Annotated in this window: 44 protein-coding genes and 1 pseudogene (1 of these 45 cut by a window edge); 31 read left to right on the forward strand and 14 right to left on the reverse strand. The window is 67.1% G+C overall.

Going from position 1 to position 49,937, the window contains the following annotated elements:
- Window positions 1–671, reverse strand: partial view of a (5-formylfuran-3-yl)methyl phosphate synthase gene (locus MKK65_RS14690; RefSeq protein WP_243958499.1) — the 5' portion only. Its footprint begins 31 nt before the window's first position; 671 of the gene's 702 nt are visible here — the first part of the coding sequence; it begins with the start codon at window positions 669–671; its stop codon lies beyond the left edge, outside the window.
- A 28-nt stretch (window positions 672–699) separates the two neighbouring features.
- The gene (locus MKK65_RS14695; RefSeq protein WP_243958500.1) at window positions 700–1,206 is read right to left on the reverse strand and encodes a DUF3280 domain-containing protein; all 507 of its coding nucleotides are present in this window, start codon (window positions 1,204–1,206) and stop codon (window positions 700–702) included.
- A 184-nt stretch (window positions 1,207–1,390) separates the two neighbouring features.
- Here MKK65_RS14695 and MKK65_RS14700 point away from each other — a divergent pair, with 184 nt between their 5' ends.
- Entirely contained in the window at window positions 1,391–2,638 is a 1,248-nt protein-coding gene (locus MKK65_RS14700) for an ABC transporter substrate-binding protein (protein ID WP_243958502.1), read from the forward strand.
- 100 nt (window positions 2,639–2,738) lie between these two features.
- On the opposite strand, the gene MKK65_RS14705 is transcribed toward MKK65_RS14700, so the two are convergent.
- Complete coding sequence (locus tag MKK65_RS14705; protein WP_243958504.1) at window positions 2,739–3,800, reverse strand: polysaccharide deacetylase family protein; 1,062 nt, start codon at window positions 3,798–3,800, stop codon at window positions 2,739–2,741.
- Between the two features lie 236 nt (window positions 3,801–4,036).
- On the opposite strand from MKK65_RS14705, the gene MKK65_RS14710 reads away from it, so the two are divergent.
- Complete coding sequence (locus tag MKK65_RS14710) at window positions 4,037–5,224, forward strand: GNAT family N-acetyltransferase (protein WP_243958506.1); 1,188 nt, start codon at window positions 4,037–4,039, stop codon at window positions 5,222–5,224.
- Window positions 5,225–5,481: 257 nt separating this feature from the next.
- Here MKK65_RS14710 and MKK65_RS14715 read toward each other — a convergent pair whose 3' ends face one another.
- A complete protein-coding gene (locus MKK65_RS14715) occupies window positions 5,482–7,707 on the reverse strand; it encodes a GumC family protein (RefSeq protein ID WP_243958509.1) in 2,226 nt (741 codons plus the stop codon).
- Between the two features lie 188 nt (window positions 7,708–7,895).
- Between MKK65_RS14715 and MKK65_RS14720 the strand changes: the two genes are divergently transcribed.
- The 9 genes from MKK65_RS14720 to MKK65_RS14760 all read left to right on the forward strand — a co-directional run bounded on the left by MKK65_RS14720 (window position 7,896) and on the right by MKK65_RS14760 (window position 16,770).
- Complete coding sequence (locus MKK65_RS14720; protein WP_058194522.1) at window positions 7,896–8,474, forward strand: polysaccharide biosynthesis/export family protein; 579 nt, start codon at window positions 7,896–7,898, stop codon at window positions 8,472–8,474.
- A 511-nt stretch (window positions 8,475–8,985) separates the two neighbouring features.
- A complete protein-coding gene (locus MKK65_RS14725; RefSeq protein ID WP_243958511.1) occupies window positions 8,986–9,969 on the forward strand; it encodes a YVTN family beta-propeller repeat protein in 984 nt (327 codons plus the stop codon).
- Window positions 9,970–10,070: 101 nt separating this feature from the next.
- On the forward strand, window positions 10,071–10,505 hold the full coding sequence (locus tag MKK65_RS14730; RefSeq protein WP_243958513.1) for a hypothetical protein: 435 nt from the start codon (window positions 10,071–10,073) through the stop codon (window positions 10,503–10,505).
- Between the two features lie 224 nt (window positions 10,506–10,729).
- Window positions 10,730–10,960 (forward strand): hypothetical protein, encoded by a 231-nt coding sequence (locus MKK65_RS14735; RefSeq protein WP_243958573.1) that lies wholly within the window; start codon window positions 10,730–10,732, stop codon window positions 10,958–10,960.
- Window positions 10,957–11,697: an ABC transporter ATP-binding protein gene (locus MKK65_RS14740; protein WP_243958515.1), complete on the forward strand. Its 741-nt coding sequence runs from the start codon at window positions 10,957–10,959 to the stop codon at window positions 11,695–11,697. The genes MKK65_RS14735 and MKK65_RS14740 overlap by 4 nt, the downstream gene beginning before the upstream one ends.
- Window positions 11,698–11,820: 123 nt before the next feature.
- A complete protein-coding gene (locus MKK65_RS14745; protein ID WP_243958517.1) occupies window positions 11,821–12,708 on the forward strand; it encodes an ABC transporter permease in 888 nt (295 codons plus the stop codon).
- Window positions 12,709–12,720: 12 nt separating this feature from the next.
- The gene (locus MKK65_RS14750) at window positions 12,721–13,359 is read left to right on the forward strand and encodes a hypothetical protein (protein ID WP_243958519.1); all 639 of its coding nucleotides are present in this window, start codon (window positions 12,721–12,723) and stop codon (window positions 13,357–13,359) included.
- Window positions 13,360–13,616: 257 nt separating this feature from the next.
- Entirely contained in the window at window positions 13,617–16,190 is a 2,574-nt protein-coding gene (locus MKK65_RS14755) for a TonB-dependent receptor (protein WP_243958521.1), read from the forward strand.
- A gap of 226 nt (window positions 16,191–16,416) precedes the next feature.
- Complete coding sequence (locus MKK65_RS14760) at window positions 16,417–16,770, forward strand: hypothetical protein (protein ID WP_243958523.1); 354 nt, start codon at window positions 16,417–16,419, stop codon at window positions 16,768–16,770.
- 338 nt (window positions 16,771–17,108) lie between these two features.
- Here the strand turns inward: MKK65_RS14760 and MKK65_RS14765 are convergent, their stop codons facing one another.
- Entirely contained in the window at window positions 17,109–17,444 is a 336-nt protein-coding gene (locus MKK65_RS14765) for a hypothetical protein (RefSeq protein ID WP_243958574.1), read from the reverse strand.
- Between the two features lie 83 nt (window positions 17,445–17,527).
- The gene (locus tag MKK65_RS14770) at window positions 17,528–17,734 is read right to left on the reverse strand and encodes a DUF2842 domain-containing protein (RefSeq protein ID WP_243958524.1); all 207 of its coding nucleotides are present in this window, start codon (window positions 17,732–17,734) and stop codon (window positions 17,528–17,530) included.
- A 177-nt stretch (window positions 17,735–17,911) separates the two neighbouring features.
- Here MKK65_RS14770 and MKK65_RS14775 point away from each other — a divergent pair, with 177 nt between their 5' ends.
- The 4 genes from MKK65_RS14775 (at window position 17,912) to MKK65_RS14790 (ending at window position 22,887) form a co-directional block, all read left to right on the forward strand.
- A complete protein-coding gene (locus tag MKK65_RS14775; RefSeq protein ID WP_243958526.1) occupies window positions 17,912–19,009 on the forward strand; it encodes a COX15/CtaA family protein in 1,098 nt (365 codons plus the stop codon).
- Between the two features lie 147 nt (window positions 19,010–19,156).
- A complete protein-coding gene (gene trhA / locus MKK65_RS14780; RefSeq protein ID WP_058194525.1) occupies window positions 19,157–19,840 on the forward strand; it encodes a PAQR family membrane homeostasis protein TrhA in 684 nt (227 codons plus the stop codon).
- A gap of 129 nt (window positions 19,841–19,969) precedes the next feature.
- A complete protein-coding gene (locus MKK65_RS14785) occupies window positions 19,970–21,166 on the forward strand; it encodes a glycosyltransferase family 4 protein (RefSeq protein ID WP_243958528.1) in 1,197 nt (398 codons plus the stop codon).
- 200 nt (window positions 21,167–21,366) lie between these two features.
- Entirely contained in the window at window positions 21,367–22,887 is a 1,521-nt protein-coding gene (locus tag MKK65_RS14790) for an undecaprenyl-phosphate glucose phosphotransferase (protein WP_243958529.1), read from the forward strand.
- A gap of 128 nt (window positions 22,888–23,015) precedes the next feature.
- On the opposite strand, the gene MKK65_RS14795 is transcribed toward MKK65_RS14790, so the two are convergent.
- Together MKK65_RS14795 and MKK65_RS14800 are read right to left on the reverse strand one after the other, a co-directional pair.
- Complete coding sequence (locus tag MKK65_RS14795) at window positions 23,016–23,699, reverse strand: hypothetical protein (RefSeq protein WP_243958531.1); 684 nt, start codon at window positions 23,697–23,699, stop codon at window positions 23,016–23,018.
- 228 nt (window positions 23,700–23,927) lie between these two features.
- Window positions 23,928–24,176 carry a hypothetical protein gene (locus MKK65_RS14800; protein ID WP_058194484.1) on the reverse strand — a complete coding sequence of 83 codons (249 nt, stop codon included), beginning with the start codon at window positions 24,174–24,176 and terminating at the stop codon, window positions 23,928–23,930.
- 268 nt (window positions 24,177–24,444) lie between these two features.
- Here MKK65_RS14800 and MKK65_RS14805 point away from each other — a divergent pair, with 268 nt between their 5' ends.
- Window positions 24,445–24,660, forward strand: a complete 216-nt coding sequence (locus MKK65_RS14805; protein ID WP_058194485.1) for a hypothetical protein — start codon at window positions 24,445–24,447, stop codon at window positions 24,658–24,660.
- 10 nt (window positions 24,661–24,670) lie between these two features.
- Here MKK65_RS14805 and MKK65_RS14810 read toward each other — a convergent pair whose 3' ends face one another.
- Both MKK65_RS14810 and MKK65_RS14815 read right to left on the reverse strand, forming a co-directional pair.
- Entirely contained in the window at window positions 24,671–25,735 is a 1,065-nt protein-coding gene (locus tag MKK65_RS14810) for a hypothetical protein (protein WP_243958533.1), read from the reverse strand.
- Window positions 25,736–25,749: 14 nt separating this feature from the next.
- Window positions 25,750–28,791: a penicillin-binding protein 1A gene (locus tag MKK65_RS14815; protein WP_243958535.1), complete on the reverse strand. Its 3,042-nt coding sequence runs from the start codon at window positions 28,789–28,791 to the stop codon at window positions 25,750–25,752.
- 237 nt (window positions 28,792–29,028) lie between these two features.
- On the opposite strand from MKK65_RS14815, the gene MKK65_RS14820 reads away from it, so the two are divergent.
- The 7 genes from MKK65_RS14820 (at window position 29,029) to gyrB (ending at window position 36,071) form a co-directional block, all read left to right on the forward strand.
- Window positions 29,029–29,250 (forward strand): BrnT family toxin, encoded by a 222-nt coding sequence (locus tag MKK65_RS14820; protein WP_243958536.1) that lies wholly within the window; start codon window positions 29,029–29,031, stop codon window positions 29,248–29,250.
- On the forward strand, window positions 29,192–29,512 hold the full coding sequence (locus tag MKK65_RS14825; protein ID WP_243958537.1) for a BrnA antitoxin family protein: 321 nt from the start codon (window positions 29,192–29,194) through the stop codon (window positions 29,510–29,512). The genes MKK65_RS14820 and MKK65_RS14825 overlap by 59 nt, the downstream gene beginning before the upstream one ends.
- 116 nt (window positions 29,513–29,628) lie before the next feature.
- Window positions 29,629–31,296 (forward strand): alpha-amylase family protein, encoded by a 1,668-nt coding sequence (locus MKK65_RS14830; protein ID WP_243958538.1) that lies wholly within the window; start codon window positions 29,629–29,631, stop codon window positions 31,294–31,296.
- Between the two features lie 61 nt (window positions 31,297–31,357).
- Complete coding sequence (locus MKK65_RS14835) at window positions 31,358–31,747, forward strand: hypothetical protein (RefSeq protein WP_243958539.1); 390 nt, start codon at window positions 31,358–31,360, stop codon at window positions 31,745–31,747.
- 88 nt (window positions 31,748–31,835) lie between these two features.
- Window positions 31,836–32,480: an MBL fold metallo-hydrolase gene (locus MKK65_RS14840; RefSeq protein WP_058194492.1), complete on the forward strand. Its 645-nt coding sequence runs from the start codon at window positions 31,836–31,838 to the stop codon at window positions 32,478–32,480.
- Window positions 32,481–32,484: 4 nt separating this feature from the next.
- A complete protein-coding gene (locus MKK65_RS14845) occupies window positions 32,485–33,447 on the forward strand; it encodes an aldo/keto reductase (RefSeq protein WP_243958540.1) in 963 nt (320 codons plus the stop codon).
- Between the two features lie 179 nt (window positions 33,448–33,626).
- Window positions 33,627–36,071 (forward strand): DNA topoisomerase (ATP-hydrolyzing) subunit B, encoded by a 2,445-nt coding sequence (gene gyrB / locus MKK65_RS14850; RefSeq protein WP_243958541.1) that lies wholly within the window; start codon window positions 33,627–33,629, stop codon window positions 36,069–36,071.
- Window positions 36,072–36,151: 80 nt separating this feature from the next.
- Here gyrB and MKK65_RS14855 read toward each other — a convergent pair whose 3' ends face one another.
- Complete coding sequence (locus MKK65_RS14855; RefSeq protein WP_243958542.1) at window positions 36,152–37,222, reverse strand: malate/lactate/ureidoglycolate dehydrogenase; 1,071 nt, start codon at window positions 37,220–37,222, stop codon at window positions 36,152–36,154.
- Between the two features lie 174 nt (window positions 37,223–37,396).
- On the opposite strand from MKK65_RS14855, the gene MKK65_RS14860 reads away from it, so the two are divergent.
- The 5 genes from MKK65_RS14860 to MKK65_RS14880 all read left to right on the forward strand — a co-directional run bounded on the left by MKK65_RS14860 (window position 37,397) and on the right by MKK65_RS14880 (window position 42,876).
- Window positions 37,397–38,560 carry an ABC transporter substrate-binding protein gene (locus tag MKK65_RS14860; protein ID WP_243958544.1) on the forward strand — a complete coding sequence of 388 codons (1,164 nt, stop codon included), beginning with the start codon at window positions 37,397–37,399 and terminating at the stop codon, window positions 38,558–38,560.
- A gap of 33 nt (window positions 38,561–38,593) precedes the next feature.
- Window positions 38,594–39,469, forward strand: coding sequence for a branched-chain amino acid ABC transporter permease (locus MKK65_RS14865; RefSeq protein ID WP_007562633.1), 876 nt, complete (start codon window positions 38,594–38,596; stop codon window positions 39,467–39,469).
- Entirely contained in the window at window positions 39,466–41,307 is a 1,842-nt protein-coding gene (locus MKK65_RS14870; RefSeq protein ID WP_243958546.1) for an ABC transporter permease subunit, read from the forward strand. Before MKK65_RS14865 ends, MKK65_RS14870 begins: the two co-directional genes overlap by 4 nt.
- Before the next feature lie 17 nt (window positions 41,308–41,324).
- Complete coding sequence (locus MKK65_RS14875; RefSeq protein ID WP_243958548.1) at window positions 41,325–42,056, forward strand: ABC transporter ATP-binding protein; 732 nt, start codon at window positions 41,325–41,327, stop codon at window positions 42,054–42,056.
- Window positions 42,057–42,135: 79 nt separating this feature from the next.
- Entirely contained in the window at window positions 42,136–42,876 is a 741-nt protein-coding gene (locus tag MKK65_RS14880; protein WP_243958550.1) for a class I SAM-dependent DNA methyltransferase, read from the forward strand.
- A gap of 68 nt (window positions 42,877–42,944) precedes the next feature.
- Here MKK65_RS14880 and MKK65_RS14885 read toward each other — a convergent pair whose 3' ends face one another.
- Window positions 42,945–44,291, reverse strand: a complete 1,347-nt coding sequence (locus MKK65_RS14885) for an APC family permease (RefSeq protein ID WP_243958552.1) — start codon at window positions 44,289–44,291, stop codon at window positions 42,945–42,947.
- 357 nt (window positions 44,292–44,648) lie between these two features.
- Window positions 44,649–45,109 (reverse strand): annotated as a pseudogene (locus MKK65_RS14890) (DDE-type integrase/transposase/recombinase); the annotation flags it as partial.
- A 256-nt stretch (window positions 45,110–45,365) separates the two neighbouring features.
- On the opposite strand from MKK65_RS14890, the gene MKK65_RS14895 reads away from it, so the two are divergent.
- Window positions 45,366–45,821, forward strand: coding sequence for a hypothetical protein (locus MKK65_RS14895; RefSeq protein ID WP_243958554.1), 456 nt, complete (start codon window positions 45,366–45,368; stop codon window positions 45,819–45,821).
- A 196-nt stretch (window positions 45,822–46,017) separates the two neighbouring features.
- Here MKK65_RS14895 and MKK65_RS14900 read toward each other — a convergent pair whose 3' ends face one another.
- The gene (locus MKK65_RS14900; protein WP_243958556.1) at window positions 46,018–46,683 is read right to left on the reverse strand and encodes a hypothetical protein; all 666 of its coding nucleotides are present in this window, start codon (window positions 46,681–46,683) and stop codon (window positions 46,018–46,020) included.
- A gap of 173 nt (window positions 46,684–46,856) precedes the next feature.
- On the opposite strand from MKK65_RS14900, the gene MKK65_RS14905 reads away from it, so the two are divergent.
- Both MKK65_RS14905 and MKK65_RS14910 read left to right on the forward strand, forming a co-directional pair.
- Window positions 46,857–47,063, forward strand: coding sequence for a hypothetical protein (locus MKK65_RS14905; RefSeq protein ID WP_243958558.1), 207 nt, complete (start codon window positions 46,857–46,859; stop codon window positions 47,061–47,063).
- A 269-nt stretch (window positions 47,064–47,332) separates the two neighbouring features.
- Window positions 47,333–49,798: a DNA polymerase gene (locus MKK65_RS14910; protein WP_243958560.1), complete on the forward strand. Its 2,466-nt coding sequence runs from the start codon at window positions 47,333–47,335 to the stop codon at window positions 49,796–49,798.
- Window positions 49,799–49,937: the final 139 nt, after the last annotated feature.

Below are 49,937 nucleotides of genomic sequence, written 5' to 3' on the forward strand. Positions count from 1 at the left end.
GCGCGCACGGCTTCGGCGACCCGCAGGGGATCGATGCCGTTGCGCCGGTCGAAATCGCGGCACAGGCCGCCGCGGAAGCCGAAATAGTCCGGGCGATGGGGGCTCAACACCGGGATATCGGTGATCCGGAGCGAGCCGGCGAGTCCGCACATGAGCCCGTGGGTCCGGCACGCGGCCGTGAAGGCAGCCAGCGTATCCGGCTCGGCAAGATCGGTCAGCCGGGCGCCGGTCTTGCCGGCGGTGTCGATCATCACCCCCGCGAAACCCGCCCGCGCCAAAGCCGGGACCAGATCGGCCGCCGGTCCATCCTCGGCGAACAGGACGGCGATCAAGCGGCCGGGCGCGGCCGCAACGAGGGAGGCGAGCGCGGCCGGATCGCGCCGTTGGCGGAGATCGAGACCGGTCTTCACCCAATCGATCCCGGTCGCCACCATCGCGGTGACGGATTCGGGCGTCGGGTCGGCCACCGCGCTGGTCACCGCGGCGCCCGCGACCCGGGCGACGATCGCCGCCACCAGCTGGGCTTCGAGGGCACCGAGCGCGCCGCGCTCCGGATCCTTGGCGTCGATCAGGTCGGCCCCGGCGAGCTGGGCGGCCTCGGCCTCGGCCGGATCGCGGACGCTGACGAGGAGGCGGGGCAGGGGGCCGGGCGGAACAGGGAACGCGGACACGGATCTCTCGAAGATGTGCGGCACGCAATCACGACTTGCCGGGCAGCGGCTCGGCGAGCAGGCGGTTCTTCACGACCCAGCGCATGGCATGCGCCCAGGTGTCGTCGGTATCGGCCCGGATCGTCACCTGGCCGCCGCGCACCATCTTGCCGGTCTCGGCCTCGGCGATGGTGACGTTCAGGTTGAAGATCTGGCCGGATCCCTTCTCCACATAGCCGGTCACGACGAGATCCGCACCCAGGCTCTTGCCGATGTCGGCCGCGCATCCATTGCACTTGTACAGCGGCCCTTCCTTGGCGACCACGTCGGCCTTCGGGGCGGTGTCGACGATCTCCAGCCCGGCCTGGTTGTGCAGGGCGTTGCGCAATTCGTCGGTCACCAGCGCGAGCTTCTTCGTGTCCACCGGCCGGACCCGCGTGCCGTAGGTGGCGCCGGGGTCGAACAGCTCGACGGGGAAGACAGCCGCCTTCTCGGCAGCCATGGCCGGGCCGGCGAGGAGACAGGCGGTCACCGCGCAGGTGAACAGGTGGCGCATCCTCGGGGCTCCCTCACGATGGTTGATGCCGTCTCGACCGGTACATTCGATCCCCTATAGCTCGGGCGAGGGGACAAATTGGCAATGTACATCGCCGCGCCGTTGGCTCACGACGCGAACGTGAACGCCCGACGGAGAAGCCGCGGTTGAGCGGCCGGATCGGAAGCTGCTAGAGGCCGCGCCTATGCACGATCCTGCACATGCCCCGGCCCAGCGCCCCCCCAAGCCTGCGCGATATCGGACCGGACTTCGTGCGGCCCTTGCGGCGGGCGCGCTGCTCGCGCCCATCGCCGCATCCGCGCAGCAACCTGCGCCGCAGCCGATCGACACCCATATCGGGCTGATCTACCGCCCCCAGCCGGCGCCATCCTCCTACGATGCCGAGGCTGCCCCGGAGGACGAGGGTCTGGCCGGCGCCAAGATGGCCATCGCCGACAACAACACCACCGGCCGCTTCACCAAGCAGACCTTCGCCCTGGACGCGGTCGCCCTCAGCGACGAGAAGCCCGACGCCGTGGCGGCCGCCAAGGAGCTGGTGGCCAAGGGCGTGAACTACCTGGTGCTCGCCCTGCCGGCCGACGCGGTGCTGGCGGTGGCCGATGCCGTGAAGGACAGCGGCGCGGTGGTGCTCAACGCCGGCGCCCCGGACGACCGCCTGCGCGGCGCCGATTGCCGGACCAACGTGTTCCACATCCTGCCGTCCCGGGCGATGCTCACCGACGCCATCGCGCAGTATCTGACGGTGATGCGCTGGCGGAAGATCTTTCTGATCACGGGCCCGACCGAGGCCGACAAGGCCTATGCCGAGGCGTTGCGCAACTCGGCCCGCAAGTTCGCCCTGAAGATCACCGCCGAAAAGCCCTGGACCTTCGGCCCTCTGGCCAAGGCACGGGGCGATACCCCGACCCGGGCCGAGGCGATGGTCTTCACCCGGGGCCTCGACTACGACATGGCGATCGTGGCCGACGAGGAGGGCGACTGGGGCGATTACGTCTCCTACCGCACCGTCGATCCGCGGCCCGTGGGCGGCACCCAGGCGCTGACCTCGACCACGTGGTCGCCGGTGCTGGAGACCTGGGGCGCCGCGCAGGCGCAGAACCGCTTCAGGCGCCTCGCTTCCCGGTTGATGCGCCCGCTCGACTACCAGGCCTGGGCGGCGGTCCGGACGGTGGGCGAGGCCGTCACCGCCAAGAAGACGTCCGATCCCGCCGTGCTCGCCCCGTACCTGGTCGATCCGGCCTTCAGCCTGCCGGCCTACAAGGGCGTGTCCCTGAGCTTCCGCCCCTGGGATCACCAGCTGCGCCAGCCGGTGATCGTGGTGCAGCCCAAGGCCCTGGTCTCGGTGGCCCCCGAGCAGGGCTTCCTGCACCAGCGCACGCCCCTCGATACGCTGGGCGTCGACCTGCCGGAGACCACCTGCAAGTTCAAATGACCGGATCTACCTGGGCCCATCACGGCCGGCCCAGCTCCGCGGTGGACGTGCGCCGGGCGCTCGCTTGACGGTCGTCCGGCCCGGCGCGCGCCAAGAACCGTCAGGCGACGTTGATCCGCCGGCCGCGGTTCCAGGCCAGGAACGGCACTCCGGAGAGTAGTCCCGCCAGCGCCGCCCGCGATTGATGGCAGCCGTTGATCGAGACGCGCGGCAGGGCGTGCAGATGGCCGGCATGCTCGGCGAACAGATGCCCGGGCCGGGTCGTAACGGCCGTGGCGAATCCGTGCTCCTGCGCCAGCGTGAATTCCCGGGGGCCGGCCGAGGTCGGGTCGCCGACCGGATAGGAGAGATGGCGCACGGTGCCGCCGAGCTCGGCCTCGATGCGGGCGCGGCCCTCGGCGATCTCGCGCACGGCAATCGCCGCGTCGTGCTTGGCGAGCATCGGGTGGCTGACCGTGTGGGCGCCGATGGTCACCGCCGGATCCCGGGCCAGATCGCGCAGCTCGGTCCAGGACAGGCACAGCTCGGACGCGACGGTACCCGGCGCGAAGCCGGCCTGCCGGCACAGAGCGGCGATCCGGTCCAGCAGATCGGCCTCGGTGCCGCGGCGCAGGTCGCGATAGATGGCCTCGAAGGCCAAGGCCTTCTCCTGCGGGCTGCGGGTCGGCAGGTCGAGGCTGCCGGTGCCGATGGAAATCCGAACCCGGTCGAGCCGCGCGATCGCCCGTTCCAGCTCGATCCACCACAGGCGGCCGCCCTGATCGGCAAACCCGCTCGTGACGAACAGGGTCCAGGGGACGCCGTGGCGCTGCAGCACCGGGCGGGCATGCTCGACATTGTCGCGATAGCCGTCATCGAAGGTCAGGACCGCGAAGGGCGGCCCATAATCCGGCGCGGCAAGCCGCTCCGGCACGGCATCGAGCCCGATGATGTCGAAGCCGCGCGCGTCCAGCTCGCGCAGGGTCTGATCGAGGAAGTCCGGCGTGATGCTGAGCAGGCGGTTCGGCGCGAAGTCCGGCACGGGATCCGGGCTGACATGGTGGAAGGTCAGGATCACCCCGAGGCCGCGGGCGGCGGGCGCCAGCCAGCGATCGGCGCCGAGCGCCTGGATCGCGCGGAAGCCGGACGCGAACACCCGATGCTTGGCACGCGAGGAGATCATGGATCGAGCCTGATCGGGCCGCACGGCCCGGACGGACCAGCCATCACCCGCCAGAGTAAAGAAACCCGAAAGCCGAACGCCGACGGAAAACAGGCGGGAAGATTGTATTAGCCAAGGTCGCAATTGGCCGGGTCTTGCCTGCACGCCCGATCGCCGAAGTCACCGGCCATTCAGAGCGTGGCCCGCAAGGTCGGCCCTTGGCTTCGGGCGGCGCCCGGCGCAGCGGGAGACTTGGTATGGCGACCGGCGTCCAAGTGGCGGGAACGGACATGATCGGTGCGCGTGCGTCCGCAACGCTGACCGCGGAGGTGTTCTCCGATCTCGCGGCGGTCGAGGCGCTGTGGCGGCGGCTCGAATCCGATCCGGCCAGCCTGCACACGCCCTATCAGCGGTTCGACTGGGTCGGCGCCTATCTCCGGGCGACCGGCACGGAGGCGGATGCCCGGATCTTCGTCCTGCGGGATGCGGAGGGTCGCGCCCGGATTCTGCTGCCGCTGGTGCTGTCGCGGATTCTCGGGCTCACCGTGGCGCGGGTCGTGGGCGATACGCATGCGAATTATCACATGCCGCTCTTCGCCACCCGGGATGCGGCCGCGATCTCGCCGGGCGAAGTCACCGCCGCCCTGATCCGCGCCGGCCGGCCGGCCGGTATCGATGTCTACGCGCTGCAGCATCAGCCCCTTATGTGGGAGGGCGCGGCCAACCCACTTTCCGATGCGGGCGAGCCCGAAGCCAGCGATGCCTACGGACTGATGCTCGGTCCCGATTCCGAAGCGACGGTGCGGCGGGTGTTCAGCGCCGACGCCCGCAAGAAGCTGCGCTCGAAGGAGAAGCGCCTGATCGAGGCCAAGGGCGCCCTGGCGTATCGCCGGGCTGAGACACCCGAGGACGCAGCGCGGTATCTGACGGCGTTCTTCGACCACAAGGCGGTCCGGTTCGCCGGGATGGGCGTCCCCGACCCCTATGCCGCCGAGCCGATCCGCCGGTTTCTGACCGCGGCGGCATCCGGCGCCGATCCGGCGGTCGAGATCCACGCGCTGTGCCTTGCCGAAAGCGGTCGCGTCCTCGCCACCTTCGGGGGGGCCGTCAGCGACCAGCGCTTTAGCGGCATGATGACGGCGTTCGATCCCGATCCGGAGGTGGCCCGGTTCAGCCCGGGCGATCTGCTGCTGCAGCATCTCGTCGCCGACCAGACGGCCCGGGGTCGGCAAGGCTTCGATCTCGGGGTCGGCGAGGCGCGCTACAAGGCGAGCATCTGTGACGAGACGATCGGACTGGTCGAGACGATCGTGCCGGTCTCCTTGCGGGGCCGCGCCTACGGGCTGGCGCAGCTGGGTCTGACCCGGACGAAGCGGCGGATCAAGCGCGATCCGCGCCTCTACGCCGCCGCCGCGCGCCTGCGGAAGCTGACGCGGCGGTCGTGATCCGGGCCTCGCTCGCGTGGCGCGGCGTCCCACGAGGTGATGGGACGCGTCTGGCCGTCAGCAGCGGCGCCCCCACTCAATGCCCTCATCCTGAGGCGGCGCAGCGAAGCCGAGACCTCGAAGGAGGCCTCCCGCAAGCCGCGCGATCCCTTGCGGGCGCCTTCGAGGCCCGCTGGCGCGGGCATCGCAGGATGAGGGCGCGGGGGGGAGTGAGGCCGTGGCTTGACGCCTGCGAACGCTGACCCCGCGGTCTTGGTTCAAGCGGCGTTGAGCCGGAGGTCCGGAGTCGAGCGGTCAACCGTCGCGGCGTGATCTGCCCCGTGGTCCTGAGCGACCAGGATCTGCCCGGCGCCCGCGTCCTCCGCAATGGCGTAGAGGTCGGCCAGGGCCGGATCCTCGGCGGACGCGTTCGACGCGATGACGACGCTGTCCATGTAGCCGCCCGTCAGTTCGAGGAGGTCGACGGCGCCCGGAGCGGCGTGAAGCCGGCAGACGACCCAATCATAGGCCTCGGCGAGAGCCTCGAAGGTCAGGCTGAGGGCATCGGGTTCGTCGAACAGCGCTTCGGCTCCGGCGCGCCCCACCCCGATCCGGTGCAGGCCGCTGCCAGCCGCCGGCTGGATCACGTCGAGGAAGGCGGCGTCGCCCGCCATGAGATCGGTGAAGCCCAGTTCGGGGCTTTCGCCATTCAGATCGACGGTGACGAGGCTGGCCTTACGGCCGAGCGCACGGACCAGCGCGTCGTGCAGAGCCTGGTCGCCGTGGGACACTTCCGTTTCCATCACCAGGATCCGACGGCCGGTGCGATCGCCGGGCTCCCGGGCGACGGCCGAGAGACGGGCGATCAGCGGCGCGAGGTCGTAGGCCTCCGCGGGCACCCGTGCGATGGCGGGCGGTGCGGCCGGGGCTTCGGCTGCCTCAACACCTTCCGCCGTCTCGGACCACTGGGCCGGAGGCATCGCCTCGGGGAACGCGAAACCCGGGCGCTCCAGCTCCGGTTCGCGCCGTGCGCGCCGGTCGGCCGGATCGAGATCGGCCTCGGCATCCTGTTCCCGGCGGCCGGATTCTGAGAGCAGCGCGCTGGCCAGAACGCCGCCGATGGCCAGCATCAGGGTCACCAGCGTCGCGAACCCGACGATCGGCAGCTTCTTGGGGAAGGACGGGACTTCTGGGGTCACGGCGCGCGAGACGATGCGGGCATCGGCGGGCGTGGCGCTCTCGCCGTCGCGGGCGGCGGCCTCGCGGTAGCGGGACAGGTAGGATTCGAGCTGCTCGCGCTGCGCCTTGGCCTCACGCTCCAGCGCTCGAAGCTGGATCTCGCTGGCATTGCCCTTCACGACCACGTCCTGCTGGCCATCCACGGCGGCCTGAAGGCTGTCGACCCGGGAGCCCGCGATCTTGGCGTCGTTCTCCAGGGTGCGGACCACGCGCTCGGCGGAGGTCTTGATCTGGGCGTCGAGGTCCTCGAGCTGCGCGTGAAGCTCCTTGATCCGCGGATGGGCCGGCAGCAGCGTGCGCGATTCGAGCGCCAGCTGCGCCCGCACGGCGATGCGGTTGTCGACGATGCGCCGGATCACCTCGTTGTTGGCGACCTCGGTGATCTCGTAGGCGCGGCCATCCTTGATCAGATCCTTGATCGCCTTCACCCGGCCGGCGAGGTCGGCCTTCAGGATCCGGGCCTGGGACAGTTGGCTCGACAGCTCGCCGAGCTGCTGCGTGGTCAGCGGCTGACCGGCGGCGCCGCCGCTGCCGACGAGGCCATTCTTGGCCCGGAACGCCTCGACCTTCGCCTCGGCCTCGGCGACGCGCTTGCGCAACCCGTCGATATTGCCGCCCAGCCAGGAGGACGCGTAGCGCGCGGTGTCGACCTTGTCGGCCTCGAGCGACGAAATATAGAGCTGCGCGATCGTGTTCGCGCCGTCGGCCGCAAGCTTGGCGTCCTTGGCGCGGAACTCGATCGTCAGGATGCGCGACTTGCCGGCTGGATAGACCAGCAGATGCTCGAAATAGGCATCGAGCACCCGGTCCTCGGCCGGGCGGTCGAGGGGATTGGCGCCGATGCCGAGCATCATCATCACGCGCTGCACCGGGCCGATGCTGCCCGAGCCCGGATCGAATTCCGGATTGCCCACGAGCTTGAGCCGGCGGATCGCCTCCCGGGCGAGGTCGCGCGACATCACCACCTGGACCTGGCTCGCCACCGCCTGCTCGTCGATCGGCGCGAGCTGGTCGGTGCGCTCCTGAGCCGTGCGGGCGAAGGCCGGATCGCGGCTCTCCAGGATCAGCTTCGCCTCGCCGGTGTAGCGCGGGCTCACCACGTTGACGAAGAGGCCAGCGCCCAGCGCCACCACGAGGGTCGGCCCGACGATCCAGCCGATCGACCGGCGCAGGATCTGCGGCACCTGTGCGAGGCCGACGCCTTCCCGGGTGTCGGACCGCACGGCGGGCACGGCGAGAGGCGAGCGCAAGCTGATACGAGACATGAGACGCTCTGAGCGCGAAGGCCGACCGGATGACAAGCATTGCCGTCCGGGCGCTATTAGAGGTCGTTAAGGTTGCTTGGACGTTAAGATGCGTGCCGTGCCGATCTGTTCGGAACTGGAGGGTGGAATCATCAAGATTCATTAACCTTAACGGCCTACACCACCCCGACTTGGAACCCATGACGGCGATGGTGATGAACCGGCGCGCTCTCCTTCTCGCTCTTGGATCGACTCTGGCGCTCGGCGGTTGCCTGCGTCCGACCTTCCGCACCGATCAGCTCGATGCCACCGGCACCGGCTCGATCGGCGCGCGCTACCCGCTCTCGGCGGGCGACAAGCTGCGGGTGATCGTGTTCGGGCAGGACAATCTGTCGAACATCTATGCGGTCGACGGCGCCGGCAAGATCGCGATGCCGCTGATCGGCACCGTGCAGGTCGGCGGCCAGACCACGGGTCAGGCGGCCCGGGCGATCGAGGCCAAGCTCGCCTCCGGTTTCGTGCGCGAGCCGCACGTGACGGTGGAGGTCGATACCTACCGACCGTTCTATATCCTGGGGGAGGTGACGACCTCGGGCCAGTACCCCTTCGTCAACGGCATGACCGTGGAGACCGCGGTGGCCATCGCCGCCGGCTTCGGGCCTCGGGCCGCCCGGGACTACGCCGTGCTGACCCGTGATACCGGCGGCGGCCTGGTGTCGGGAATCGTGCCGATGACCTATTCGGTCCGGCCGGGCGACACGATCGTGGTCAAGGAGCGGTTCTTCTAAGACCTCCTTCCGGGGGCCACGATGTTGACGGCCGCCGATCACGTCTGTGGTGGTGCCGGAACACCTCGGGCTGCTCGGCGCGCAGGGAACGTCGGGCCCGGCTCGGATGCGCCGCTTCCTGCGATCCGTTCGTGACGCTTGACGATCGGCGCCGCGCTTTTGGTCAGCGGCCGTCACCCCGTTTGAATACCGCGCGTGGCGCGTCGGGGGCGTTGAAGCCCCACTGCCTCCGCGGATGAGGCCGCGCATGGAGAGACCTCGTTCGCCAGGGTCTCCGGCTCCATCGCACCCCCTCACGACCGACGGCGCGCATCACGCTGCCGCGATCATACGCGCAGCCGACGACGCACCCTTCACAGCGCCGAGGTTCTCGGGATAAGCCTCGCTGTAGATCCCGGTGCGCGAGGTCTATCGGTCGCAGCCACGAACGCCGCATCCCCTCGCAACCGGCCAAGATCGCACTACAGTTGGTGCAAGAGAGTGCCGACGAGGGCACCCAGGGAGGATTCGTATGCGCCGCCGCGTCGAGGCAGGTCTGAGTGGTATCGCCCTCGGAGCGTGGTTCGCCCTCGGCGGGCCAGCCCTGGCCTACACCGCCTACGTGACCAACGAGAAGGGTAACTCCGTCAGCGTCATCGACACGACCACGATGGCCGTGACCGCCACATGGAAGGTCGGGCGCCGGCCGCGCGGAATCACCGTGTCGAAGGACGGTAAGGAGGTGTTCGTCTGCGCCAGCGACGATGACCGGATCGACGTGCTGGATGCCAGCTCTGGCAAGGTCGTCCGCTCCCTGCGCTCCGGCTCGGATCCCGAGCAGTTCATCCTCGATGCCTCGGGCAACCCGCTCTACGTCGCCAACGAGGACGACAGCCAAGTCACGATCATCGACATCGAGAAGAACAAAGTCCTGGCCGAGGTCCCGGTCGGGGTCGAGCCGGAGGGAATGGGCCTGTCGCCGGACGGCAAGATCCTGGTCAACACCTCCGAAACCACGAACATGGCGCACTTCATCGACACCAAGACCTTTCAGGTGATCGACAACGTGCTCGTGGATGCGCGGCCGCGGTTTGCCGAGTTCACCGCGGACGGCAAGTTCCTGTGGGTGTCTTCCGAGGTCGGCGGCACGGTCAGCGTGATCGACGTGGCGCAGCGCCGGGTGGTGAAAAAGATCACCTTCAAGATCCCCAGCGTGAACGACGAGGCCATCCAGCCGGTCGGCATCCGCATCACCAAGGACGGCACCAAGGCGTTCGTGGCGTTGGGCCCGGCCAACCGGGTCGCGGTCATCGACGCCAAGACCTACGCGGTTGAGAAATATCTCCCGGTGGGCCAGCGCGTCTGGCAGCTCGCCTTCACGCCCGACCAGAAGATGCTGTTCACCACGAACGGCACCTCGAACGACGTTTCCGTGATCGACGTGGCCGCCGAGAAGGTGGTCAAGAGCATCCCGGTGGGCCTGCTGCCCTGGGGCGTGGCCATCTCCCCGAATTGATTCTTTGACTTGGCCGGTGCGCGGGGAAAGCGGCAGGGCCGGCCCGGCGCCCATGATGCGGAACAGGACCGCCGGACCGGCGGCATACGGGTAGGAACGACATGACGCCGACGTTTCGGATCGCAGCCCTCGCCCTGGCCGGCCTGTTCGCGGCCGGGCCGGCCTCGGCCCTCGACCTGACCAAGAAGCGGGAGAACCTGCCCGACCTCGTCCTCGGCGACGACCAGGGCAACGACTTCGCGGTCGAGAACCGGGACATCACCCTCGAATCCGGCAAGGCCTACCGGCTGCGCATCGTCGCCAAGGGTGGCCAGGAGTACAAGTTCTACGCGCCCGAATTCTTCCGCTACATCTGGCTCAACCAGATCGTCATCGAGCACAAGGAGATCCATGGCGGCGGCGCGCCCGATCACCTGGAGTTCGATGAGCCGGGCGAGATCGCCGTCGAGTTCGTCGCGATCAAGCCCGGTGCTTACAAATGGGAGGCCCGTGGCCTCGAGGCGAAGGGCATGACCGGCACGTTGACGGTGAAGTGATGGGCGCCGGTTTCAGAATGTGGCGCGAGGCCACAAACGCATCTCCCTCCCTCCTCTGCGGGGGAGGGTGGGCCGGCCGTCAGCCCGGGTCGGGAGAGGGGAGCGCGGCTTCCGGACAAGGCGGGTTCGGTATGCAGGCCACAGCCTTATCCTGCGCCGTCGCTCCCCTCTCCCGACCCCCTTCGGGGGCCGACCTCCCCCGCAGAGGGGGGAGGGGGTTCGCGCTGGGCGTTTTCGCCCTTCTTGTGACCACGCCCGCCTTCGCGGCCGATGACGCCGCCTCCTGCGCCGCGGGCATCACGATGATCCGCGATGCGCTGGCCGCGAACCCATCCGAGGCCGCGCTGCCCAAACTGAAAAAAGCCCTCCGCGTCGCCGAGCGCGAGCAGAAGGAAGGCGAATTCGACGAGTGCCTCGACGCCGTCGTGGATGCTCGCAAGGCGCTTGGCCGATGAGCGAGGCGGCCCTGCTGGTCGAGCATGTCGGCCATCGGTTCGGGGCGCGCGCGGCCCTCGACGACGTGTCGCTCACGGTCGAGCGGGGGCGGTTCGCGGCCCTGCTGGGGCCCAACGGCGCCGGCAAGACGACTTTGTTTTCCGTGATCACCCGGCTCTACAATAACCAGAGCGGCCGGGTCTCGATCTTCGGCCACGGGCTCGATCGCGAGCCGTCCCGGGCCCTGGCCCGGCTGGGCGTGGTGTTCCAGGCCCGGACGCTGGATACCGATCTCACCGTCGAGCAGAACCTGCTCTATCACGCCAGCCTCCACGGTATCACCCGCACGGCGGGGAAGCTGCGGGTGTCCGAATTGCTCGACCGCGTGGGCCTGGCGGACCGGCGCCACGACAAGGTCCGCACGCTCTCGGGCGGCCAGTCGCGCCGGATCGAGATCGCCCGCTCGCTGATCCACCGGCCTGACCTGCTGCTGCTCGACGAGCCGACCGTCGGGCTCGATCTGGAATCCCGCGCCGACATCGTGGCGATCGTCCGCGCCCTCGTGCGGGAGGAGGGGCTGTCCGTCCTCTGGGCGACCCACATCTTCGAGGAGATTTCCCCGGACGACGAGGCCGTGGTGCTGCATCGCGGGCGTATCGTCGCCCGGGGCCGGGCCGGGGATATCGGTGCGCCGGGCGAAGGCTTGGCCGACGCATTCCGCCGGCTCGTCGCCGAACCGGGGAGGGCGGCGGCATGATGGGCGACCGAACGATACGCGCGCGCTCCCTCCCCCCTCTGCGGGGAAGGGGGAGGTGCGTGTTTCCGGCCCAAGCCCTCGCTGCGAAATCAAAGGCGCGCCGTTCGACATGAGTCAGCTCACATGACGACGCCCCTCGCCACCGCCGTCCCGGCGCCGCCCTCCCAGAAAACCGCCCGCCAGGTGGGCCGGCTCGATGCGGTCGGCTACCTGATCTGCCTGGGCGGCATTGTCCGGCGGGAGTTGCTGCGCTTCTTCAATCAGAAGGAACGGTTCTTCTCCGCGCTGGTCCGGCCGCTGGTGTGGCTGTTCATCTTCGCCGCCGGGTTTCGGAACACGCTCGGCGTCTCCATCGAGCCGCCCTACCAGACCTACGTGCTGTACGAGGTCTACGTGGTGCCGGGGCTGGCGGTGATGATCCAGCTGTTCAACGGCATGCAATCGTCGCTGTCGATGGTCTACGACCGCGAGGTCGGCTCCATGAAGGTGCTGCTGACCTCACCCTATCCGCGCTGGCTGCTGCTGCTCGCCAAGCTGATCGCCGGCGTCTCGGTGTCGATCGTCCAGGCCTACGCGTTCCTGGCGGTGGCCTATTTCTGGGAGACCGACATCCCGACGCTCGGATACCTCACGGCACTGCCGGCCTTCCTGGCCTCCGGTCTCATGCTGGGGGCGATCGGCCTGTTCCTGTCGTCGCTGGTGCGCCAGCTCGAGAACTTCGCCAGCGTGATGAACTTCGTGATCTTCCCGATGTTCTTCGCCTCTTCGGCGCTCTACCCCCTGTGGCGGATCCGGGAATCCTCGGAAACGCTGTACTGGATTTGCGAGTTGAACCCGTTCAGCCACGCGGTCCAACTCGTCCGATTCGCCCTCTATCTCCAGTTCGAGCCGGTCGCCTGCGCGGTCGTCGTCGGTGTGACCCTGGCCTTCTTCGGCATGGCGGTCGTCGCCTACGATCCCGGTCGCGGCATCATGGCCCGGCGCGGCGGCCCGGCCGGCGAAACCAACTGACGGAACCCCTCGATGACCCGCATCGCCGCCCGCCTTCTCGCCTCTGCCCTCGGTCTCGTGCTCACGGCCGGACCCGTCCTCGCCCAGCCCCGGCAGGATCCGGACTGGCCCTGCGTCCAGCGCAAGGTCGCAACCTTGAGCCCGGGGCAGTTCTGGACCGGGCCCGATATCGCGGCGGCCGGCGATTGGGGCAGCGACAACGACGCGGCGGTGCTGGCGCAGAAGATCGCGTCCCGCCGCACCGAGCTGACGGAAGTGGGGCCGCTGCTCGACGGCTTCGTCGCGAAGCTCGGGGCCGACAAGGACGCGAAGGACAAGGCGCTGACGCATGTCTATGCCGGCGTCTTCGAAGTCATCAACGGCGAGCGCGACAAGGTGATGGGCGGGATCGCCCGCTATGCGCAGGGACAGCGCCGCATGGCCGAGCGGGTCCGCGACGAGGCCGACAAGATCAGCCAGACCAAGGACGCGCCGAGCGCTACGGACGCGACCGAATTGCCGAAGGATCAGTCGGACCTCGAGACCAAGTTCGCCTGGGACCGACGCATCTTCCAGGAGCGCAGCCAGTCGCTCACCTATGTCTGCGAGGTGCCTCAGCTCCTGGAGCAGCGCCTCGGTGAGATCGCTCGACTGATTCAAGCCCGTCTCTGAATCGAAGGTCTGGGGCGGACGGGCGAGATTGCCAAAACATCCCGCGCGCCTTGCCGGATTATCCCTAAGCCTCTGAAATCGTTATAAAAACTGTTGCCGTTACATCACGTGCGTTGGCGTTCGAGTTCGGTATTTCCGAAAGGTTGCCGAAACACGGCGCACGTGGTTTCCAGTCAATTGTGTCCTTTTCCGTCCCCGGCCAAGAGTGATTACAAGCTCGACAGCAACGAGCGCGGGTTCACGGCAAGGGGATTGGAATGTCATTGAGGGCGCTTCGGAGCAGCCTCGTCGCGTCGGCGTCGGTTCTAGGCGGGGCGATGCTGCCCTGCGCCGCGCAGGCACAGAACGCCGTGACGCTGGGCGAAATCAGCGTCGTCTCCACCTCACCGGTCGGCTCGGGCGGCGGCAATTCGAGCCGCGTCCAGAACCTCAACGGCCCGGGTGGGTTGGAGCCCGCCGGCTCGGCGCTGCCGCCGATCGGCCCGGTGCGCCTGCGTGGCAGTGAGCAGCCTCTCTACAAGATCCCCAGCACGGTCGAGACCGTCACGGCCAGCGACATCACGGTCGACCGCGGCACCGACAACGTCGTGGCGACCCTCGCCCGGCGCACGCCGGGCCTCAACCTGTCGGACTCGCAGGGCAATTCGAACCGCCCCGACGTCACCTATCGCGGCTTCACCGCTTCGCCGGTCCAGGGCGTGCCGCAGGGCCTCGCCGTCTACCAGAACGGCGTGCGCATCAACGAAGCCTTCGGCGACATCGTCAACTTCGACCTGATTCCGCCGCAAGCCATCCAGCGGATCGACGTCGTCACCGGCAACCCGGTCTTCGGCCTCAACGCGCTCGGCGGTGCGATCAACATCCAGATGAAGAACGGCTTCACCTGGCAGGGCACCGAGATCACCGCGTTCGGCGGCTCGGACGCACGCACCGCGGGCTACATCGAATACGGCAAGGTTTCGGGCCCGTGGAGCGTCTACTTCACCGGCGACGGCCTGAATGACCGCGGCTGGCGCTACGAGAGCCCGAGCACGATTGGCCGGCTCTACGGCGATATCGGCTACCGCTCGCAGGATTCGGAATTCCACCTGATCGGGCTCGCCGCCCGCAGCTTCTTCGGCGCCGCCGCCGCGACGCCGGTCGACTTCACTCATCGCGACCCCCGGGCGATCTTCACCTACCCGCAGACCACCACCACCGAAGTCGGCACCATCCAGCTCACCGGCCGGGTCGACGTGTCACCGACCTGGGATCTCGCCGGCAACGCCTATTTCCGCCGCTTCAGCCAGACCTATGTCGACGGCAACGACGGCAACTTCGAGAATTGCAGCACCCGCTCCAGCTTCCGCGGCAACCTCTGCTTCGAGGATGACGGCTTCAGCCCCGGGGCCGGGCAATCGCAGCTGGCCTTCCGCAACCAGTTCCTCATCCTCGGCCAGCAGAACCAGCGCATCCCGTTCCGCGCCAACGTTCCGTACGGCACCCTCGACGTGACCAACACGGAGGCCACGGGCTTCGGCGGATCGATCCAGGCGGCCAACCGCGACCGGGTGTTCGGCCTGCCCAACACCTTCGTGGTCGGCGGCAGCATCGATGCGGCCAACTACTCGTTCAAGTCATCCAGCACCCTGGGCGTGATCAACCCGAACCTGTCGATCACCACCGATCCGAGCAACCCGTTCTACGGCAACATTCCGGGCCTCGGCACGCCGCAGCTCCGGACCGCCGGGGCCCTCGGCATCGCGCCGAGCTCGGTCAACGGCTCGAACCTCTATATGGGCCTCTACACCCTCGACACCCTCGACGTGACCGACCGGCTGTCGCTGACGGCGGGCGCACGGCTCAACTTCGCCCGCATCCAGAGCGAGGATCTCACCGGCTTCTCGCCGGACGTGACCGGCACGCATTACTACAACAAGATCAATCCGGTGGCCGGCCTGACCTACCGCTTCACCGACGCGGTCAACCTCTACGGCAGCTACTCGGAATCGAACCGCGCGCCGACGCCGCTGGAACTGGCCTGCGCCAACCCGGACCGGCCGTGCCTGCTGCCGAACTCGCTGGTGGCCGATCCGCCGCTCAAGCAGGTGACCGGTCGGACCTACGAGGTCGGTTTCCGCGGCGCGCTGCCGAACACCTATGATGGCGGCGTCATCACCTACAAGATCGGCGCCTTCCGCACCGACCTGGCGAACGACATCCTGTCGCTCGCCACCCCGGGCAACACCGCCCGCGCCTACTTCGTGAACGTGCCCGCGACCCAGCGTCAGGGTATCGAGGTCGGCAGCGAGTACACGGCCGATTACCTGCGGGTCTATGCCAACTACGCCTTGATCGACGCCACCTTCCAGTTCAACGGCACCCTGTCCTCGCCCAACAACCCGCTCGCGGACGACGGCGCGATCCAGGTCCGGAGGGGCAACGTCGTGCCGCTGGTGCCGACGCATCAGTTCAAGACCGGCTTCGACTACTTCATCACCCCGGCCTGGCAGGTCGGCCTCTACCTCCAGGCCTTCTCGTCGTCCTACTATCGCGGCGACGAGTCGAACCTGAACCGCAAGCTGCCGCCCTACTACGTGATGAACTTCCAGACGAAGTATCAGGTCACCAAGAACCTCGAGGTGTTCGGTCTGATCACGAACCTGACCAACAACCGCTACACCACCTTCGGCACGTTCGCCGAGCCGGGCGCGGTCGCCGGCAACCTGCGGATCAGCGATCCGCGGACCACGACCCTGGCGCAGCCGTTCTCGATCTACGGCGGCATCCGCTACGCCTTCGGCGCCGACCCGGTGCCGATGTCGCCCGAGCCCATCATCCGCAAGTACTGAGAGACATCACCGTCCTAGCAGGGCGCTCCGTGCGGTCTTCGGACCGGGCGGGGCGCCCTTCGCGTTTCCAGGCGCCACCGGACGGAACGCCGTGCGGCCTCACGCCTCAGGAACGGGGTTCGGCGCCCCGCGTCTCTTCCCGGAGCGACAGACGCTCCGGCCGGCCCCCGGCGATCCCCGTGGGTCGTGGCCGGTTGCGACCTGAACGACGTGGAGAAACGCCTCGATGATGATGAGATTCGCCTTCGCTGCCCTGGCGCTCGCCGCCGCCACCCCGGCCTGGGCGACCCCGTGCGCCGACGAGGTGTCCACGCTGCAGAAGCGCCTGGACAGCGCGGGCGCCGCGTCGGTGACCGGCACGACGCCGCCCGGCGGCACGACCTCGTCGCATTCCGACAAGGCGCTCGCGACCCCGCCGGCCCTGACCAAGGGCGATGCCGCCGTGAAGCCGACCGCGTCGGGAGTCGAGGAGGCGAAGAAGCTCGTTGCGAAGGCCGCCGCCGAGGACAAGGCCGGCAACGCCGAGGCCTGCCGCAACACGATCATGCAGGCCAAGGAAAAGGCCGGCGCCCTGCCGTAGGGTCGGGATTCGTCCCACCCAAAGACACGGCTTGGTGCATGGGGTTCGGTACCGGACCCGAAAGAGACTTGATCTCGCGCCCCGACACGCCTGCGCGACCCTGGGCATGCCCAGGGTGGCCGCGGGTCGGTCGGGTATCGATCGGCACCGGACACCGTGTGCGGCTCTCGTAGCCCGCAGAGACGAGCGGCACCGCAATAGGGCAGCGCGATTACGGGGTCTGTCAGCGCGCTGTGTAGGGCGTCGCTTCGTCGAGGAACACGATCCGGCCTCGGCGCGGCCCGCCGACAGCCTCCACACGCGCAGACCCGTGACCTAAGCTTTGCGCTGGGCGACCTTCAACGCCGCCGACGGTGCCGATAGCTCGTCGAGAACGAGGCGTATTGCCGACCGCCGCGCCGCGACCGGTAGCGGCCCCGGCGGCCGGTCGACGCCTCGACGGCCTCTTCCGCCTGCGGCAGCGCTTCGGCGAGCGCCGGAGCAGCGGCCGCGTCGGCGGAGGCGTAACCGCCTGCGACATTCCGGGCTGCCGGTCCGAACATCGCCAAGCATTGGTTGTACGCGAGGTCATTCTTCAGCCGCTCGCACTCCCCGATCGAACGCGGCGTACCTTGTGCGAGGACCGGACACGGCGCGAGCAGCACGGCAAGTGCGGCCAGATGCTTGAGGCGCAGGGGCAAGCGATACACGAACGGGGATCTCGACCTCGGATTCCAGGCTTCTGGCGCCCGAGTGCGGCAAAATCGAGGGGTCGCCCCTAACGGTCCGGGCGCTCCATCCACCGGATCAGCGGCATCAGCGGGAAGATCCAGGCGATCCCGAGGATCGAGTAGAGCACGGCCTGGATCGCCGGCGGGGTCTCGGCGATGCGACTGTCGGCCAGGGCCATGGCCAGCGGCCCGTACAGGCAGACGAAGGCCAGCATCGTGACGGTGCCGATCAATGTGCGGGTGCGGCGACGCATCACGATTCCCACAGCCTTGTCTCTCCCTGAGGTGAAACGGCTATCGCCCGCGGCCCCGGTTGGCAACGCGCGCTCTGCCGCGGGCTGCGGCGCCACCGACATTGCCCGTTTTGCGCGCATCCCCTAACGCGTCGCCAGGGCCGGGACATCCCGGCAACCGCGGAAGGGATGCAGGTGATGAGAGTCTCGGGCGACCACCGATCGGGCGCCGTGCGGGCGTGGCTCTACCTGGTCGCGGCCCTCGTGGTCGCCATGGTGGCGGTCGGCGGCGCGACGCGCCTGACCGGGTCCGGCCTGTCGATCACCGAGTGGCGCCCCGTGACCGGAATCGTGCCGCCCCTGTCGGACGCGGATTGGGCCACGGAATTCGCCAAATACAAGGACACGCCGCAATACGCCATTCTCAACCAGGGCATGGGGCTGGCGTCGTTCAAGGTCCTGTACGGCTGGGAATGGGGCCATCGCGTCCTCGGCCGGCTGATCGGCCTGGTCTTCTTCCTGCCGCTGGTGGTGTTCTGGTGGCGCGGCCTGATCAGCCGCCGCCTCGGACTCGGGCTCCTGGGCCTCGGCATCCTCGGCGGGCTCCAGGGGGCGATCGGCTGGATCATGGTCGCCTCCGGTCTCCAACCCGGCATGACCGCGGTGGCGCCGCTGAAGCTCGCCCTGCACCTGACGACCGCGAGCCTGATCCTCGCCGGGCTGGTGTGGCTGGCGGCCGGTCAGCGCAACGAGACGGTCGATCCGGCACCGGATCGCATCCGCTGGGTCGCGTTCCTGCTGCCGGCGCTGGTTCTGGGACAGATCTTCCTCGGCGGGCTCGTCGCCGGGTCGCATGCGGGCCTCGTCTATAACACCTGGCCCAGCATGGATGGCGCCCTCGTCCCGCCGATGGACAGCCTGTTCGCGATCCAGCCCTGGATCGAGAACTTCGTCGACAACCACGCCCTGGTCCAGTTCGACCACCGGGTGACCGCCTACCTGCTCGTCGTCGTCGCACTGCTGCACGCGATCGATGCCCGGATGTCCGGTTCGTCCGGCGCGGCGGGGCGCGCCGGCGGCGTCGCGGCTCTGGCCTTGGCCCAGGCGGGGCTCGGCATCGCGACGCTGCTCCTCGCGGTGCCGCTCTGGGCGGCCCTGGCCCACCAGATTCTCGCGATGGCCGTGCTCACCATGGCGGTGGTGCATGCCCGGCTGAGCCGCGGCACCGGCGTCGTGCGGCGCGCCGCCCGGGAACCGGCACTCGGATTCGAAGGACTCGTGCGGCACGGTGCTTAAGGCTTGGTGCGGCGACGCCGCCACGCACAGCAAGACTTTCACCACGCGGCAATAGAACCTTGGGACAAACCCGGCGTCAGCACTTTGCATAGGGAACGACTGAGCGCTCTTAAGCTTTAGGCTGCAGGCGTAGCAGGAGGCTCCATGATGTCTCTCGCGGAGGACGGTCGCCCGCTGACTCTGACGTGGCACTACACGCCGCGCGAGATCGTTGCGGATGGTGTGATCCATGGCCTCGGGGTCGTTCTCGGTCTCGCCGGCGCGGTGGCGCTGGTGGCCACGGCCCTCACCGCCCATCTCGGCTTCGGAGAGCGGGCCGCGATCGTCCTCTACGCCACCGCCCTGGTGCTGATGCTCGGCGTCTCCGCCGTGTACAATCTTTACCCGGTCAGCCCGCGGAAATGGCTCCTGCGCCGCGCCGACCACGCCCTGATCTACCTGATGATCGCGGGGACTTACACGCCGCTGGTGGCGCTGGTGGGCTCCGGCATCCGCGCCTACCTGCTGCTGGCGGTGATCTGGCTGGTCGCGCTCGTGGGCATCGCAGTGAAGCTGTTCCTGCCCGGCCGGTACGATCGTCTGTCCATCGGACTCTACCTGCTGCTTGGCTGGAGCGGCCTGCTGGCTTATGAATCGGTCATTGCCGCCCTGCAGCCGACGGCTCTCTGGCTCCTGGCGATCGGCGGTCTGCTCTATTCTGTAGGTGTGTTGTTCCACGTCTGGCGCACGCTGCCGTTCCAGAACGCGATCTGGCACGGATTCGTGCTGGCCGCGACGGCCTGCCATTACGGAACGATCTGGGCCAGCCTTAACGGCTTGCCACTGACGTGAATTGATCCACAGCAGTAAAACTCCGCTTACCTTCCCGTTGAAAAGGCCGATCAAGCGGGGGTCCGTTTAAGTTTACTGCGACCGTCACGGCACCACACTCTCGGGACTGTTATTCCCGGGAGCGATACCGTGGCGGCGAAGCCGAACGAGACCCGAAAAGCTCAGTGCCAGCGCATCCTGCACGTGTTCCGCGCGCCGGTCGGTGGCTTGTTCCGCCACGTCATGGACCTGGCCCGGCTGCAGGCCGAGGCGGGACACGCCGTCGGAATCGTCTGCGACGCGAGCACGGGCGGCGAGCGCGCCGCGAAGGCCCTGGCCGATCTGATGCCATCGCTCGAACTCGGCCTGATCCGGGTCCCGATGCGGCGCAACCCGCACCTGTCGGATTGGACCTGTCTTCGGACGATCACGCTCAGGGCCGAAGCGGTCGGCGCGACCGTGCTGCACGGACACGGGGCCAAGGGCGGCGCCTATGCCCGCCTCGCCTCATCACCGGCGATCCGTGCCTACACGCCCCATGGCGGCAGCTACAATTACAGGCCGGGCAGCGCCCTCCACCGGGCCTACATGGCCGCCGAGGCCGTGCTCGCCCGCCGGACCGACGCATTCCTATTCGAGAGCGAGTACGTTGCCGGGCGGCACCGGACCTTCGTGGGGGGCCCGGAGCAGGTGACCCGGATCGTCCACAACGGCATCGCCGACGCCGAATTCGCCCCGGTGCCCCAGGCGGTCGACGCCGCCGACCTGCTCTATGTCGGCGAGCTGCGTGAGGCGAAGGGCCTGCCCTACCTGCTCGAAGCGCTGGTCCGGCTCCGCGCCGAGGGCCGGCCGCTGCGCTTGCTGATGGTCGGGTCCGGCCCGGATGCCGACAGCCTGCGCAGCATGGTCCAGCGGCTCGGCCTCTCGGACGCGGCATCCTTTGAGCCGCCACAGGCGATCCGGTCGGTGCTGGCCCGGGGCCGGATCCTGGTCGTGCCGTCGCTGGCGGAATCTCTGCCTTACGTCGTCCTGGAGGCCGCGGCAGCATCGCAGCCGTTGGTCGCCACCCGCGTGGGCGGCATTCCGGAGATTTTCGGACCGATGGCGAGCGACCTCGTCCCGTCCCGTGATTCTGGAGCACTTGCCGGCGCGATCCGCCGGGTGCTCGACGAATCTCCGGACGCGCTCTCCACACGCGTGCGGGCGCTCAGCGCATCCATCCATCAGCGATTTTCCCTGGCGCGGATGGGGGCCGATGTCATCTCGGGCTATGCTGCAGCCTTCCAGGCTCGCGAGGAGCGCCTGAAGGTGGGCTCGGACAAGCTCGCTCAGGCACGCACAGCCTGAGAGCAAGGCTACGCGCATCTGACCCTGGCCGGGGGCCCACGCAGGTGGGCCCTCGATCCGGCGGGCCCGCGGTTAAGTTTCTTTACGATGCCTCGTGCAAGGGTCCCGATCCAGAGCATCACGCTGAAAAGCAGTTTCCGGGTCGCGGAAACAGTGGATGCAACGTGAGGACCGGCGCTTTGCCCGGGAGGAGCCGATCGATGAGCGCGTTCGACATCCGCGATCTTCTTGACGCCACCGGCCCACTCGACCGGCAGACCATGCGGACGCGCGGCAGCGACGGTCCGATGGCGGAGACGCTCGCTCCGGGGCCAGCTGCGCTCTCACCGGTTGTGATCGCAGGGTTGGTGCGGGCCCTCGAACTCACATTGATCTTCGGGCTCGGCGCGCTCCTGCACCTCCTGATGCTGCGCGGCCGGGTCCCCTTCGGTCTGACCTATACCGGTGTGATTGCGCTGATCGCTGCCTTTACGGTGGCGCTGATACAGGCCTCGGGTGGCTACCGGATTTCGGCCTTCCGGACTTTCGCCAAGTCGGCGATCCGACTGATCGCCGCTTGGTCGATGACCTTCCTGATGGTCGCCGCCCTGTTGGTCCTCGGCAAGATCGCCGACCATTATTCGCGCCTGTGGCTCGCGACCTTCTACGGCGCCGGCCTTGCCGCTCTGCTCGCCGGGCGTTTCGCGCTCTCGCAGGTGATCGACGCGCAGACCCGGGCCGGCCGCTTCGACCGCCGCACGGCCATCGTCGGCGGCGGCAAGCCTGCCGAGGAGTTGATTGCGGCTCTCGAGAGCCAGAGCGACAGCGGCATCCGCATCGTCGGCGTGTTCGACGACCGCAACGCCGACCGCTCCTCCGACATGGTGGCCGGCCACAAGAAGCTTGGCAATGTCGACGACTTGGTCGCGTATGCCCGGCATGCCCGGCTCGACCTGATCGTGTTCACGATTCCGATCACCGCCGAGGCGCGGATCCTCCAGATGCTGGCGAAGCTCTGGGTCCTGCCGATCGACATCCGGCTTTCTGCCCACGCGGCCAAGCTGCGGCTGCGCCCGCGGAGCTACTCGTATCTCGGCTCGGTGCCGGTGCTCGACGTGTTCGACCGGCCGATCGCCGACTGGGACGTGGTGGTGAAGGCGGTGTTCGACCGCTGCGTCGGCCTGTTGATGCTGCTGGCTCTGTCGCCGCTCATGATCGGCGTGGCGCTCGCCGTCCGCCTGACCTCGCGGGGGCCGGTGCTGTTCCGGCAGAAGCGCCACGGCTTCAACAACGAGCTGATCGAGGTGTTCAAGTTCCGCTCGATGTATGTCGATCAGTGCGATGCCGGTGCCGCCCGGATGGTCACGCGCGGCGATCCCCGGGTAACCCCGGTCGGGCGGTTCATCCGCAAGACCTCGCTGGACGAACTGCCCCAGCTCTTCAATGTCCTGAAGGGCGATCTTTCGCTGGTCGGGCCGCGCCCCCACGCGCTCCAGGCCAAGGCTGCCAACACCCTGTATGATCAGGTGGTCGACGGGTACTTCGCCCGCCACAAGGTCAAGCCAGGCATCACCGGCTGGGCGCAGGTCAACGGCTGGCGCGGCGAAACCGATACGTCGGAGAAGCTACAGCGGCGCGTCGAGCACGACCTGTTTTACATTGAAAACTGGTCGGTCATACTCGATATGCAGATCCTGCTGACCACACCATTCGCGTTATTCAAGACCGAAAACGCGTATTGACGCTGTCCAACGCAGCGATCGCAATCTAACACCCGGCTCATGTCATGAACGATGCCGAATGGTGATCGTGGCACCAGATGATTAGCCGTGTCCGTCAAGCAGAACTTGGCGGGTGAATCCGATACCGGTTACGGCGCGGCGTTCCAGACATTGATCACACGCATGGCGGTCTGCTGTGGCGGGATCGGGGTAGCGATCGGCAACGGGGATTGTGGTCCGCGCGCCACGACCCGGCGGGCCTCGTTCGTGGGCGATGCGCCGACAGGCGTGAAGAGTCCGGCCAGTTGTTTCCGGGTGCCCTTGCTGACGAAGCGCGAGGTCTGAACAGGCTCAAAATCCCGCAACGCGTGCCGCGTGTCGGGATTGCCGGTAAAAACCTTGGCGCCGGTGTTCAGCACGACGATGTCGCCGGGCAGCAACGTCTCGTCCTTCAGAAGCGCCGCGGCGGCGCCAGACTTCATGTCGATCGCGACCTGACGCGGGCTGAGTTCCGTCTCCTTCACGCGGATCCGGACTGGCAGGGCGGCATATCGCGTCTGGAGGCGATGCCGGGCGCTGCCGAGCCGGGGCGTCGCGCGCCGGTAGACGGCGCGGTCCTCGAGGGGGGCGGGGGCCTGGGGCTGTACCTGCTGGGGCGCGGGCCGCGCTCCGAACAGCATCTCGAGAAACCCGACTTCCGCCGCCTGTGCCTGGACAACAGTTCCGGCGAGGAGCCCGGCGGCAGTGATGACGGCCAACGTGCTGCCCGTACGAAACCTCATAACGTCCTCCGGAAACAGCGTCGCTTTCGTGCGCCCGACACTCAACCGCAAGCTGCGCGGGAGGGTTCCGGAATATTAAGAGTTTGACCACGGCCTTCAGCGAAGAACCGCAAAGATCCGGTTTTCGAGGGTCTCTGCGCAGGATCTATTGCGCAAAACCGTTCTTACGACGCTCGTGCCGGATCGGGAGAATTCCGGACCGATCCAGGCGCCTGCAATCCACAGGGTAGCGCGCCCGGCAGCGCCCCGGCGAAGGGACCTTGCGCCCAGCGACACCATTCAGGCCGGCGCGACCTGTTCGCCCTCGCCGATACAATCGAGGGCTCGCTCCACGGCGCTGACCGCGTCGAGGAGATTCTGAACCGTGCGCTCGACCTCGAGTGTCGGACGGCCCATCGCGGCGGCGCGGGCACTCACGTCCTCGAGCTGCTCGAGCAGGGCGAGGAGGTCGCCGGCCACGGTCACGACCTCGCAGCGGGCGAGGCGGGTGACGGTCGGGCGCGGCCGGAAGGGCAGGACGTTGCTCATCGCCGACGGTTCTGGCCCGAAGGACCCGGATTCGCCAGGGGGCGAGGCCGTACTTCCGGCAATTGCCGGCCCCTATCCGCCGCTAACGCGTGGAAAGGTAGATTTTCCGTGGCTGCCGCGCATCGGAGGCGGCAGAATCGGTTTACGTCTCGCCGCTGGTCTTGACGGACTTGGCGCCGCCCTGACCATGCCGCCTCCGACTGTTCAAACTGCGATTCGGCGGCGGATAGCAATCCCTCGCGCGGTTCGGCATCGCCCAGGATCAATCATGCGCTTTACCCTTCTCGCGGCATCGTTCCTGGCAGTCGGCGGCCTCTGCGCCTGCAACACCGACAGCCCGGACGGGCGCAGCGGCCTCGCCGAGAGCTTCCGGCTCGACAATTACCGGGCCTCGAACGACACCAACGGCACGCAGACTCGGCGCGACGTGAACCGCGCCTACACGCAGCCGACGCTGCCTTCGATCGGCAACCGCGGCTTCTGATCCGGACGGATCAGCGTTTCGCAATCGCGTCCGCGAAGGTGGTGATGCGGTTGCGGGCGTAGACCGGCAGGCCGGCGCTGATCGAGTTGCCGGTGTTGAAGCTCGAATTGCCCATCAGCACCTGGGCGGGGAGCAGGTTCTTCAGCACCGGGACCCGGGCATATTCGGCCTTGCGGTCGAGGACATCCGCCTTGATCGCCAGCGCCATGTAGGTGGTCACCACAGTCTTGGTCGGATCGTTCGGCATCGGCTGGAACACGGCCAGGAATTTGCCGAAGCGCAGGATCTGATTGACCCAGAAGATCGTCTGCTCCAGCCCGCCGGTGACGGCGGTGTCGATCTTGGTAAGCGCCTTGAGGGGCGCGCCCTGGTCGGGGCCCAGTACCCGCAACTCGCTTTGGAACGAGACGTACTCGGCGATCTTCTTGGCCGAGCCCTCTTCGAGCTTGTTGGCGAGCTTCACCCCGAGCGGAAGCTTGCCTTCGAGATCGTAACGGGACTCGATGCAGGCGCCGGCCCCCTCGCACCAGGGGCGGTCCGGGCGCTTGGCGAAAGCGGCGGCCGGGTCCTTGTTCGGCGTCACCTCACCGACGGCGATCGCCTTGTGCTTGATCGCCGGGTCCATCTTCTGGACGAAGCCGAGATTGGCGAAGGCCTGGAGGTCGATCGCCTCGGGCGGCCGCGGCACAACGAACCGGCCTTCCGCCACGTAGACCTTCAGGGTCTCGTGCCGGGGCTTGGTCACGCCGTTCACCGTCACCGTGTAGTCCGGCTCCTTGTAGCCGGGGAAGGGCGCCAGCACCGCGGCCTCATTCGGGCGGGCCTTCAGCCAGTCCAGGTACGGGATCAGGCCGTTCTCCGGCGCCGTGGGGTTGTCGCGGTGGTCCGTGAACAGGATCTGCCCGGGCTTGATCGCTGCCGGATCGAGGGCGGTGACCGAAGGCACCTCCTTGATTTGCTCCGAGCCCGGCACCGTGTTGGCGGCAGGCGTCTGTGCACAGACCGGGCTGGCAGCGGTCAGGGCGAGGGCGAGGGCGAGGGCGGCAGGAAGCTGCATGCGCAACGGGCGTCTCATCGATCGAGGGGCGGTCAGTAGCCCGGGTCTTCGCCGAACAGGTAATCCGGGTCGCGGCGGCGGGGCCGGCGCGCGTCCTCGTCCCCGAAGGGTGAGCGCGCGGTCTGGCCGGGCCAGGGCCTGTAGGCGTCCTGGCCGTAGGAATCCAGATCGCCCTGCGCACGGCGGCTGCGCGGTCTCTGGCGCTCGCCGAACGGATCGAGGGGATCGGGCGCGGCACGCTCGCCGGTCATGGTGCCGTCGTAGTCGCCGGCGACGCTGGCCCCGTCCTCGGCGCCGTTGAGATCGCCGTCCTCGGCATCGGGCCGCATGGCGTAGAGGGTCTCGCGGGGCACCAGGCGGAACTGCGTGTCGGCCAGCTTGCCGTCGCCGCTCGTGCGGAAATGCTCGATGAAGCCGCCGCCCGCGACCCGCTGGCCGCTATGCGGGTCGATCGGCAGGTCGGCGATGAACGGGCGCGCCTCGGAGGAGGGGCCGCGCAGCGGCGTCTTCGGGATGCCGTTCGCCCAGGCGGCCTGCAGGATCGTCGAGGCGATCGGCACCGAGACATGACCGCCGGTCTGCCCGCGGCCCAGCGTCTTGCGGCTGCCGTCCGCGTTGTCGTAGCCGACCCAGACCACCACGGTGATCTCGTTGGTGAAGCCGGCGAACCAGGCGTCGTTCTCGTTCTCGGAAGTGCCGGTCTTGCCCGCGACATAGGCCGACACCTTGGAGAGCGCGGCGGCGGTGCCGTGCTGGGTCACGCCCTGCAGCATGGTCTTGAGCTGGTAGAACGCGACCCGGTCGGCCGAGCCGATCCGCACCGGCTCGCGGGGGGCGTGGGTGTAGAGCGCCTTGCCGTCCCGCTCCACCGATTCGAGCGCGTAGGAGGCCGGGCGGGCGCCCTCGTTGGCCACCGCCGCGTAGAAGCCGGCCAGATCGAGCATCCGCACCGGCTGGGCGCCGAGCACGAACGGGTAATAGGGCTCGCACTCGGCGTAGATCTGCGCCTCGAGGGCGATGTCGCAGACCCGCTTCAGGCTGGCCGGCGCCTTCGGCGCGATGCCGCCCTGGAGCAGCCGGGCCGTGACGAGGTTCTTCGAGAATTCGAGGCCCCTTCGCAGCGTCGTCGGCCCCGAGCCGCCGCCTTCGTAATTCTTCGGCGACCAGCTATCCCCGGCGCCGCCGATCGGCGGCAGGGTGACGGCCGAATCCAGGACCAGGGTGTTGGGTTGAAGCCCCGCATTCAGCGCGGCCAGGTAGGTCAGCGGTTTCAGGGTCGAACCTGGCTGGCGCACCGCCTGGGTGACCCGGTTGAGCTGGCTCATCGGATAGGAAAAGCCGCCGGCCATCGCCAGGATGCGGCCGGTCTGATTCTCCAGCACCAGAGCGGCGCCTTGGACGCTGGGCCGGACCCGCAGCTGCGCCCGGGCCGCGCCGCGCCCTTCCGTCAGCTTCACCCGCACCACGTCGTAGAGCTGCAGACGGTTGCGGGCGATGCCCGGGTCGAGGATAGCGGTCCGGCCATCGGCCAAGCCGACCTTCACCGGCCCACGGCCGGCTTCGAGCACCACGGCGACTGGCCAGTGCACGTCGTACAGGGTGGGCCGGGCGCTCTCCAAGGCGCGCAGCCAGACGGGCTTGGCCTGCGGAGCGGCGGCGGCCTTGGTCCGGGGCGCCTTGGCACCGGGCTTCATGTCGGACTTGGACAGCTCCTTGGCGGGCTCCGCCCGGGCGCCGGTCACCCCGGGCGCGGCCTGGACCGCGCCTTCCGGGGCGGGCGTCGCCGCCTGGATCCGGCGGATGCTGTCGGCGAGGTTGAGCTCCGGACCCGTATAGGTCTGCCGCCCGGTCCCGCGCTCGTAATTGGCGAGCCCGTCCTGCAGCGCACCTTCCACGGCGCGCTGGAGCCCGGCATTGATGGTCGAGCGCACGGTGAACGAGCCGGCGGTCAGGGAATCGACGCCTGCGAAGGTACGCGCCTCGCGGTTCAGGTAGTCGACGACGTAGAAGCCCGAATCGCGGCGGGTCGATTCGACCGGCTTCAATCCGAGATCGGCGTTCACCGCACTCGCCATCTCGGCGTCCGTGATCGTGCCCTCTTCCTTGAGACGGGCGAGCACGTAGGCGCGCCGCTCGCGCGCCCGCTCCGGATACTTGTCCGGGCTGTAGAAGTTCGGCCCCTTGGGCATGCCGGCCAGCAGGGCCGCCTCAGGCAGGGTCAGCTGCCCGACCGACTTCCCGAAATAGCTCTGGGCCGCCATCTCGATGCCGTAGGCACCGCGGCCCAGATAGATGCCGTTGAGGTAGAGCCCGAGGATCTGCGGCTTCGTCAGGATCCGCTCCAGGCGCGACGCGACGATCATCTCGCGGATCTTGCGCTCGTAGGTGACGTCGTCGCCCACCGAGAGGTTCTTGACCACCTGCTGGGTGATCGTCGAGCCGCCGGCCGGGCGCCCCGGCGAGGCGAGGTTGCCGATGAACGCGCGGATCACCCCGCGCTCGTCGATGCCGTGGTGGCTCTCGAAGCGCTTGTCCTCGGCGGCGATGAACGCCTTCTGCACCAGGTTCGGGACCGCGGTGATCGGCACCACCAGGCGGCGCCCATTCGGCTCGAAGGTCTCGGCGAACGGCTTGCCCGAGCCGTCGAGGATGCGGGTCATGCCGGGCAGCACCTTGTCCCGGAGCGCCTCGGCTGTCGGCAGATCCTTGGTGGCGTTATCGTAGAATTCGATGACTTCTCGGGCGTTGAACGGCGAGATCGCGGGATTCTCGCCCTTGCAGAACTGCTTGTAGCTGGTGTTCAGCTCGTCGAGGTTGAGCCCGTGCAGGATCTTGGGCGCCCCCGGCCCGGCGACGCTGGTCGGATCCTCCATGGCGGTGGTGATCAATTCATCGAGATTGATATCCTCGATGTCGAACGCCTTGCGCATGTGGGCGCAGCCGTCGCGCAGCAGGCGCACGACCTCGGCCTGGTCGGTGAACGGGTCGAACTGGGTCCGCACCGCGTCCGGCCGCGTGGTGACCTGGCTCAGCGTCAGGGCCGTCGCGAACAGCTTGATCAGGATGGCGTTCATGCGGTCCGGATTCGAGGGGGCGGCGGAGCGGGTGCGGACCTTCCGGGTACGCAGCTGAACTGGGCGTGCACAACGCGGCTGATTTAAGGAAACGCCGGCCGGCGTGCCGCCGCTCACAAGCCTCGGCACAGGACGTATTGACATGATGTATTGACACTTGGGGCCGGCTGGCCATGTTCGATTGGGACGAAGCCAAGCGCCGAACGAACTTGGCCAAGCATCGGCTCGACTTCCGGGATGCCGCCGCCCTCCGATGGCCGCCCGCGGCTTGAAGGTCCGGCGGCCTTCCGGGACGAGGCGCGCCACTTCACGGTCGGGGTTCTGGGTGAGGTGCACGTCACCGTGATCTGGACGTGGCGCGAGGGCAGGCGGCGGCTGATCTCGTTCAGGAGGGCGCGGCGTGAAGAAAGACAGGCGTACAGTCAGGCATTCGTCGGCGGACCTGACAGCGATGGTTGAGCGCGGCGCGAGCGAGAGCGACTGGGACGCCGTTAAGGCGCTGAGCGATGCCGATGTCGAAGCCGCCGTCGCGACCGATGCCGACGAGGCCGAGACGACGATCGACTGGAGCCAGGCCGTCTTCCACCCCGAGTCGCGCAAGAAGACGATGACGATGCGGCTTGATGCCGATGTTTTGGCCTTCTTTAAGGATCAGGGGCGCGGTTACCAAACAAAGATCAACGCCATTTTGCGCGCCTACATGGATCATTCGCGCAAGTAGCCGGCACGCACTGCATAACAAAACGGAACCAAATCCCGCGGGTCACCGTAGGGTCGCCGGCGCAGCCGGTCCTGACGGCCGAACGGCGCTTCTCGGGGCGTTTGGCGAGGACCGGCATGATCACCGATCTCTGGTACAAGAACGCGGTTATCTACTGCCTGTCGGTCGGCACCTTCATGGATGCCAACGGCGACGGCATCGGCGACTTCGCCGGGCTGGAACGGCGGCTCGACTACATCCAGGGCCTGGGCGCCACTGCGGTCTGGCTCATGCCGTTCCAGCCCTCGCCCAAGCGCGATGGTGGCTACGACATTGCGGACTATTACGGCGTCGATCCCGATTACGGCTCGCTCGGCGACTTCGTCGCCTTCGCGCACGCGGCCAAGCAACGGGGCCTGCGGGTTCTGATCGACCTCGTGGTCAACCACACCTCGGACAAACACCGCTGGTTCCAGTCGGCCCGCTCGGACCCAAAGTCACCCTACCGCGACTGGTACGTCTGGTCGAAGGAGCGCCCGGCCACCACCGACGAGGGCATGGTCTTCCCGGGCGTGCAGGAGACCACCTGGACCTACGACGAGAAGGCCAACGCCTGGTACTTCCACCGGTTCTTCGACTTCCAGCCCGATCTCAACACCGCCAACCCCGAGGTGCTGGCCGAGATCCTGAAGATCATGGGCTTCTGGATCGAGCTCGGTGTGTCGGGCTTCCGCATGGATGCGGTGCCCTTCGTCATCGCCGAGAAAGGCGCCGATGTCGGCGGCAAGCCGCGCGAGCAGTTCGATATGCTGCGCGACTTTCGCGAGTTCCTGCAATGGCGCAAGGGCGACGCGATCATCCTGGCCGAGGCCAACGTCCTGCCGAAGCAGGATCTCGACTATTTCGGCGACGATGCCGACCGCATGCACATGATGTTCAACTTCCAGGTCAATCAATCGACCTTCTACGCCCTGGCCGCGCACGACGCCCGCCCGCTGGTGAAGGCGATCGAACGGACCAAGCCCCGTCCGCTCTCTTGCCAGTGGGGCATCTTCCTGCGCAACCACGACGAGCTGGATCTCGGCCGGCTCACCGAGACGCAGCGCGAGGCGGTGTTCGCCGCGTTCGGCCCTGAGAAGCGGATGCAGCTCTACGACCGAGGCATCCGCCGCCGCTTCGCGCCGATGCTGGCCGGCGATCCGCGCCGGATCCGGCTGGCCTATTCTTTGATGTTCACCCTGCCGGGGACGCCAGTGCTGCGTTACGGCGACGAGATCGGCATGGGCGACGACCTCGTCCTCAAGGAGCGTGACTGCGCCCGCACGCCGATGCAATGGACCGCCGAGCACCAAGGCGGCTTCTCCAAGGCCGAGCGCACGGTACTGCCGCCGATCGACCACGGCCCCTACGGCTACGCCCATGTGAACGTCGCCGACCAGCGCCACGACCCGGGCTCGCTGCTGAACTGGATGCAGAGCCTGATCCGCCAGCGCAAGGAAGCGCCGGAGATCGGCTGGGGCGACGTCACCGCGGTGCCGACCGGTAAGAACGCGATCCTGGCCCTGCGCTACGAATGGCGCGGGAACGCTGTTCTGTGCGTGCACAACCTCGCACCGGAGCCCGCGGAGGTCGCGCTCCGGACCGGCGAGACCGAGGCGGAGCACGATATCCTGGTCGACGTGCTCACCGGATCACGCAGTGAGGCCGGTCCCGAGGGCGAGCACTGCCTGTTCCTAGAGGGCTACGGCTACCATTGGTTCCGGGTCGGAGGCCTCGACGCCCTGCTGAAGCGGACTCCGAGCTGAAAGGGGGCGCCTCGCCCTCGCCCGGCCGGCGGGGTAAGACCCCGGCGAACAGAGGTGGCAGATGGCCCGGATCAAGCACTACCCCCCGGACGCGACGATCGCGGACGTCCTGCCGAGCCTGGAGGATGCCGAAGGCTATCTCCGGGAGGTGCTGGTGACCATGCGGATGTGCCAGAAGCATTACGGCGATGCCTGGGTCCGCATCGGCGTCACCGGCAAGGCGGCGGCGCCCTCCTATCGGATCGACCGGCCGGACGCGTCCCAGACGACATCGGAAGACGGCGCGACCGAGGCGGGTACGGCGATCTTCGGCGCCTATGGCGGCCGCTCCCACGACCGGTTCACCAAAGTGAACACCGCCGAGACCCGCTGGAGCAGCCGGTCGCTTGGCATGGCCGAGATGCTGGCGCTCCACGACAGCCTGCGCCGGCCGAAGGACGGCACGGCCTGACCTGCTCCGACATGGTGCCGCGCGCCTGCTTCTGCGCTAGAACCGGACCGAGAGCGCCGACGGCGGTGCAGCCAACACGCGGAACCCCATGCCAGGAACGCCCCGCGCCGGGATCATCCCGGTCACGCCCTTCCAGCAGAACTGCACGCTGATCTGGGACGACACCACCAAGGTCGGCGCGGTCGTCGATCCCGGGGGCGATCTCGACCGGATCGAGGCCGCCATCCGGGAGCAGGGCGTGCGCGTGGAAAAGATCCTGCTCACCCACGGCCATGTCGACCACGCCGCCGGCGCCGACGAGCTGCGCGAGCGCCTCGGCGTGCCGATCGAGGGCCCGCACCTCGCCGACAAGTTCCTGCTCGATTCCCTGCCCGAGACGGCGGCCAATTACGGGATCGGCGAGGGCAGGGCCGTGACCCCCGACCGCTGGCTCGACGACGGCGACGCCGTGACGGTGGGCGAGCTCGGCTTCGACATCCTCCACTGCCCGGGCCACTCGCCCGGCAGCGTCGTGTTCGTCAGTCGGGATGCGCGCTTCGCGCTGGTCGGCGACGTCGTGTTCAAGGGCTCGGTCGGCCGCACCGACCTGCCGGGCGGCAACCACGAGCAGCTGATCCGGGCGATCAAGGAGAAGGTCCTGCCGCTCGGCGACGACATCTCCTTCATCCCCGGCCATGGCCCGACCGGCACGCTCGGCGAAGAGCGTGTCTCCAATCCCTTCCTCCAGGGCTGATCGCATGGACAAGCGCCGTATCGGCCGCTCCGACCTCCGGGTCGCGCCCTTCTGCCTCGGCGGCAACGTCTTCGGCTGGACCGCCGACGAGGCGACCTCCTTCGCGATCCTCGACCGGTTCGTGGAGCGCGGTTTCGACTTCGTCGACACCGCCGACGTCTATTCGCGCTGGGCGCCCGGCCACCAGGGCGGCGAATCCGAGTCCGTGATCGGACGGTGGTTTTCCGCGCGCCCGGGTATGCGGGACAGGATCGTGCTCGCCACCAAGGTCGGCATGGACATGGGTGAAGCCGGCAAGGGCTTGTCGGCGCGCCACATCGAGCAGGCCTGCGAGGCGTCCCTGCGCCGGCTGCAGACCGACCGGATCGATCTCTATCAGTCGCATCTCGACGACGCGGAAGCGCCCCTCGAGGAGACGCTGCGGGCCTACGAGCGCCTGATCGCCGCCGGCAAAGTCCGGGCGATCGGTGCCTCGAACTACGATGCCAGGCGGCTCGCCGAAGCGCTCAAGGTTTCGGCGACCTCCGGCCTGCCGCGCTACGAGTGCGTCCAGCCGGATTACAGCCTCGCCGAACGCGGCTACGAGGCGGAGCTTGAACCCCTGTGCCGGGCCGAAGAGATCGGGGTGATCGGCTATTTCTCCCTGGCGGCCGGCTTCCTCACCGGCAAGTACCGGTCCGCCCAGGATGCGGCGGGACGGGCTCGGGAGAACCGGGTCGCCAAGTATCTCACCCCGCGCGGGCTAGCGCTGCTCGACGTGCTCGATTCGGTCGCTCGCGAGCACGGCGCGAGCCAGGCGCAGGTGGCGCTCGCCTGGATCATCGCCCGCCCGGGCATCACCGCGCCGATCGCCAGCGCGACTTCGGTGGCGCAGCTCGACGACCTGCTCGAGGCCGCCGGATTGAGCCTATCGCCGGATGCGGTCGCCCGTTTGGACGCGGCCAGCGCGGGCGGCATCCAGGGCTAACGCGGCGTTAAGCGCGGGGCCTCAGAAAAGCGGGTGCACGGGTCCGGCGCGAGCCCGTAAAATCGTGCAATCTCAACGCGGAACCCCTATATCAGGCGGACCAAGCGAGAGCGCAGGCGTGGGCGCCCGACGGCGCGAGTCCCTCCGTCGCGAACTGGTCCGCCTGCCCGAGGAATTTCATGGCCGACATCCCCCCGAACGAGCCCGCCGAGTACGGCGCGGAATCGATCCGCGTGCTGAAGGGCCTCGACGCCGTCCGCAAGCGCCCCGGCATGTATATCGGCGACACCGACGACGGCTCGGGCCTGCACCACATGGTCTACGAGGTGGTGGACAACGCCATCGACGAGGCCCTGGCCGGCCATGCCGACCTCGTCACCGTGCAGCTCAACGCCGACGGCTCGGTGACGGTGTCCGACAACGGCCGCGGCATCCCCACCGACATCCACAAGGAGGAGGGCGTCTCGGCGGCCGAGGTCATCATGACCCAGCTACACGCGGGCGGTAAGTTCGACCAGAATTCCTACAAGGTCTCCGGCGGGCTGCACGGCGTCGGCGTCTCCGTGGTGAACGCGCTGTCGTCCTGGCTGAAGCTCCGGATCTGGCGCAACGGCAAGGAGCACGCGATGGAGTTCCGTCACGGCGATGCCGTGGCGCCCCTCGAGGTCGTCGCCCCGGGCGACGGCCGGCGCGGGACGGAAGTGACCTTCCTGCCCTCCACCGACACCTTCACCATGATCGAGTTCGATTACGGCACGCTGGAGAAGCGGCTGCGCGAGCTCGCCTTCCTCAATTCGGGCGTCCGCATCGTGCTGACCGACGCGCGCCATGCCGAGCACAAGCGCGAGGAGCTCTACTACGAGGGCGGAATCGAAGCGTTCGTCCGCTACCTCGACCGCTCGCGCAAGCCGATCGAGGGGATGGCGAGCCCCGTGGTGGTCCGCGCCGAACGCGACGGCATCCGGGTCGAAGTCGCCCTCTGGTGGAACGATTCGTTCAACGAGACGGTCCTGCCGTTCACCAACAACATTCCGCAGCGGGACGGCGGCACCCACATGGCTGGGTTCCGGGCGGCGCTGACCCGCCAGATCACCGGCTACGCCGATTCCTCGGGGGTCTCGAAGCGCGAGAAGATCTCCCTCACCGGCGAGGATTGCCGCGAGGGCCTGACCGCGGTCATCTCCGTGCAGGTGCCGGATCCGAAATTCTCGTCGCAGACCAAGGACAAGCTGGTCTCCTCCGAGGTCCGTCCGGCGGTGGAGAACGTGCTCAACGAGGGCCTGTCGACCTGGCTCGAGGAAAACCCGCAGCAGGCCCGCTCGGTGATGAGCAAGGTGGTGCTGGCGGCCTCCGCCCGCGAAGCCGCCCGTAAGGCCCGCGAGACCGTCACCCGCAAGGGCGCCCTCGATATCGCCTCGCTGCCGGGCAAGCTCGCCGATTGCCAGGAGCGCGACCCGTCGAAATGCGAGATCCTGCTGGTCGAGGGCGATTCCGCCGGCGGCTCGGCCAAGCAGGGCCGCGACCGGGCGTTCCAGGCAGTGCTGCCGCTGCGCGGCAAGATCCTCAACGTCGAGCGCGTGCGCGCCGACCGCATGCTGTCCTCGGCCGAGATCGGCACGCTCATCACCGCGCTGGGCGCCGGGATCGGCCGCTCCTCCACGGACCGCGAAGGCTTCAATCCGGAGAAGCTGCGCTACCACCGCATCATCATCATGACCGATGCCGACGTGGACGGCTCACACATCCGGACCCTGCTGCTGACGTTCTTCTTCCGTCAGATGCCGGAGCTGATCGACCGCGGCCACCTCTACATCGCCCAGCCGCCGCTCTACAAAGCCGAGCGCGGCCGCAGGGCGATCTACCTCAAGGACGAGCGCGCCCTCGAGGATTACCTGATCGACCAGGGCACCGACGGCGCGATCCTGCGCCTCTCCACCGGCGCCGAATTCACCGGCCCGCAACTTAAGAGCCTGGTCGAGGAGGCGCGGGGCTTCCGGAACGTGCTCCAGGGGCTGCACACCCGCTACGACCGCTCCGTGGTCGAGCAGGCGGTGCTGGCCGGCGCCTTCGACAACGAGGCATCCTCGCGGCCCGGCGAGGCCGAGGTCCTGGCCGACATGACCGCCCGCCGCCTGGATCTGATCGCCGACGAGATCGAGCAGGGCTGGCAGGGCGAATCCCATGAGGGCGGCTATCGCCTCACCCGGACCCTGCGGGGCGTCAAGCAGGTCGCCACCCTGGATGCGAGCCTGATCTCGTCCCAGGAAGCGCGCCGCCTGTCCGAGCGGGCCGACGCTTTCCGGGAAATCTACGGCGAGCCCGCCACGCTGATGCGCAAGACCGACGAGACCGTGTTGCATGGACCCGTCGCCCTGTTCGAGGCGGTGATGGCCTTCGGCCGCAAGGGCCTCCAGCTCCAGCGCTACAAGGGGCTGGGGGAGATGACCGCCCAGCAGCTCTGGGAAACGACGCTGGATCGCGACGTGCGCTCGCTGCTGCAGGTGAAGGTCAAGGACACGACCGACGCCGACGACCTATTCGTCAAGCTGATGGGCGACGTGGTCGAGCCCCGGCGCGAGTTCATCCAGGAGAACGCGCTGAGCGTCGCCAACCTGGACGTGTAGCGGGGCTCCGTTGTCGTCTCGGCCCGGCTAGCCAAGCCACCGCCGGCGCGGAGGCATCGAGCAACCGGAGACAGACGCGTTCACGCGCCGTAGGCGTGCCCATCAAGACCATGCGGCCGACCGGCCGCGAGCAACGTCTCCCAGACGGGGGCCGGCAGCGGCACGCCTTCAGCCAGACGTTCCGCCTTCATGCGGCGCTCGGGCTCGCCCGGCAGGAGCACCGTGCCGCCCGGCGCCGGCCGGGCGGACGTGAAGAAGTCGAGGTAGCTGCGCGCCTCGGCCGCGATTGCGTCGTCCGAACCGAAGACCTTCGGCGTCATGTAGAGCGAGAGCATGCCGTTGCAGACCCGGCGCTGGCCGGGTCCCGCAGTGCCGGATCCGGTGAGCGCGCCGGCCAAGAGCTCGCACATCAGCGACAGGCCCGATCCCTTGTGCTCGCCGAAGGCCCGGATCGCGCCGGCGCCCTTCTGGTTGTCGCGCTCCGGCCCGTCGAGCGGACCGAACAGGGTCGCCGGATCGTCGCTGAGGCGCCCGTCCGGCTCGATCAGCACACCCTCGGGCAGGGGCTTCCCCCCCTGCGAGGCCACCAGCACCTTGCCCTCGGCGACCGCTGAGGTGGCGAAGTCGAGGACGATCGGGTCACGTCCCGGCATGGGGAAAGCGGCGGCGATGGGATTGGTGGAGAAGCGCCGGTCCACCGAGCCGAACGGTGCCACAAGCAGGCTCCCGGCGACATTGACGAAATGCACCGAGACGAGGCCGACGGCGGCGGCGCGCTCGGCCCATTCGCCGATCCGCCCGAGATGCCCGGCATGCCGCAGGGCGATGACCGACACGCCATGCTCCCCGGCCTTGGCGATGCCGAGATCGGTGGCGAAGGGGCCGGCAGTCTGTCCGAATCCATAATGGGCATCCACCAGCGCGAAGGCCCCGCCATCGACCAGCACCTCGGGGGTTTGGTCGGCTACGAGCTCGCCCGCACGCAGCCACGCCACGTAGCGCGGCACCCGGATAACCCCGTGGCTGTCATGGCCGGTGAGGTTCGCGGCCACCAGGAACTGGCCGATCCGGCCTGATTCCGCCTCCGAGCAGCCCTCTCGAACGAAGATATCGCGCACGTAGGCGGTCAGTCCGGCGGCGTCGATCCGCATGATGGTTCATCTCCCGTCGCCGCGCCTCGTCGGGCGCGTTCGGGTAACGATCCTAGGCTTTCTTAACCCGCAAGGCGACTACTTCAGGCGACATGGGATAGACATTGAAGCGCCCCGCATGGCCCAATACTGACAACGTTGGGCGTGAGACCCGGCGACGGGACGGATACGCCAATGAAGACGACGCGCCGCGTTTTCTTGACGGGTGCCGCTTGCGCGGTTGCCAGCGGGCTCACCCCGGGGGTGATCCGGTCGAGCCGGGCGCAAGGCGCCGGCGCGACAATCCGGATCGGCATGGTCCTGCCGGTGACGGGCCCGGGCGCGGATGCGGGGCGCTTCGCCCTCAACGGCGCCAAGATCGCCCTGGAGGCGGTCAACAAGGCCGGCGGCGTGCTCGGCAAGCCGCTCGAGATCGTCACCGAGGACGACCAGACCACCAATCCCGGCGCGGTGCTGGCCTTCTCCAAGCTGGCCTCGCAGCCCGATCTCGTCGGCTTCCTGGGCTCGGTCCGCTCCACCCAGAACCACGCCATGGCGCCGGACATCCTCAAGACCGGCAAGCCGATGTGCTTCGGCGGCACCGATCCGGTGCTGACCCAGCTCGGCAATCCCTGGCTGTTCCGCTTCCGGCCCAATGACAGCTTCTCGGCCCGGGTGATCGCCGAGCATGGCGTCAACGGGCTCGGCAAGAAGAAATGGGCGATCATCCACTCCACCGACGCCTTCGGCACCAGCGGCGCCAAGGCGCTGACCGAGAGCCTCGGCAAGGCCGGCGCCACCGTCGTGCTCGACCAGGGCTACGCCAACCAGGGGCAGGACTTCACCCCCGTGGTGCTGGCGATCCGGCAGGCGGGGGCCGACGTGATCGGCTCGTACTTCACCTTCGAGAACGACCTCGGCATCTTCGCGCGCCAGCTGCGCCAGCTCGGCGTCACCGCCCCCTGGGTCGGCTCACCCTCGATCACCAACGTCACGGCGCTGAAGCTTGCCGGGCCCTCGCTCTACGGCACCTACGGGGTGGCCGACTATGCCGAGGAATCGAGCGACGCGGCCCGGGCCTACGGCAAAGCCTACCGCGCCGCGACCAAGATCGCCCCCGACAACCAATCCTCTTGGACGTTCGACGCGGTGACCGTGCTGGCGCTTGCGATCAACAAAGCGGGCAAGACCGACCCGCAGGCGATCCGCGAGGCGCTGCTGGCGGTGCGCGGCCACGCGGGTGCCGAGGGCACCTACAACTTCGACAAGAACGGCGACGGCCTGCACGGCTACAACGTCGTGCGCAACGACAAGGGCACAATCACGTTCGACCGGCGCATCGACTTCTATCGGGGTTGAATCCGGGGCCGCGGACGGGGAACGGACGCAGACATGGACCTGATCCTCCAGCTCCTCTTCACTGGGATCGGCATCGGCTCGGTCTACGCCCTCGTGGCCCTCGGCTTCGTGCTGATCTTCCGCGCCACCAACGTGGTGAACTTCGCGCAGGGCGAGTTCTCGATGGTGGCGGCCTTCCTGATGGTGGTGTTCGCCGTCGACCTCGAATGGCCGTACTGGCTCTCGGTGCTGCTCACCATCGGCGGGATGGCCCTGCTCGGCGCCCTGTTCAACCTCGGCGTCTATTATCCCCTGCGCCACCGCACCTACCTGCCGGTGATCATCTCGACGATCGGCGCCTCGATCTTCCTGGCCAACACGACGCTGGCCCTCTACGGGCCGCAGCCGCAGGTCCTGCCGCCGGTGTTCGAGACCCAAGGCTTCCTGCTCGGGCCGGTTTTCCTCGACAGCCAGTACCTGCTGATCATCGCGGTGACCGCCGCCCTCGTGGCGTTCCAATACTGGTTCTTCGAGCACACCCTGGTCGGCAAGAAGCTCCAGGCGACATCGCAGGACAAGGAGATGGCCGCGCTCCTCGGCATCCCAGTCGCCGGCATGATCATGCTGACCTTCGTCTACAGCGCCGTGCTCGGCGGCATCGCCGGCATCCTGGTGGCGCCCGTCCTGTTCGTGTCGATCCAGATGGGCGCGACCATCGCGCTCAAGGCGTTTGCCGCGACGATCATCGGCGGGTTCGGCGACGTGACCGGCGCGATCATCGGCGGGCTGGCGCTTGGCATCATCGAGACCTTCGGGGCGGCCTACGTCTCGGTGCCCTACAAGGACGCGTTCGCCTTCATCGTCCTCGTGGCCTTCCTGGTCGTGCGCCCGCAGGGGCTGTTCGGCGAGCGTGTGGCGGAGAAAGCATGAGCGCCGATCCCGCGACGACCGTCACCCCAGCTGCGCACGCCGCCGCGCTCCGCGGGATACCCCTCGGCAGCCTGGCCTACGCGGCGCTCGCCGCGACCGCGGTGGCGCTCGCCGCGACGACGCCGTTCAGCGGCTACGTCCTCAACATCCTGATGCAGGCCGCGACCTACGCGATCGCGGTCATCGGCCTCACCGTGGTGCTCGGGCTGTGCGGCCAGATCAACCTGGCCCAGGCCGCCTTCTTCGGCATCGGCGCCTACGCGGTCGGCCTCGGCACGGTCGATCACGGCCTGAGTTTCTGGCTGTGCCTGCCGATCGGGCTGGCGCTGGCGGTCGTGCTCGGCGCGATCCTCGGCGCCTCGACGCTGCGGCTCGGCGGCCACTACCTCGCCATGGTCACGATCTCGTTCCAGCAGATCCTCACCCTGGTCCTGACCAACTGGATCCCGGTCACCCACGGGCCGGACGGGGTGCCCAACATCCGCCGCCCCGCTTTGTTCGCGGACGGGCAGAGCTATCTCGCGCTGTGCGTGCTAGTCCTGGCGGTGGTCGGCTGGCTGGTCTGGCACCTGCCGCGGACCCGGCTCGGGCGCGCCATGCGGGCGGTGCGCGACAACGAGCTGGCCGCGGGCGTCAGCGGCATCGACGTCTACCGCACCAAGGTCGCGGCCTTCGCCATCGGGGCGCTGCTGGCGGGGCTCGGCGGCGGGCTGTTCGCCGGCAGCTTCACCTATATCAGCCCGGACCAGTTCTCCTTCGCCGAGTCGATCGTGTTTTTAACGATGGCGCTGCTCGGCGGCGTCGGCTCGCCGGTGGGCGCGGTGATCGGCACCGGCCTCCTGATCCTCATCCCCGAATGGCTGCGCTTCCTCAAGGAAATCCCGGGCCTGTACCTGGCGATCTACGGGCTCGCGGTTATCCTGATCGTCGTATTCATGCCCGACGGAATCTGGGGATTCCTGGGCGATCAGGTCCGCCGGCTGCGGCCGGCCAAGCCCGCGCCGCCGCCGGCCCCCGAGCTGACGCTGACCCAGGGGCGCGACACCTGGGAAACGCTGCTGACGGTGTCCGGCCTGTCCAAGCATTTCGGCGGCCTCAAGGCCGTGGACGCCATCGATTTCACCGTCACCCGCGGCGGCATCCACGCGCTGATCGGCCCGAACGGCTCGGGCAAGACCACGACGCTCAACGTCCTGTCGGGCCTCTACACGCCGACCGGCGGCAGCATGCGCCTCCAGGACCAGGACATCACCCGGTTTCCCCCGCACCGGCGCGCCGCGGTCGGGATCGGGCGCACGTTCCAGAACATCCGCCTGTTCCGGTCGATGAGCGCCCTGGAGAACGTGGTGATCGGCGCCGAGCGCCCGAACAACCCGCTCGGCGCGCGCGACCGGCCGGCGCTGGAGGCCCGCGCGCGTTCGGCCCTGGCCTTCGTGGGGCTGGAAGCGCGGGCGCAGGAGCCGATCTCCGGCTTCTCCTACGGGCATCAGCGCCTGATCGAGATCGCCCGGGCGCTCGCCAGCAACCCGACGCTGCTGCTCCTCGACGAGCCGGCGGCCGGGCTCAATTCCAGCGAGAAGAACGCCCTGACGGTGCTGCTGCGCCGGATGGCGGCCAAGGGCCTGACTATCCTGATCATCGACCACGACATGACGCTGGTCAGCGACGTGGCGGGCCACGTCACCGTCCTGAATTTCGGCCGGCGCATCGCCGACGGGGTCACCGCCTCCGTGCTGCGCGAGCCCGCGGTGATCGAGGCCTATCTCGGCGAGGACGCCGCGACCGAGCCGGATGCGGGGCTCAAGACCGCGCTGAAGACCGATCTGGCCCCGGCCTGACCCCGAGGAGCGCCCCCGTGTCACAACCGGTCCTCGAAATCCGCGACCTCACCGTCCGCTACGGCGAGATCGAGGCGGTGCGTGGGCTGTCGTTCTTGGTCGGCACGGGCGAGGTCGTGACCCTGCTCGGCTCCAACGGCGCGGGCAAGTCGACCACCCTCAAGGCGATCTCCGGCCTCGTGAAGCCGGCGGGCGGCAGCATCCTGCTCGACGGAGAGCCGCTTACCGGCCTGAAGCCCGAGGCGATCGTGCGCCTCGGCGTCGCCCACGTGCCCGAGGGGCGCCGGGTCTTCCCGGGGCTCACCGTGCGGGAGAACATCATGCTCGGCGCCTCGAACCGGTCCGGTGTCCCGAAGCGCGCCTTGCGCGACGAGGTCGAGGCGATGTTCGAGCTGTTCCCCGAAATCCGGCGCTTCGGCGACGCGCTCGGCTGGACCCTGTCGGGCGGCCAACTCCAGATGGTGGCGCTCGCCCGCGGCCTGATGGCCAAGCCGCGGCTCCTGCTGCTCGACGAGCCCTCGCTCGGCCTCGCCCCGGTGATCGTCCAGGCGGTGTTCGCGATCATCGCGGAGGTGCGCCGCCGCGGCACGACGGTGCTGCTGGTCGAGCAAAACGCCCGCATGGGGCTGTCGGTCGCCGACCGCGGCTACGTGCTGGAGACCGGCCGCCTCGTCCTCGAAGGCGACCCGCAGGCGCTCTGGGCCAACGACGACATCCGCGCCGCCTATCTCGGAGGCCGCGCAGCCTGACGCCGCCGCCGCACCCCGGAACCGCCCTGATCATGCCCGGTTGCCTCTTTTGATCCCCAAGGGGGCGGTGAGGCCAAACGTGCGCAACCGCAAGCCAGAATCCCGGCGCCGCCTACTGCAGGCCGGAGGCGCCGTCGCCGCGAGCGCGGTGCTCGGGATCGGAAGCGTTGCCGGCGCGGAGACCGGCCCCGGCGCGCCCGCCGAGACGCCGACGGGCCGCCGCTCGAAATCCCTCGATACCGAGTACTTCAAGGGCATGTACGCCACGGAATCGGACCCGTGGCGCTTCGCCTCCAGCCCCTACGAGCGCGACAAGTACGCGGCAACCCTTTCGGCGTTGCCGAGGGCACACTACGCTTCGGGTCTCGAGGTGGGTTGCTCGATCGGCGTGTTCACCCACGAGCTCTGCCCCCGCTGCCACACGCTTGTGGGGCTCGACGTGGTGCCGTCCGTCCTGGACGCCGCCCGGGCGCGGTGCGCCGATTGCCCGAATGCGCGCTTCGAGCTCGCCGCCGTTCCGGGCGCCTGGCCGGAGGGCCGGTTCGACCTGATCGTGATCTCCGAGGTGGCCTATTATCTCGACCGCGCCGATCTCGCCCGCTTGGTCGCACGGGTCAGGGGCGCGGTGCTCCCGGAGGCGGACATCGTGCTGGTCCACTGGCTCGGCGTCACCCACTACCCCCTATCCGGCGACGAGGCGGCCGAAGGCTTCATCGCGGGCGCGCAGGACTTCGCGCGGGTCCTGAAGCAATCGCGCACCGACAAGTATCGGCTTGACGTGTTGCGGTCGATCAAGACCGATGTGAAACCCGTTCGCTGAGACGAGCGATGGTGGCAGGGTTATTGGTGACCGGCTACGCGATCCGGACCCGACGACGTGGCTCACGATCACCGCGGCGGTGGTGCCATGCGGACCTTCCTCCGCTCGCGCGCCGTCACGAGGCGGTACAGAACGAGACCGACCAGCATCAACAGCAGGCTCGCGAGGGACTGGAGCGGCCGGACGGTGACGAGGTGTACGAGCATGAACAGCGTGACCGCGAGGAAGATCAGCGGTGTGATCGGGTAGCCCCAGGTCCGGAACGGCCGTGGCTGGTCGGGGAACGTGATCCGAAGCTTGATCAGCCCGATCACGGTCAGGAACGAGCACAGGATCAGGCCGAACTGGATGAAGTCGAGCACCGCCTCGAAGCTTTGCGTAGACAGCAAGACAGTCGCGACCCCGGCCTGGAGCAGCAGCGCGGCGACCGGCACGCCGCGTCGTGAGCGCCCGGCGAACAGGCGCAGCGCTGGCACATCCTCCCCCATCGCCACGGTTACCCGCGGGCCGATCCACATCATGGCGCTGATGGTCGGAAGCAGGCCGGCGCAGATCAGCCCGCCGACGATGCGGCCGCCTGCCTCGCCGAAGACGTGACGTCCGGCAATCACCGCGACCTCGATCTGGCCGGCGAGTTCGGCGAGAGGCGTCGTCACGAGGAACACTGCGTTCAACGCGATGGAGAGCACGACGACGACGCTGGTCCCGACGAGAAGCGCTCGCGGCAAGCTGCGCGGCGGGTCGGCGAGTTCACCGACGATGTAGGTCGCGGCGTTCCAGCCCGAATACGCGTACATCACGAAGACCAGGTTGATCGCGAAGCTGGCGCTGACGATCTGCGCCGGATCGAATGTGCCTGGGGCAAAACTGATCGCGGGGTCGCCGCCCCCGGCGAAGCCGACGCCGATGAAAGCTGCGATCAATGCAAGCTTCAGCAGCGTGAACCCGATCTGGAAAACGCTGCTGTGGCGCGTCCCCCGCAGGTGGACGAACGTCACGATCCAGATCGCCGCAAAGCCGAGCAGCAGCGGGGGCGCCCCGGGCAGGACCGCTTTGCCGTACTGGCCGAGGGCCATGGCCGCGAGCGCCACCGGCGCGGCGAAACCCACGGTGGCCGAGAGCCACCCCGCCATGAATCCGATCGCCGGACTGTAGATCCGTGTGAGGAGATTGTACTCGCCGCTGGAACGGGGAAACATCGTGGCAAGCTCGGCGTAGCAGAGCGCGCCGCACAGCGCGACAACACCGCCGACGAGCCACAGCAGCAGCACCGTGAAGCCGGACGGAATGTCCGTCACTTGAAAACCGAGACTCGTGAAGACGCCGATGCCGATCATGTCGGCGACGACGATGGCCGTCGCCGCGAGGGGCGAGACGGCGGGTGCTGGTTCAGCGGCGGGGGATGTGCCGGTCATGACTCCTGTTCGCCATGGCCTGACACTGAAACGCGCGGGTCGACAGGAGCTGATGCAGCATTGCTCGCCTCCTGTTGGATCGCAGCAATCATGAGGCGCGACTAGGTGACGGCGCGGCGTCCGTTTGCCGCGCACGGGCGGAGCGTTACGCCTTCAAGCCTGTAATTCATCCTCGTGCTGGCAGTCTGCGGCGGCCTGCCCGGCAGTGACCTGACCGGTTGGCTTTGGACCGGGCTGATTGAGAGGATCAGCCTGGACCAGCGGAGTTGGCAATGAAGCGAGGACAGAGGCCGAGCGCGGAGCAGGTCGTGCCGATGCTGCGCCAGATCTGATCCTCCCCCCTTCACGGACAGAGGTTTAGCTCGCGTTCCGTTCGGCTTGCTCGGGCGTGATGTAGCCGAATGCCGAGTGGATGCGCTGCCGATTGTCGTAGCCTTCGATGTCGGCGAACAAGTCGCGTCGGGCGTCGTCCCAGGAAGCTGTCCGTCGGGGAGTTATCGTGACCCCAAGCCGGTCGGGCACATGGAGGCGATCGCCTTCATGCCGACGAACTGTGCTCTGTAGGCCTCGTCAGCGTATTGGCTGCCGCGATCCGAATGGCAGATGAGGCCAGCCCCCGGTCGTTGCTGTTGGTTGGCCGTCATCAGAGCCGCCGACGTGAGGTCGGTCCGCATGTGCGCGCGCATCGACCAGCCGACGATCTTGCGGGTGGCGAGATCGAGGACGGCGGCCAGGTAGAGCCAACCCTCTCCGGTGGGCAGGGAGGCGATATCTGCCAGCCAGACGGTGTTGGGCAACGCCGCCGAGAACTGTTGCTTCCGAACACGGCGGCCGGACTCAAGGATCTGCGCAAGAAGAAGGGCGAGCCCGACGCGAATCGTCCCTGAACGGACGTGGAGCGCGAAGCCGTCCTGGCCGCTGCGCCGCCGCACATCCTCACGCCGGTTGTGCTGATGATGTTTACGGGGCTCGGGCCGGAGGAAGCCCTCACCCTCCCGGGGGAGGCGTTCCGAGATGGCGAGCTATCGAGCAGCCAGGTCAAGACGGGCGAACGGGTGTTCTGGCCCGTCCCCCTTGCCGCTCACGATGATGCTGGCCGTCGCCCCGGAGCACAACGCACCGACGCTGTGCGCGAACTCCGAGGCGAAGCCCAGGACGCTCAGCGGATTCCACGCGTCTTGGTGGCCGATCCGGTTGCGGCTGGAGGAGGCGGGTAAGGTGCAGCCCGCGCTCACGCTGTACGGGCTCCGCCACACGCCGGCGGTGGTGCTGCGCAAGATCGGCTACGACGAGCGGGCGACCGCGGACGCGCTCGGACAGCGCACGATCGAGATGGCGAGGCACGACATGAAGGGGGCAGATCTGGCGCCGAAGTTGCGGGCTCTGCTGGCGACGCTGGACGCCGAATTTGCCCGCCGGAGCGAGAGCCAGCGTCACACCGATGCCGGGAAAGTGTCAATCCGGGAAGTCGGTCAACCGGCTGATGCCAATGGAAACAAAGAGTTGGATGGTAGCGAGGGAGGGATTTGAACCCCCGACACAAGGATTATGATCTGAACGCGAGCACGGCTAAGTCATTGATAGGATAGGGGGCGCCAGGGTGCTGCGCTAGCACTGCGCTACGGCGAAGCCGATGCTCTTCTCCACATTGTATGCGCCGCCTTCGGGTAGCTGATTCCGGAAAAAGTTACGGCAGTCGGAACAAAGCAGCGGAACCCAAACGCATTCACCAGCACCAGTGAAGCTTAAAATACACGGCGTCAGACACTTTCGCGAAGGAAACATATACTTCGTCGGCATTGGGCACCATCGTCGGCGGCGCACTCAAGTTATCGAGGCACCAATCCCGCACTTCATCTGACATAACGTCAGATTTCGGACCAACCTTAAGCGCCAGAGACTCCTTATCATACTCGCTTTGCTTGAGGTACATTTCTTTTTTTCTGTTCGAATTTTTAGCAGAATTCTTCGCGTCCTGAAGGCCTTCGAAATTTTGAAAGGGGAGCTCTTGGATCTGTCGACCTGTCAGCACTTCGAGAAATGAAGAAACAAGTGCCTTGCCGTGATCCGTAATGATAAGAGACTCTGATCGTGTACCCGAAAGTCCTGATCTTGCTTCTACCAACGCCAATCCCTCTGGATCTGAAAGAGCGCCCGTAAGACGGCTCGCTCTCGAAGGACTTTTGTCAAGTACTTTCGAAATTTTTGTTACGTCCGGGAGACGCACGCCGTCTTTACCCCAGCTAGTGAGAGCCACTACTAAGAGAGCTTTAAAGCCCTCAACAGTAATATCAGGCTCTGCTGCCTCCAGATATTTAAAAGCCGAGAGTAGGCCACTGAGTGTCCTTCTGGCTTCTTCATTGGTCAGTGCGTTCGATTTTTTCTGTGGCATGGAACCGTCGCATCACTCCTCGGTCGTCTCACTACCCTATGCGTCTGGACAACGCCAGCCTACGTAGTCGTATCAGCAATATGCTGGATTGGCATATTGCTGAGCGGTTGATATGTCGGAGCTGCCTCAGCGTGAGGCGGCGGCTCAAGGTCGCCCAACCGACAGGAGTGAAGATGATGGAGAAGAAGAAGAACTCGAAGTGGGTGGATGCCGGCCCCAAAGGCATTTTCCGAATTGACGAGGTCAAGGTGGCTAAGCCGTTGGACGGCAAAGTAGCAATCATCGGAACTAGTGGAGCCCTGATTGCCTCCGTAGAAGAGGACGATGTTGGCGATCTTAGCGTGTTCTATCAAGACCTAAAATCCAGATTGATGGACTAAAGATCCGAGACATTAACTCAATCGCATCTGTGGAGGGGCGCTTCGGCGCCCCTTTTCGTTTCGAGGGCCGCTCAATGCCAGCTGAATTAGGAATCAAAAAGTGTAACTCTCCCGCTGGGGAATCATCGTCATCAATTTACACCTCAAAGGCGGCCAAACTTCGCCAGCGGTTCGCCCTGGGGAAGAAGCCTCGTGCTCGGAAGTATGAGGGGCCTCCGGTCTACATGGCAGTGGACACCGAGTATGAGACCCTTCCGGCTGAACTCGGCATGGACCGACCTCGCCTCCACCTACTAACCATTCAATTCAAGATTCAATGTGAAGACCGATCTGTTTCGGAGATGGTGGTAATTGATAGCGCCAATCGCAGCGCTCGAATGAGATTCGCGGCGGCCATAAAATTGATGCTGAAGAAGGCTCGAAAGGCAGCCGTGATCACGGAGTGGCCCGATCAGGTCACCGTGTTTGGGCACTTTCTGCGCGCCGATGTACCAACGTTTTTCGATTTTTGGGCTCGGAAGGATGAATTCGACGCTATCGGGAAAACGTTTGTTACCCGGTCGCTGTCGGTCGCGCTTGGTGAAGAGGAGCTGCCTGAACTCTTAGATCGCAAGCGCACGCAGCACAGGGAAGCACTGATTGTTCCTGGCGACGACGGAATGCCCGAGCTAGTTGGGCTCCGCTTCATTGATACGCTGCTTCTTACCCCCGGCCGTGCTGGCTTGGACACCGTCGGCAAGTTTCTCAAGATACCGAAAGTTGAGCTTCCGCCTGGCTATACAAAAGGTGGGATGCGCAAATTCTTTCGCGAACAACCTGTCGTATTCCGAGTGTACGCGATGCGTGATGTCGACATCACCTTGGCCTACGGTATCCGTATGGCTGAGTTTGCTGATGCAAATGGGTTGAAAAGTTTGCCGGCGACCTTGGCGGGGTTTGGACCTGCTATGTTGCGACACCAGGCTCAGGAAGACGATGTTGATCTCAACAATGCGCTGGGGATTCGTGTCGAGAAGCGAACGCTGTTCTATGATCGGAGCAATAAATTTCGTACCGTCAAACGGATCGCGTCGGTTACATCTCGTCAACTTTTTGAGGAATTTGCCGCCGCAGCATATTTGGGTGGTCGCAACGAGTGTTTTTTCTGCGGACCAACCCCCGAAGGCAAGTTCTATGATTACGACTTACCCGGGGCATACACGACGGCGATGTGCGCGGTTCGTCCGCTGGATTATGAGGGGATCCATACGTCAAAAAATCTCGACGATTTTTCAGTTGACGTCTTGGGTCTTGCGCATGTGAGATTTGAGTTCCCCGAGGGAACGCGTTTTCCATGCCTGCCGGTTCGAACTGATCACGGACTCATGTTTCCACTGGAGGGGGAGAGTGTTTGTGCTTCGCCCGAACTCGTCCTCGCAAGGAAGTTGGGAGCTCGGATCGAAATCGTCAACGGACTTGTTATCCCTTGGGCAAATGATGAAAGATTGTTTGAACCCTTCACAAGAATGATCCAGACCAAAAGACGTCTGGCCATTGCGGAGTACGGCGCGGGATCGTTAGAGGAGAAACTTTACAAAGAAATTGGCAACAGTCTCTACGGTAAGACGGCTCAAGGCGTACATCCCAAGCGCGTTTTCAATGCTCGTAAGGGCGACACGGAGGAACTGAGACCGTCGTCGATCACAAATCCCTATTTTGCCGCTTATGTTACGAGTTTTATCCGCGCGGTAGTGGGGGAGTTGATCGCGGCCGTGCCTTCCGACCGTATGGTCGTCAGCGTGACCACGGACGGTTTCCTCACTGATGCTCCTCTGAGTGAGATCGACGTTTCCGGCCCGCTATGTGAGGCCTTTCTCGATCTGAGAGAACGCCTATTCGGCGAGAGGATCATCCTCGAAGAAAAGCATAGGATCCGACAAGTGCTCGCCATGCGAACGCGTGGTCAGCTCACGGTTCAAGGCATTGATGGTTTCAAGATCGTGATGGCCAAGGCAGGCGTTCGTCCACCTGCAGAGGCGGCTGATCAAAACGAGTATATGTTGAATCTCTATCTGGAGAGAACGCCCGGACAGCGGCACGCTTACAAAACGCTGATCAGCAGTCGCGAGATGTGGCTCAACGAGAGCGATTTAACCGATCTGCTCCGGGAGCCAAGGTTGAACTTGGAATTCGATATGAAGCGCTGCCCGGAGCGCCCACTGGAGCGCGAAGTGCGTGGGCGGCCGCATCTAGCGTTCCAGTCAAGGCCCTGGCGCAGCGTACAGGAAGCCTTGGAGGTGCGGGCACGTTTTGATGGCTGGCGCAAAGGTGCGTTGGGCATGGGTCGCGTTCTGAAAACGCTTCAGGACTACGACGATTGGACCGCCTACTGTGATCAAACGGCTCGCATTGGTGCTCCCGGTCGTGGAATCGGCCTTCGACGCGATGGCACCAAGGGGGTCCTGAAACGGCTGTTCCTGCGTGCGTTCGTGAGAAATGAATGGGGCATCTCTAAGGAGGGATGGAGCTATCGAGAACTGGCCGATTTCCTCAGTCTCAAGGGTATCAAAACTTCAGAAATGTCTGTGAAGAATGCTGCTCGCGACAGTGCAACTCTTAGTGAGGTCAAGCTGCGCTGTGATGAAGAGGCTGTGAGTTTCGCACGAGTGATTGTGGAGCAATTTGCCAATTTCGAATTGTATCGCGTTTTCGCTGGTGAGGATTTAGAGGAAATTCAGAGAAAATTAGGTCGATAGTGGTCAGCCCCCATTGAAGTGGTCCGCCCTTTGGTATGGCTTTTGAGCCTGGAGGACGGACGAGATGGCAAAGCACCCGAAGCCCGAGGAGATCGTCGCGAAGCTACGTCAGGCGGACGTTCTGATTTCACAGGGCCAG

The organism is Methylobacterium sp. J-001 (genome assembly GCF_022829565.1).
GTDB lineage: Bacteria > Pseudomonadota > Alphaproteobacteria > Rhizobiales > Beijerinckiaceae > Methylobacterium.

Excerpts from the sequence above, each read along its gene's own strand:
- MKK65_RS14695 (WP_243958500.1), bottom strand. The coding sequence starts at position 1,206 with ATGCGCCACCTGTTCACCTGCGCGGTGACCGCCTGTCTCCTCGCCGGC.
- MKK65_RS14700 (WP_243958502.1), top strand. The coding sequence starts at position 1,391 with ATGCACGATCCTGCACATGCCCCGGCCCAGCGCCCCCCCAAGCCTGCG.
- MKK65_RS14705 (WP_243958504.1), bottom strand. The coding sequence starts at position 3,800 with ATGATCTCCTCGCGTGCCAAGCATCGGGTGTTCGCGTCCGGCTTCCGC.
- MKK65_RS14710 (WP_243958506.1), top strand. The coding sequence starts at position 4,037 with ATGGCGACCGGCGTCCAAGTGGCGGGAACGGACATGATCGGTGCGCGT.
- MKK65_RS14715 (WP_243958509.1), bottom strand. The coding sequence starts at position 7,707 with ATGTCTCGTATCAGCTTGCGCTCGCCTCTCGCCGTGCCCGCCGTGCGG.
- MKK65_RS14720 (WP_058194522.1), top strand. The coding sequence starts at position 7,896 with ATGGTGATGAACCGGCGCGCTCTCCTTCTCGCTCTTGGATCGACTCTG.
- MKK65_RS14725 (WP_243958511.1), top strand. The coding sequence starts at position 8,986 with ATGCGCCGCCGCGTCGAGGCAGGTCTGAGTGGTATCGCCCTCGGAGCG.
- MKK65_RS14730 (WP_243958513.1), top strand. The coding sequence starts at position 10,071 with ATGACGCCGACGTTTCGGATCGCAGCCCTCGCCCTGGCCGGCCTGTTC.
- MKK65_RS14740 (WP_243958515.1), top strand. The coding sequence starts at position 10,957 with ATGAGCGAGGCGGCCCTGCTGGTCGAGCATGTCGGCCATCGGTTCGGG.
- MKK65_RS14745 (WP_243958517.1), top strand. The coding sequence starts at position 11,821 with ATGACGACGCCCCTCGCCACCGCCGTCCCGGCGCCGCCCTCCCAGAAA.
- MKK65_RS14750 (WP_243958519.1), top strand. The coding sequence starts at position 12,721 with ATGACCCGCATCGCCGCCCGCCTTCTCGCCTCTGCCCTCGGTCTCGTG.
- MKK65_RS14755 (WP_243958521.1), top strand. The coding sequence starts at position 13,617 with ATGTCATTGAGGGCGCTTCGGAGCAGCCTCGTCGCGTCGGCGTCGGTT.
- MKK65_RS14760 (WP_243958523.1), top strand. The coding sequence starts at position 16,417 with ATGATGATGAGATTCGCCTTCGCTGCCCTGGCGCTCGCCGCCGCCACC.
- MKK65_RS14770 (WP_243958524.1), bottom strand. The coding sequence starts at position 17,734 with ATGCGTCGCCGCACCCGCACATTGATCGGCACCGTCACGATGCTGGCC.
- MKK65_RS14775 (WP_243958526.1), top strand. The coding sequence starts at position 17,912 with ATGAGAGTCTCGGGCGACCACCGATCGGGCGCCGTGCGGGCGTGGCTC.
- trhA (WP_058194525.1), top strand. The coding sequence starts at position 19,157 with ATGTCTCTCGCGGAGGACGGTCGCCCGCTGACTCTGACGTGGCACTAC.
- MKK65_RS14790 (WP_243958529.1), top strand. The coding sequence starts at position 21,367 with ATGAGCGCGTTCGACATCCGCGATCTTCTTGACGCCACCGGCCCACTC.
- MKK65_RS14800 (WP_058194484.1), bottom strand. The coding sequence starts at position 24,176 with ATGAGCAACGTCCTGCCCTTCCGGCCGCGCCCGACCGTCACCCGCCTC.
- MKK65_RS14805 (WP_058194485.1), top strand. The coding sequence starts at position 24,445 with ATGCGCTTTACCCTTCTCGCGGCATCGTTCCTGGCAGTCGGCGGCCTC.
- MKK65_RS14810 (WP_243958533.1), bottom strand. The coding sequence starts at position 25,735 with ATGAGACGCCCGTTGCGCATGCAGCTTCCTGCCGCCCTCGCCCTCGCC.
- MKK65_RS14815 (WP_243958535.1), bottom strand. The coding sequence starts at position 28,791 with ATGAACGCCATCCTGATCAAGCTGTTCGCGACGGCCCTGACGCTGAGC.
- MKK65_RS14820 (WP_243958536.1), top strand. The coding sequence starts at position 29,029 with ATGCCGCCGCCCTCCGATGGCCGCCCGCGGCTTGAAGGTCCGGCGGCC.
- MKK65_RS14830 (WP_243958538.1), top strand. The coding sequence starts at position 29,629 with ATGATCACCGATCTCTGGTACAAGAACGCGGTTATCTACTGCCTGTCG.
- MKK65_RS14835 (WP_243958539.1), top strand. The coding sequence starts at position 31,358 with ATGGCCCGGATCAAGCACTACCCCCCGGACGCGACGATCGCGGACGTC.
- MKK65_RS14840 (WP_058194492.1), top strand. The coding sequence starts at position 31,836 with ATGCCAGGAACGCCCCGCGCCGGGATCATCCCGGTCACGCCCTTCCAG.
- MKK65_RS14845 (WP_243958540.1), top strand. The coding sequence starts at position 32,485 with ATGGACAAGCGCCGTATCGGCCGCTCCGACCTCCGGGTCGCGCCCTTC.
- gyrB (WP_243958541.1), top strand. The coding sequence starts at position 33,627 with ATGGCCGACATCCCCCCGAACGAGCCCGCCGAGTACGGCGCGGAATCG.
- MKK65_RS14855 (WP_243958542.1), bottom strand. The coding sequence starts at position 37,222 with ATGCGGATCGACGCCGCCGGACTGACCGCCTACGTGCGCGATATCTTC.
- MKK65_RS14860 (WP_243958544.1), top strand. The coding sequence starts at position 37,397 with ATGAAGACGACGCGCCGCGTTTTCTTGACGGGTGCCGCTTGCGCGGTT.
- MKK65_RS14865 (WP_007562633.1), top strand. The coding sequence starts at position 38,594 with ATGGACCTGATCCTCCAGCTCCTCTTCACTGGGATCGGCATCGGCTCG.
- MKK65_RS14870 (WP_243958546.1), top strand. The coding sequence starts at position 39,466 with ATGAGCGCCGATCCCGCGACGACCGTCACCCCAGCTGCGCACGCCGCC.
- MKK65_RS14885 (WP_243958552.1), bottom strand. The coding sequence starts at position 44,291 with ATGACCGGCACATCCCCCGCCGCTGAACCAGCACCCGCCGTCTCGCCC.
- MKK65_RS14900 (WP_243958556.1), bottom strand. The coding sequence starts at position 46,683 with ATGCCACAGAAAAAATCGAACGCACTGACCAATGAAGAAGCCAGAAGG.
- MKK65_RS14905 (WP_243958558.1), top strand. The coding sequence starts at position 46,857 with ATGATGGAGAAGAAGAAGAACTCGAAGTGGGTGGATGCCGGCCCCAAA.
- MKK65_RS14910 (WP_243958560.1), top strand. The coding sequence starts at position 47,333 with ATGGACCGACCTCGCCTCCACCTACTAACCATTCAATTCAAGATTCAA.